This window comes from Legionella cincinnatiensis (assembly GCF_900452415.1).
In the GTDB taxonomy this organism is placed as follows: Bacteria; Pseudomonadota; Gammaproteobacteria; order Legionellales; family Legionellaceae; genus Legionella; species Legionella cincinnatiensis.
In genome coordinates, this window is record NZ_UGNX01000001.1 from 230,686 (window position 1) to 288,356 (window position 57,671).

Genomic DNA, 57,671 nt, shown 5'->3' on the forward strand with positions numbered 1-57,671 from the left:
TAACTTTTCGCCATTCTTTCATCAGCTTGCCTTGGGGGTCAATGATAAAAGTACTGCGTTCAATACCACGCACTTGTTTGCCATACATGGATTTCATTTTTATCACATCAAATAATTGGCATAATTGTTCGTCTTGGTCGCTAATGAGTTCAAAGGGAAAGCTTTGTTTGACTTTAAAATTTTCATGTGATTTTAAACTGTCGCGGGAAACTCCAAATATTTGTGTGTTTAAAGCTTGGAATTGGGGATATGCATCTCTGAAGTTTTGACCTTCAGTGGTGCATCCTGGAGTTGCATCCTTAGGATAAAAATAAAGAACTACATATTGTCCTTGATAGTCACTAAGTTGGCCTGAAAGTCCGTTTGTTGCCGTAAAGGTAAAATTAGGTACGGATTCACCTATATTCATCAGTCTCTCCCTATTTTTTTCATGATGCGTGAGCGATCTCTTTGCCATTCGCGATCTTTAATTGTATCTCGCTTGTCATGTTCTTTTTTACCTTTGGCCAGAGCAATTTTGATTTTTATTTTATTTTTTTTCCAATATAAAGACAGCGGTACTATGGTATAACCTTGGCGCTCGACACTTCCGATAAGTTGATTCAACTCTTTTCTATTTAATAAAAGCTTTCGAGTACGGATTGGATCTGGAATGGTATGTGTAGAAGCTGTAATTAGTGGTTGAATTTGTGCTCCTAATAAAAACGCTTCACTATTTTTTATAATAACATGTGAATCGGATAAATTAATTTTTCCTGCGCGCAAGCTTTTCACTTCCCAGCCTTCAAGTACAAGACCGGCTTCGTATTGCTCTTCAATAAAATAATCAAAACTTGCTTTTCGATTGAACACAATGGTTGAATCGGATTGTTTTTTGTTGGTCATAAAATTTATTCTTTAGCACGTTCTCGATCATGCTTGTAATCTAGTGGTAATTGAGGATAGACCCTATTTAACTCTTGATCAACTGCCACTCGGTTATCAAAAACAAAGCATTGACCTTGCCAGAGCGATTCTTCTTTGGGCATTTGTTCCATATAATTAAGGATACCATCATGTAAATGAAAAACATTCTCAAAACCAAGTTCTTTTAAATAAGCAGTTGATTTTTCACAACGTATACCGCCCGTACAAAACATGGCTATCTTTTTATCTTTTTTGTCAAGCAAACATTGTTGTACATATTCCGGAAAATCACGAAAATTTTCGGTATTAGGATTAATTGCGTTTTTGAATGTTCCTAATTCAAATTCATAATCATTACGAGTATCGATTAAGACAACATCAGGCTCCGAAATTAGTTCATTCCATTCCTGCGGGGTCAAATAAGTCCCTACAGTCTTCAATGGGTCTATATTTTTTATACCCATAGTCACGATTTCGTTGCGAAGTTTGACTTTAGATTTCTCAAAGGGATTATCGTTATCAAACGTTTCTTTGAATTTTAAATCGGCTAAGGGTTTCTCTTTATGGATGAATTGATAAAAAAGATCCATTTGCTCTCGTGTGCCTGCAAAACTGCCATTAATTCCTTCGGATGCTAATATAATTGTGCCTTTAATACCGATTTCTTGCATTTTGGCCAATAAAGGTTGGCGCAAAGCTTCATAATTTTCTAAGGGAACAAATTTATAAAATGCAGCAATGACTATTTCTTTCATGTACTACCTGACAATAGAAACAAAAATATTCAGCAAAAATTACCATTTACACAGAATTTAATCAATAGGCATGAATTAAATGCACTCAAGTTGGGCTTAATTAACGTGAGTTTGACATAAAAGGCATAGAAATGTTTTTTAGGTCGCTAAACGAACGTTATCCCATAAAATGCGTCGCATTGATACGGGATCCAGTTCCAAATAAAAACAGTTCGATATAAAAAATTACTTTATTTTTTATGTTGAACTCATGTTAAATATTAAGCAAAAATTAATTAAATGCGTTGACAAAAGCCAATCAGCGATCATACTGTTATATACCAACACAGGTATTCGTGTTTTTCATACCCGCCGGGCTTATAAGGAGATAATATGGCACATTACATTAGGAAGTTACGTTGGTTTTTAGCCCTTTGTATTTTTATCCCATTAGTCAGTTTTGCCGCTACCCCTGTAAAATCTATGGTTGTTTTTGGTGATAGTTTGTCTGACACAGGCAATACCACACATTTGCTTAAAAGTTTACGTCAGGAAGAGGATCCCGCATTTTTAGTTGCACCATTTAAAATATTTGTATTGAACAAAATGGTTGAATTCGCCGAAGAATATTATGTTCCTCAAATGGTATTAGATTCAGGTATCGCCATTGTTACTGAATTTTTTGATAATCAGCTCGCACCTTATATTGCGAATTTAGTCAGTAAAGTCAAGATGGTTCCAGTATTACCAGGAAAACCTTATTGGAATTCAAGATTCTCCAATGGGCAAGTGTGGAATGAATATTTAGCGAAAATGATTTCTATTGCTTCAGAAGATGAAGAAGTCTATTTGAACCGTGCGTTTGGCGGAAGTTGGTCAGCTACTTATGACTATCAATTAACGGTATGGAATTTAATTCGCCATCCACTAGGAACGATCAAAAACCTTATTGTGGGTAAGCTTGTTCCTCCAAGTCTAGGTTTAACTGTTCAGGCTTATTTATTAGAACATCCTTCTTTGAGTGATGAAACCGTATTTTTTGTTTTCTCAGGCAGCAATGATTACATCAATGTTTTGTTTTTTGAAGACAATTATAATACTGAAGTCATGAGTACTTATGTCGATAATGTTCTTTCAAGCACTGGTTCGGCAGTAATGAAATTAATGAAATCTGGAGCTCGTCGCTTTGTCATTATGGGATTACCTCATTTGGGAGATACTCCACGTGTAGTACAAACTACGGATAGAGAAGTTTTGAATAATGCAATCGATATGCACAATGAGCGGCTTCAAAACCGCATGCAAGAGTGGGCTAAAATCTATCCTAATGCAGATTTCCTCTATGTTGATATGCAAGAGTACATGGAAAGAGCTTTAAAAAATCCAGAAAACTATGGCTTTACTAATACTAAGGATGCATGTATTGATGTGAAGCTGCCTATGTATGATGCATTTCGTACCTCACCGTTTGCTCATAACTATGTATTACGTTATGCGCAAGTGCTCCAATATAGAGATGAAAGCTTCGCTGCTGGAGATAAAAACTATCATGTTTGTGATGCTCCGGAGAGTTATCTATTCTGGGATGAGATTCACCCAAGCACGCGAGCTCATGGATTAATAGCTTTTGAAGTATGTAATGCGATGAAAGATCATGGATATTCAGTGTCCTGTAAAAATCCTATTGAATAATTAAAGTGATCTGTATGTTGTAATTTATTAAGTTTTGCTGTCGTCGAAGCACACTGCCCATTTAACTTAATGGCAGTGTGCCTGAGGGGAGGATAACTAACTGGAGTTTAGGTTATTCTTGCTGTGTCTTGCTCACCTCTCAAACTACGAAACTATATCCCTCGCACCTTGTCCGCGGGGTCTGGCATTTTAGCGCGGTGCTTTTGGATTTAGGACAAGGCACAGAACGTCGAGTGTAGTGCTGGCTGGAGATGGGTGGAAGATTCAGCTTATTCTTGAGAGGATAAATGTGATTTAAATCCTTTCTGATTCTTTGAGCAAGCGTGTTAGTGATTTATTCATGTTTATGGCATAATTCCTGTTTTTTTATTGATTCATGTATCGTTCAACTACGGTTTAGTGAAACGAGGAGTAGGTTATGTGTGGAATAATCGGCGCTGTATCTGAAAGGGATATTAGTAAAATTTTACTCGAAGGTTTGCGACGTTTAGAATATAGAGGTTATGATTCTGCTGGTATTGCGGTAATTGATAATCATGGACATTTAAAGCGCGTACGAATTCAGGGTAAGGTACAAAATTTAGCCGATGCCATGCAAGAAACTGCCGTTATGGGAAATACCGGAATTGCCCATACACGATGGGCTACACATGGCAAGCCTTCAGAACAAAATGCGCATCCTCATTTATCTCATGACCAAATTGCTTTGGTACATAATGGGATTATTGAAAATCATGAAAAGCTGCGTCACGAATTAATCACCAGAGGATATCTGTTTACTTCTGAAACAGATACGGAAGTTGCTGCTCATTTAATTCATTATCACTATCTTCAAAGTGAACATTTACTTACTGCCGTACAGGCTGCTGCAGCAGAAATGCATGGTGCTTTTGCTTTAGGTGTCATCCATCAACAAAGACCTCTGGAATTAGTTGCTGTTCGTAAGGGAAGTCCTTTGGTTGTTGGGATGGGCATTGGTGAAAATTTCATTGCATCTGATAGCTTGGCATTAAAAGCTTTTGCACAATCAGTCTTTTATTTAGAGGAAGGTGATAGTGCGTTTATTACTGCCAAAGGCGTTGTCATTTATAATTCATCAAATGCAATTGTTGAGCGTCCTTCTCATCTTTTAACGAGTAATGCCGAAATTGTCACTAAAGGTCCCTATCGACACTTCATGCTCAAAGAGATCTTTGAACAATCTAAAGTTCTGGCTGATACTATAGAGGGTCGAGTGAGCACTGTCGATGTGCTTAGAGCCAGTTTTGGCGAACGGGCTTCGCGTGTGTTTCCGTTAATTAAACAAATTCACATTGTTGCTTGTGGTACTAGTTATCATGCGGGGATGGTTGCTAAATATTGGTTGGAGTCTCTAGCTGGGTTACCCACGCAAGTTGAAATCGCTAGTGAATATCGTTATCGTGAGGTGGTAGTTCCTAAAGATTCATTGTTTATCACTATTTCCCAATCAGGTGAAACAGCGGATACTCTTGCTGCCTTACAGAAGGCAAAGAATATGTCCTATTTAGCCAGTTTGGCTATTTGTAATGTGGCAACGAGCACTTTAGTAAGAGAAGCTGATTGTGTTTTTCTAACAAGGGCAGGTGTCGAGATTGGTGTAGCGTCTACCAAGGCTTTTACTACTCAATTAGCTGCGCTTTTGATGTTAGCTACGGCTCTTTGTCATGATAGTCGAGCTAACGAGGTCCTCAAACAATTACAAGAGCTGCCTGGGTGTTGTGAGCGGGTACTAAAGATGAATGGAGAAATTGAAGGCTTAGCCTCTCTATTTGTGAATAAAGCGCACGCCTTATTTCTAGGACGTGGCGTTGAATATCCAGTTGCTTTAGAAGGTGCATTAAAGCTTAAAGAAATTTCTTATATTCACGCTGAAGCTTATCCTTCCGGTGAGTTAAAACATGGGCCACTCGCTTTAGTTGATGAGAACATGCCAGTTGTGGCTATTGCTCCTAATGATGAGCTGCTCGATAAGTTAAAATCTAATTTGCATGAAGTAAGTGCGCGGGGTGGCCAATTATTTGTTTTTGTGGATGACAGCCAAAGCTGGCGGACAAATGGAGCTCACTTAATTAAGATTCCTTCTTGTGGTTCTTGGATTGCGCCTATAATTTACACGATTCCTTTACAGTTATTGGCCTATCATGTTGCTGTTGTTAAAGGTACAGATGTGGATCAGCCACGTAATCTTGCCAAATCAGTAACTGTTGAGTGATAATGTGGCGTTTTTTATAAGTCATCCTTAATTGGTTTTCCTTCTTTTTATTCTTAAAAAGAGAGAAATGTAGTTGTGTAATTTGGGTAAAGATAAGCTATGACGTATCTTTGCCAGTTGCATGAGATGAAGATTTAGGGTGAGATAGTTAATTGTTATCTATTTATGTGTTACGGGGATGTAAATGACTCAAGAGATGTTGGGATTAGCTGCAATTATTGCGCAAGAAATTAAAGTTAAGCCAGCGCAGGTAGAGGCGGCCATTCGTCTGCTGAACGAGGGGGCAACAGTTCCTTTTATTGCTCGTTATCGCAAGGAAGCTACTGAAGGACTTGATGATATACAATTACGTTTTATTGATGAGCGCGTGCTTTATTTGCGTGAATTAGATGAGCGTCGTGCGGTGGTTTTACAGTCAATCCGTGAACAAGAAAAATTAACTCCTGAACTTGAAAAGAGCATTTTAGCTGCAGACACCAAAACGCGACTTGAAGATTTATATTTGCCGTTCAGGCCTAAACGTCGTACTAAAGCACAGATTGCCGTAGAGGCGGGATTAGATCCATTAGCCCAAAAGCTTTGGCAAAATGCAGATCTGGATCCCGAAGAGCAAGCTGCAAATTTTGTTAACCCTGACGCGGGAGTTGAGGATGCCAAGGCCGCGTTAGAAGGGGCACGCCATATATTAATGGAGCATTTTGCTGAAGATGCAGATTTGATTAATGAATTACGTGAATATTTATGGCAACACGGTATTGTTAAATCAACAGGCAGTGCCAAGAAAAAAGAAACAATAAACAAATTTTCAGATTATTTTGATTATTCTGAGGCAATTAAAAAAATTCCATCCCACCGTGCTTTAGCATTATTTCGCGGACGTCGCGAAGGTGTTTTACAAGTGAGCTTGATTTTACCTGAGCATGATCTTTCTTACGGTGAAAATAAGGTTGCAACCTATTTTCATATCGCTGATCGCCAAAGAAAGGCGGACAGCTGGTTGCTCGAAACGGTACGTCTTACATGGAAAATCAAATTATTTACTAAGCTTGAACTCGAATTACTTACTCGTTTACGTGAAATGGCAGATGAAGAAGCGATTAAAGTTTTTTCTAGGAATTTACGTGACTTATTGCTTGCAGCCCCCGCTGGTCCTAAAATTACCATTGGACTGGATCCTGGAATTAGAACAGGAGTTAAAGCGGTTGTAGTTGATGATACAGGTAAGTTGCTGGATTACACGGTTGTTTTTCCATTTGCCCCCCAAAACGAATGGCATTCAGCAATTACTGACTTAGCGAAACTCGCTGCAAAATATCATGTTAATCTCATTAGTATTGGTAATGGAACAGGTTCCCGTGAAACGGAACGCTTAGTTTCTGAACTCATCAAAATGTATCCCGATTTGAAGCTTAATAAAGTGATCGTGAGTGAAGCAGGGGCATCTGTATATTCTGCTTCGGAAATTGCTTCGCAAGAGTTTCCTGATTTGGATGTAACATTAAGAGGAGCCGTTTCTATTGCGAGACGCTTACAGGATCCTCTTGCAGAATTGGTAAAAATCGAAGCCAAATCAATCGGTGTGGGCCAGTACCAGCATGATGTCAATCAAACTCGCTTGGCTCGATGCCTTGATGGTGTTGTTGAAGATTGTGTCAATGCGGTAGGAGTGGATGTAAATACGGCTTCAGCAGCTTTGTTATCCCACGTTTCTGGTCTTAATGAAACTTTAGCTAAAAATATAGTACTCTATCGTGATGAACATGGCGCATTTAAAAATAGGATGGAATTAAAGAATATCAGTCGTATGGGCGATAAAGCCTTTCAACAAGCAGCTGGGTTTTTACGCATTATGGATGGTGATAATCCTCTGGATGCATCTTGTGTCCACCCAGAAGCGTATTCATTAGTTGAAAAAATTATTGCTAATAGAAAAGTGGATATAAAAAATCTAATTGGTAATAAAGAAGAATTACGTAGCGTGAATGCAGAGCAATTTGTTGACGAACAATTTGGTTTACCAACCATTAAAGATGTGTTGAGTGAGTTGGAAAAGCCAGGTCGTGATCCCAGACCTGAATTTAAGACGGCACAATTTAAAGAAGGTATTGAAGATATTGAGCATTTGCAAGAAGGTATGATTCTTGAAGGTGTGGTCAGTAATGTGACTAACTTTGGCGCTTTTATTGATATTGGTGTACATCAGGATGGCTTAGTTCATATTTCGGCAATGACGCATAAATTTATTTCAGACCCACGTACTGTAGTGAAAGCTGGTGATATTGTAACAGTTAAGGTAATCGAAATAGATAAAGAAAGAAAACGTATTGGCTTGAGTATGAAATTAGAAGATGAACCGTTAAGTACCCCAGTGAGAAAAACAGTGAAAGCTTCTGAAACAAAGAAAGTGCCTCAGAGTAAAAAATCAGAACATAAGAAAAAACCGGAAATGGGTAAAAAAGAACCCGTGAAAAAAACTGTATTTAATACAGCAATGGCCGATGCATTAGCTAAATTAAAACGAAATCAATAAAGAGTCATGCAGCTAAAGCCCTATAGCCAAAAGCGAAGAGGTTACCCCACAGCTTGTTTGCGGTGTCCAAGTGATTCTTGGAGGCCGCGAATAAGCCTTGAGGGTTCCACCCGAAATTTGACTGTAACTTTTCGTATAAGAGGATGTGGTTTTACTTCGAATCGTTCGGGCAGAGGAAGCGCGTAGCGCTGTCTCGAAGCCTTAGCACGAATTTTCAAGTTCTGGATCATGGCTTCGAGATGGAATCTGGATCTAAATAGATTCTGCCATCATTCTACGTACTGGGCATAAAGCTCGGTACGTAGAGGTTTTAATTTAGTGAGATTTTCTCAGGAATAAGTCGCGGGGCAGTAGAGTAAAGATGAATTGAATGACAAGCAAATTCATTTTGATTTTATCGATATATAAATACGGTGGAAATAATGAGCAATACTCCAAAGGGAGACCTCGCAATCCAAACTTTGGCAATGCCAGCAAATACCAATGCTAATGGTGATATTTTTGGCGGATGGATAGTTTCGCAGATGGATTTAGCAGCAGGAATCTTAGCAAAAAGATTAGCCCTAGGGCGTGTGGCAACAATTGCTATCCATTCCATGAGTTTCTTAAAGCCGGTTCATGTTGGTGATCTTGTGAGTTGTTATGTGAATTTGATAAAACAAGGTAATACTTCCATGACGATTTGCGTTGAAGTATGGGCCCATCCTGCGACTCAAAGAGAAGCATATCAAGTTACTGAAGGTGTTTTTGTTTTTGTGGCTTTAGATGAAAAAGGTAGACCAAGACAGGTGCCTAAGCAAACATGACCAGTAATTCCCCAGAGCTGTATCGTTTATTAACCGAAATGGCGACGTTGATTGAGCAAAATTCTGAGCCTGATCCCCAATTGTATCTTCTATTTTTCCAGCAGCCAGAACTTGCTTTTAAGCTCATCGATATTATTAATAATCTAGAAGAAAAGTTAGATGAAGGACTTTCGGTTTATTCTGCTTGTGTTTTTGCTTTGGATATTTGTGTTGCTCAATTACAAGGTGCTGCGGAATCAAATAAAATCAGTGCTAAGACATTAACACAATTAATGGATCATTTAACTGAACTTATCAACTCTCAAAAACATACGTTAAGTTTTTGGTTACCTATATTAAATTCTTTTTATGAGTCTCATGTTGAGCTCACCGATGATTTAAGAAATGCTTATTATGATTTGGCCAGTGAAGAAGACGAATTAATTAATGAAGGTGAACCTGTATCTCATTTAGATGCCATTCGTGATTTAATTCATGAATTGTCTGATCTTTCTGTTTTTGATATCGCCGAAAATTTCTTTGCTCAAAGCTATGCTATGCCCGCTGATTTTTTTGCTGATCTTATCGTTGATCTATACAGCATCGAAGAAGGGGGCGATATTGCCTTACTCATATTATTGCATCCAAAGGCTGAAGTGCGTGAAATAGCTATTGCAACCATGGGCCAAGTTATAGATAGAGTTACTCTAACCTCTATTTCCCTCTCACGATTGCAGACCATTAAGTATTGGTATCCTGAAAATTACCACTCGCTTTTTGATTCTTGGATAAAAGTACAACGGAGAAAAGGAGTCGTATTTGCTCCTGAGCCTGAAATGACTCATGCGATCATCAGAGCAACGGAAGTAGATGGTAGCGGTTCTCAAGGTGTTTTTCTTCATCTACGTAAAACTAGAAAAAATAGACTTTGTGGATTATTGCTCAAATATGAGCTAGGTCTTAAAGATGCATGGATAACGCCTGCAATTTCATCAAAAGATGTGAAAGATTATTACAAACAAGCTTTTGATGAGAATGTGACCTTACGCGAGGTTGATTTATCTTATTTTACCATGATTGTAGAACATTTTCTGGCAGTAACCGTAGAACACGGTGAAATACCCAATATCTATTTTTTAGAAATTCAAGAGTTACTCGGAATTCGTTTACGGCCGCAAAAATTAGACTTAGAATACTTATTTGGCCAATTAGGCATTCAAATTACTCCTTTTACTCAAGAAGTAATTAAAGAGTCTTTACAGCGTTCAAAATCGTGGCTTAAGAGTAAATCCTTTACTGAATCTTGGTATTTGGAAAATCCTCTAATCGATAAAATAGTCAATCACAACAGCAGTTTTGTTGATGGGATTAGAGTTTGCCGTATGAAAGAAGCTATGGATGCAGTATTTAGTGAAGAGATGGAGTTACATCGCGCTAAATGGCAGTTTCACTTTTTATGGGTTGCTTTATGGATGAAGGCTAAAGAAAAAAGAAATGAAAAAATATGGCGAGATAGCTTTCTTATCGCTTATTCAATTCATGAGGGGGTACCGCTTAAAGAGATTCCGGTGATGCAAGAGATTTGTCGGCAAACGGTAATTAATAGCGTAGAAACCATGCAAGAGAGAAGAACTCATTTGAGCCAGGAGTGAGAGAAACCCATGTTTACTGGAATAATTGAAAGAAAAGGCGTTGTAATTAGTAATTGGAGTCAAGATGGTGCTAATCGATTGGTTATCTCATCCACTTTTGAACAATTACAAGTAGGAGAAAGTATTGCGGTTAATGGTGTCTGTTTAACCTTATTACCTTCTGATGGTTCTGATTTGTGCTTTGATGTTTCTCCTGAAACGTTGAGTCGAACTACTTTAGGTCGTTTAGGAGCAGATGATGAAGTGAATTTAGAACGCGCCATGCTCGCATCCACACGTTTTGGTGGTCATTATGTGAGTGGGCATGTAGATACAAGAGCCCAAGTTCATTCTATGAAGCAGATGAATGATTTTGTTGAAATAGAACTTAGCGGGTTTGATTCTAATGCAATGTTGTATTTAATTCCTAAAGGGAGTATTACTGTTGAAGGGGTGAGTTTAACGATTAATTCGGTTGCTGATCAACGCATTCACTTAATGCTTGTTCCACACACATTAGTGAACACTACCTTGAGCTTTTTAAAGCCAGGGCAAGAAGTAAATATTGAGTTTGACTACCTTGCTCGTATTGTTGCTTATCAATTGCAAGTTGCAGGAAAATTAAACGCTCAGATCTCGTTATGAATTAAAAGGAGTAGTTCATGACCCAATATAGAGCATCTCGATGGCCTCTTCTTTTTTTTGCCACAGTAGTTATTGGGGTTTTCTCAGGGTTTGGTGGAATGTTTTTGGCTATATTGCTGCATTTTTTGCAACATTTAGCCTATGAACATACTGTATTCCCTATTCTTGGAAATGAAAGCTTTCTGTTTGTTGCAAGTATGGCAACTCCACTGATGAGAGTCGGCATACTACTGATTTGTGGTTTTATTGCTGGGTTTGGTTGGTGGGCCATTTTTCGTTATGGAAGTCCTCTAGTGAGTATTGCAAATGCGATTAAGTCGCCTAGACCTTACATGCCTATAAAAACTACTGTCGCGCATGTGTTGCTTCAGATTATAACGGTTGCTTTAGGATCACCTTTAGGACGCGAAGTCGCTCCTCGAGAGTTCGCTGCAACATTTGCATGCTGGCTCACTAATAAAATGAAACTTCACCCCAAGGAAAGCCGAATACTTGTGGCCTGTGCTGCTGGAGCAGGACTTGCAGCGGTTTATAATGTTCCCTTTGGTGGAGCCATGTTTACTTTAGAGGTTTTACTCGGTTCTTTTCATCTATTTGCCGTGATTCCCGCAATTACTACGGCTGCTATAGCAGTAGTCATATCTTGGATTGGTCTGGGTAATCAGTCCCTCTACCATATACCTTTTTTGGTACTTGATACATCAGTGGTTTGTTGGGCAATTATATCAGGGCCTCTTTTTGGTTTTACCGCCTATTGGTTTAAAGAAATGACAAACAGAGCTCAAAGCAGGGCTCCACGTGATTGGAGAATCATAGTATTTTGTTTATTGAATTTTATTCTCATTGGTCTTATGTCGATCTATTTTCCAGAAATATTGGGAAATGGTCGATCTGCTGCCCAGTTAGGATTTGATGGAAATATGTTAGCACTAGGGGTTGCTATAGCATTATTGATACTTAGAGTTTTAATTGTTTGTACAAGCATACAGGCGGGTGCTGCGGGTGGATTACTGACTCCATCTCTTGCAAATGGTGCTTTAATGGCTGTTATTCTGGGTATTCTTTGGAGTTATATGTGGCCTGGAATATCTATCTCTGCTTTTGCGGTAATAGGTGGCGCAGCATTTCTTGCTGCGGCACAAAAGATGCCAATCACAGCAATTGTGCTTATTATTGAGTTTACCGGAATTAATTTTAGCTTTTTCATTCCTATACTTTTTGCTGTTGCGGGTTCAATTAGTATGTTTCATTATTGTGCGCATAGACGCTTGGTTATGGCGATGAATTGATCTTTTTTCCAGGGTTACTTGAATGGCGCGTACGTGGAGGAGTTCTGTTATTGCAATTTATTTTATGATAAATTGATGCTCCTTATCGTTTTAAATTTCGGATATTCTTAAATGCTCAAAGTAATGACTATAGTTGGAACAAGACCTGAATTGATTAAAATGTCTCGTGTCATTGCTGAATTTGATAAGCATACCCAACATGTTCTCGTTCATACTGGCCAGAATTTTGATTATGAACTCAATCAGATTTTTTTTGATGATTTAGAAATTCGTAAGCCGGATTATTTTCTTGATGCAGCAGGAGATACGGCTGCACGCGCCATTGCTCGGATTATTGAAAAAGCAGATGAAGTTTTGGAAAAGGAACAACCTGATGCACTTCTTCTTTATGGTGATACAAACTCTTGTTTGTCAGTGATTGCTGCTAAACGACGCAAAATACCTGTATTTCATATGGAAGCAGGTAATCGATGCTTTGATCAGCGAGTTCCTGAAGAGCTTAATCGTAAAGTACTCGATCATTTGAGTGATATTAATCTTGTATTATCAGAGCATGCTCGTCGCTATTTAATTCAAGAAGGGATCCCTGCGGAGCGAGTTATTAAAACTGGATCACACATGCAGGAAGTGCTGCATCATTTCATGCCTAAAATTTTATCATCAAATGTTTTATCGCAACTTGATTTAAACCCGCAACAGTATTTCTTGGTGAGTAATCATCGCGAAGAAAATGTGGATATTCCAGCTAATCTACATGACTTACTGGAAACCTTATGTTCATTAGCAAAAGAATATGACATGCCTATTGTGGTTTCAACGCATCCAAGAACGAGAAAGCGTTTGGAAGCACTTAATGTGACTGAATTAGATTCGCGGATTCGTTTTTTAAAACCTTTTGGTTTTCTAGATTATGTTAAATTACAAATGGAAGCCTATTGTATTTTATCGGATAGTGGCACGATTACAGAAGAAGCTTCTCTTTTAAATTTACCGGCAGTGACTATACGCAATACGCATGAACGACCTGAAGGAATGGATGAGGCTACCTTAATTATGTCTGGGCTTAAATCCTCTAGCGTTCTAAACGCAGTGCGTATTGTTACTTCCCAACACGATCAAAATTCACGTGTATTTGCTCTAGTTTCGGATTATGAAGGTGGGTGTGTCTCGAAAAAAATAGTTCGAATTGTGACCAGCTATGTGGATTATGTGAATCGAGAAGTATGGTCGAAAATGGAGTAGTCCTACTGTTCACGAAGAGGAAGCTCCGGAACAAATAATGGCCTCTACTTAAGTAAGACTGCTCCCAATTCTTTTGTAGCCCGGATTAGGCAAAGCCATAATCCGGGGGAATGTGGCAAAAATTCCCGGATTACGACTACGTCTAATCCAGGCTACACGTACTTCTTCCAATTCTTTTGTAGCCCGGATTAGGCAAAGCCGTAATCCGGGGAAATGCGGCAAGAAATTTCCGGAATACGCCTACGTCTAATCCTAGCTACGTACTAAAAGACAGTCCTTAAGTCAATGGCAGATATAATTCATATTCTTTGAAAATATTGATAGAGTTTCGTTTTTTCCCATCCTGATTGAAGTTTTAGTGTTAATAAAAGAGGGGTATTTTTGAGGTCTTGCAAGTAAGCAATATCCTGGATACAACTAGCATCAGCACTGGAGTATTCTAAAGAATCAACCCAATAAGAAGGAAGAAATGCTTCATCAAGAATATCGTGGCCTGATCCATTATGAAAATTATAAATTGGCAAAAAATAGGTGATTGCATGAGCAGTAGGGATAGTTAATGTTTCTTCGGTACTCCCAAAAGCGGATGGTTTTTCACGATAGTGGAGTTTTAAGGAGATTTGCTTTAATGGACATTTTTCTTTGCTTTTGATTTTAAGATAAACAGTATCCACATAAGATGATTTAGGATCGTTATTTTTTAAAGGCAACTTAATCATATACTGCTTATTTTTCTTACTTAAAATGGGGTTAATTAGTTCCGTCTTTGCATCTAAGTAATGGTTAAATAATTTGTTTAAATGATTTTCTTGATAAAAACGTAAGGAGATTATTAAAATACTCAAACTCGCAAAACTCATTATTGCCGTTACCGCAATTGTTTTCCATCGCGATGCCACTTTGGATTTAATCTCTTCGAAAAGCGCTCTGTTAGATTTGTTTCTGACGAGAAAAATGCATTGTTGACACAAAAAGCCAATGAACCACAAACCAACAAATTCTAAATAAAAATAATGTCTGGGATCAAACTGTAATACAGGGTAAGTCCCTAAATACAGTAATGTAAATAATAAAAATAATGCTTTTCTCAATTGAAAAAATGCTATGGTTGCTGTCACGATAAAAGGAAGAACGGCGATTATACTTCTTATAGGAATAGAGTTAAAAACGTGATACCAAAATCCATGGATAAAAATTAATGGAACTTGAAGCATACTGGCGTAAATGCGCACTAAAAAATCTGCGGGAAATGTTGATAGATAATGCACTAAAAATAAGGTACTGTAATAACTGTAATTTTTTGTAGCTGTTGGTATTAAATCTTCAACACCATACATTCTTTGAGAAAAACTATTAACAGCGGTAAATGGAATTAAATCTCGATAAGCAGGGATCACTGAATAAGTTTCCGGTTGTCCCAAACCTAAGCTTGGTGTGAATGAATCTGCTAATCCAAGAATAATAATATGAGCAAGATCGCCACCACCATGATGATGCAAGGCATATAAAACTGGAAAACCAGCAGTAAAAAAGCCGATTGAAAAAAGAATTATTGCTGCTAATTTATTTTGAAAGAAATTTTTACCACTTTTTACAAAAAAGAGTACGGTTATAAGAAAAAATGGCAGGACTACCAGTAGATCTATTCTAAATCCTAGTCCCAGCCCTAAACATACTCCAGAAAAAAGAGAGAGTAGGAGTAGTTGTTTTCTATTAGGAGAAGCGATTACCAATTTCCCTAGAATCCAGACGACACAAAGCAAAAAAGGAGCTACTGAATAATCTCTTAGTTGGGTCACATAGTACATTTGCAAAAAAGAAAATGCGACAAATAGAGAGAAAAAAAAGGAAAGAAATTGATTCATCCCTAGGCGAAAAATAGAATAGGTAGCAAGCAAACAAATACTATACAAAATCAAAAACAAGGGAATTAAATGATCCCAATTCACGCCTAATATTTTCCATAAAACTCCGGCAATTAAAATCATGTAACGTTCTAAGCTCTGGAAATAATTAAGTGGAGTCGCATGCTCCTGGGCAAGATTCTTACATTCAAAAGAGCTTGTTTTATTGTCTAAGAAAGATTGTAAAGAGCTGTTTGTCGATGCGGGATTGGCAAATTCGTAACCACACGCAAACATCACTGCTGGCGCGAACTCATTTTGGTAAAACAAGGATGGATAATTTTTATGAGTAATCGAATAATAAGTATAAAAATTACCCACTAATAACAGAAGAATGGGAAGTACTATTTTTTGCCAAGGGATGATGGATCTTAATTTTTTTATATTAAAGAATCTAGTGCTCAATGAAGTAGCTTTTGACATTGATTGTTTATCCCACTATTTCTGTAGTTAAACTGAGTGCTTGTTGATTGAGTTCACTGGGTTTTGATTGAGATAAAAGATCAGCATGATACTCATCAATTTGTCTCAGTGTTATTTTGCGCATATCTTCACCTTTTTCATAGGCGCGATACCAAGCAACGGTTTTTAGCAAAGCATTCTCTAAATTCCAAATGGGCTTCCAATTTAAGCTTCGTTTTGCTTTTGAACTGTCCAACTTTAAAAAAGAAGTCTCATGTAATTCTGGTGAGGAGGTATATTGAATACACAGTTTACTATCCCATAAGTGTTTGACTCTATGAATTATCCAATCAACCGATTTAATATCCTCTTCTTCCGGGCCAAAATTCCATGCTTGAGCGTAATTATTAGGTAACAAAAAAAGAAGTTGAGCCAGCTGTAAATAGCCGTAAAGTGGCTCTAAAACATGCTGCCAGGGTCGTAAGGCGTGTGGGTAACGCACAGTAAATGTTGATTCATGCAAAACACTTCGTACAATATCAGGAATAAGTCGATCCTTGGCCCAATCGCCGCCACCAATGACATTACCAGCACGTGCCGATGCCAAACCACAAGGATATTCTGTGTTTTGGTAGTAGGAATTACGAAATGCCGAGGTAATTAATTCAGCACAAGCTTTGCTATTGCTATAAGGATCATATCCCCCTAAAGAATCTTCTTCTCGGTATCCAATGAGGGATTCTTTATTTTCATAACATTTATCAGTGGTTACATTGACCACCGCTTTGGCCGTTTTTGTGATTCTTATGGCTTCAAATACATTGACCGTGCCCATAATATTGGTTGCATAGGTTTCCCTGGGATCCTCATAAGATTTACGTACCAAGGATTGGGCGGCCATATGAAAGACTATTTCAGGTTGATGCTCGATAAAAACAGTTTTAAGGGCATTAAAATCGCGTACATCCCCGGTAAGACTCGTCATATTTTGAGGAACATGAGCAAGAGTAAATAAATTTGGAGAAGTAGGGGGCTCAAGAGAAAAGCCTACTACCTTTGCCCCCAGTTGTTGTAACCATAAAGCCAACCAACTGCCTTTAAAGCCAGTATGTCCAGTAATTAAAACTTTTTTGTTATGCCAAAAAGATAAATCCATTACCAGATTTTCCATGGAGCTTGTTTGCTTGCCCATAATTCTTCCAAATAGTTTTTGTCTCGCAACGTATCCATTGCATACCAAAAATCTTCATGTTGGAATGCAGAAAGCTGATTATCTTCAGTTAACCGTTCCATGGGTTCGCGCTCCCAAATAGTTGTATCGTCGCTAATGTATTCTATCACTTGCGGCGATAATACAAAGAATCCACCATTTGCCCATCCATTACCGCCATAAGGTTTTTCTTGAAAATTAATAATTTTCTCTCCATCTATGTTTATGGCACCAAATCGCGCAGGAGGTTTAATCGCGGTAACTGTAGCAAGTCTTTTTTGTAACTTATGGAATTTAACTAATTGAGTAATATCTACGTTGGCAACTCCATCTCCATAAGTAAAACAAAAGTCTTCCTCTCCTAAGTGTTCTTTTATTCGTTTCAGACGTCCACCTGTCATCGAATTTTCACCCGTATCCACTAAGGTTACTCGCCATGGCTCAGAGTAACTCTGATGAATTTCAGTAGTATTTCTTTTCATATCGATGGTTACATCAGATGTATGATAAAAGTAATTAATAAAATATTCCTTGATTAGGTAGCCTTTGTAACCTAAACAGATAATAAAATCATTAATATTATGAGCGGAGTAAATCTTCATAATATGCCATAAAATTGGTTTTCCTCCAATTTCTATCATGGGTTTGGGTTTTAATAGTGTTTCTTCACTTATCCGGGTTCCCATACCCCCCGCTAAAATTACTGCTTTCATAGAATGTACCATCCTTTCTATTTTTTATGCTGCTTTGTAATAAATACTAAATTTTTATTCCCTAAGAAGCTTAAGCCAGAGGTTATTATTATGGTAATAATGCCACTTAATGAACTATTATTCAGAACGCTATTGCCTATTTTTAGTAGGCCAATGCTTATTAAGTAAATGATACAATATAAGGCTATAAATTTTATTAATAACGTTTTATCATTATTTTTGAAAACCCATTTACCTGTAGCTTTAAAACTAAAAAGCACGCCTACACACCAAGTTATTGATAGGGCATAGAGATAATAAAAGCCTAATTGACTAAGAAGTAAATAAAGGAAGCAACTAAAAAGAGTATTGATGCTACCTACTAAAATATAGCGACTCAGTTGATTATCAATTTTAAGGATGGCTCTATTAAGCCGACTTTTTTCTTTTCCCATCTTTATGATTTTTTGAACAAATACGTTCCTACGTAAGTGAATGCTCATGATGATTTTGACGAGAGTGTATAATATTGTGCGCCAAGTGGTAACCATCCTAACATACGATCAAATTTTTGAAATAAAGGGTTATCAAAAGGCGTAAACAAAATATAAGTATTCTTTAATAACGTTAATCCTGCTTGTTGCATCATTTTTCTCATTAACTTACTACGTATTAGTACCGCATCTTTATCAAGAGGGCAGTTTTTGACTACTTTGAGCGTGATAGGATTAAGAGGATTATGTTCGAATATAACCACCAAGCCATTGATTTTTACTACTCGTTTCATTTCTTGTAAAAAATCATTCCACTGCTTTGGGGGAACATGATGCATGACGCAAATTGCATAGGCAACATCAAAAGTGTTTTCGGCATAGGGTAAAGTGATGCCATCATATGTTTGATAAGCAACGTTGGGGTTCGTTGTAAGAGCAATATCGATCACTGAAGAGGCTACATCGACTCCAGATAATTTAAGTTTATTATTATTTGCTAAAAGATAAGGATGAATTAAGCCATGCCCACAACCCACGTCTAATACATTAATTTCACGATGGTTTTTTAAAAAGTTATTATTGTGAAATAAATGAGTTAAATAATCTGCTTTGATTCGAGTAAAAAAATCATGGGAAAGGCCAGAAAATGCCAAAGATTGATTTATTTGCTCCGAATATGACTCGCTGTATAAATCAAACTCCGCCGGCGCTTTAGGCGTAGTATTCTCTTTATTATGCATATTTAATTCTTATTAATAATGTTTGGAAGATTGATTGACCTTTCGATTATTGTTAAGGGATGATAGCGTAGCTGTTTATATATCCTACCTAAATACTCACCTATAATACCTAAAAAGATGGCATTCAATGCCGTAGAAAATAGGATTAATACCACCTGTGTTGTAAAACCTGAAGGCCAATTTCCATTCAGAAATAATTTTCCAAACATATAAAAAATTGCTAATAAAAAGGTTGTAGTGGCGACAACCAATCCAATAAGTGAAGCAAGGCGTAAAGGCACAATTGAATGGCTCACAATACCATCTATGGCTAGACCAAATAAACGAAAGAATGGAAATTTGCTTTTCCCATGTTGACGTGCTTGGCGCTCATAAGGGAATGCTATTTGTTTGGTTGCCAACGTGGATATCAATCCGCGAACATAGGGGGTTGCGTCATGGATCGTTTGTAATTTATCAAGAATTGAGCGATCCACTAAGCGAAAATCACCCCCATCTATGGTGAGATTATCCTCAGAAATACGTTTTAGCAATCTATAGAATATCTTGCGAGCGCTTTGTAAAAAATAATTTTCTTCGCGTTTGCTTCGTTTGCCTACGACGACATCATGTCCCATTTCCCAGTAAGATAAGAGCGTCTCGAATAGAGCAGGCGAGTCTTGTAAATCACAATCTAATTGAATAGCTGCATGGCCTTGTGCTAAGCGATAACCTGTTAACAACGATTTGTTGAACCCAAAATTTCGCGTAAATCTTGCGATTCGTACGCGAGAATCACGCATTGCAAGTGTTTGCAATTCTTGATAGGTATTATCCACGCTATGATTATCGGTAAAAATGATTTCAAAGTCATACTTATTCGATAATTGGTTTTCAAAAACGTATTTCACTGATTCATAAGCTCGATCTATATTGCCTTCTTCATTAAATACAGGGATAACTACGGAAATGAGAGGCTTATCTTTTTGATCAGGCTTGATCATGCTAGTATTAATTTTATCCATAATGCATAGAGTTTGGTAATCTTGTTTTTGAAAAAAATTTAAAGTATCGTATCACATCGCAATTTTACTATCAAATAGGCTTATGTACGCACGATCAGGAATAAAAAGCAGGCCAAATCATAACCTTTCACCAGGATTTTTACAGTACTGCCAAATTTGCGGTTCAGAAAATTTAGAGCCAGTGCTTGATTTACGTAATCAACCTCTTTGCGATAGTTTGCTCACTGTTGAACAGCTCAAAAAACCTGAGACTTTTTATCCCTTATGTCAGATGTGGTGCAAAGATTGTACTCTTTCACAATTGAATTATGTGGTGCAGGGGGAGGTGGTATATCATCAAGATTACCCCTATCGAACTGGTGTAACTCGAGAATTAGTAGCCTATCAACAACAAATGGCTACGGAGTTGGTGCATGATTTAAATCTTTGTCCCGATGATTTAGTGTGTGATATAGGTTCAAATGATGGGACATTGCTGTCCGCATTTAAAATAGAACAAATGCGTGTTTTGGGGATTGAGCCAACCAATATTGCTCATATAGCAAATCAGGAAGGAATTGAAACGATTCATTCTCCTTTTAATCAAGAAATTGCACAGCAAATCGTTAACACGATAGGACCGGCAAAATTAGTGACCGCTACAAATGTGTTCGCTCATATGGCGTCATTAGGTGATGTCATCGAAGGCCTTGAGATTCTGGTTGCTGATGATGGTTTTTTTGTTCTTGAAAACCATTATTTAATTCCAGTGATGGAGCGATTACAGTTTGATACTATCTATCATGAGCATTTACGTACTTATTCCTTGCGTTCCTTAATCACTTTGTTTGGCTACTATAATTTTACTGTGGTTGATGTCAAAGAAGTGTCGCGGTATGGTGGCAATATTCGTGTCTATGTTGCTAAGGGAAAAAACCATACTCCAAAGGCATCTGTAAATGAACTCCTGGCTAAAGAGGAGCGAATAGGTTTATCAAATCCTGATTATTATCGCCAATTTGGTCAGAAATCGATTAACCTAAAAAATCAATTACTTGAATTTATTGTTCAATGTAATCAGAAAAATTTAAGTATTGTGGGAAATTCTTGCCCAGGTCGGTGCAGTACTTTATTAAACTTTGCTGGAATAGGACCTGATTTGTTGCCTTACTTAGGCGAGCAGCCCACTTCATTGAAGTTAAATAAATATTTACCAGGAACTCATATCCCAATTGTTAACAATCAACGTTTGCTTGATGAACAACCAGCCTACGTTGTTCTTTTGGCTTGGCATTATGCTGAACCAATTATGGAGCAATTGCGAGCACGCGGTCTCCGTTCTAAATTTATTATGCCCATGCCAGAATTTAAAGTTATTGAGTAATTGCATTGATAACTTTGGTATGTCTTTTTGGCGGAGGGCGATGGGCACGCGTTTTGCTCTCCGTATTACTTGATAACTATCCTGATCTTAGGGTTATTTGGGTCACCAAAAATGGTTATGCAGATAATGTTCATTGGCTAAAAAGACAAAACATTAAGAATGTATTGATCACCTCTGAAGAAAATCAAGCCTGGGATTTATGTCCCCAAGCAGTAATTGTTGCAAGCTTATCAAGCACACATTCTAAATACATTAAACAAGCCATAAGCTTTGGAATTCCAGTTTTATCCGAAAAACCATTCAGTCTTAGTGTGAGTGAAGCACAAGAATTGATTACTCTAAGTAATCTCAATAAAGTTGCTGTTGGTGTTAATTTTGAGTTTATGTATGCAAGTTATTTACAGGATTTTGCACGTTATTTAAAAAATACTGAAATTTCTTCTCTAGATGTTATTTGGCAAGATCCCTTTTGTGAAACACGACATGGAGAAAAGAAAATAGGTGATATTTATACGCCATTAATGCATGATAGTTTTCAACATTGTTGGTCGTTATTGTATTTTTTATTTCCTGATGAAACCCTGGACATCACTTTCGTTGCTTATCATGAAGAAAATTCTGTGGCTGTAGTGGAGGCCGTCTTAGGGACAAAAACGATCAATATTTGTCTTTCTCGCAGAGCATCACAAAGGATTCGGAAAATTGTGGTCAATGAAGGAAGTATTGTTCTTGATTTTGCACGTGAACCAGGAACCCTATTAGTTGGGCAAAAAGAGATCCAAAATCAATGGAAAGATAATCGTCCTCTTTTTTCCGTCTTTAATAGTTTCTTTAAGGTAATTCAGGATCCGCAATTACTGCAAGGCTGGCCGCTTAATATCGGTAACTGTTTCGCCGTAATTGGCTTAAGTGTGCGCGCAACAGAATTATTAGAACAAGCCCAAAAAGGATGTATCGAAAAACGATATCCACTTTCGGCAGAAGATAGGATCACCAGAAATTTATTAGTGGATCTTTTTTTACCCAAACTCACTGCACTTGGTGAATATCATCACGCATCTAACTTGGAAGAACAGCTTGCCTTCTCCAATCACGTTATAAGGAGACTGTCGTTGATTTCATAACCAATGCTAAAGCATTAAGCGTGCGGATCATTGAAGAAATGGGCAACGAGCATTCTCGATCCTGTAGACGTCAAGTGTGCCTCATCCCAGGTCATGAGCTCCTTTTTTTTGCCAGCACTCGCTGTTGTTAAACATCCCTTTGGGTTACACAGAATTTTAATAGGAGAAATATAATTAATGTGTTGTGCTCTTGCCAAAAGTAATAATTTTTTATCAAGCTCTTGAGGGTGTAAATCTACTTCCAGGGCTAATCGTTCAGGGATGGTACTGAGTCTGTTTTTTCTAATATTATTTAATAATAGGGTGGGTAAGGTATCTATCCAGTTTGGAATTGGTCCTATAAGAGTAATCTTTTTTATTCCTATAAGATGTAACTGCTTGATCGTAAATTCTACTTTTTGCCAATCATAAGCGGTCCATCGGGCGGCTAAAATAACTTCATTTGGCTTTTCTTTTTGTATCCGTTGAAAAACAAAGTCGTTAATTTTTTTGCAGTGAGGGCGATCAGATTTGTTCATTCCTAAAATTGGGGGGCAAGCAGAAGCAGTTAATTGAGTCATGCTACTGGTCATTTTTAATTGTTCTTTTAAGCCTGGATAGAGATGAGCGGCATGGGAATCTCCCCACAAAAAAATAGAGTTATATTTTGAGTGACCAATGGTGCAACTCTTTGTTTTAAAGGCATTATAATTTTGATTTGGTTTTAAAAAACAACTACCTTCTCTATAAACAGTACGGTAATCGTAATCGGCATAGTTGTTAATCTCATTCATCAGCGCAGGAAAGCGAAAATGAAAGCCGTCGTATTTATAGGTGATAAATCCTAAAGTACCTGACAGGATAATGCATAAGACAAGAGAAATGGTTAGTGGTTTTTTATATAAATTATAACGAATAGGTTTTTCGATAAAAAAGTAAATGCACCAGGCGCCTAAAACGCTTATGAGGCAAATAAAAAGGCGTATCTCCCATTTTAAGCTGTTTCCAGTCATTATGCGCGCAAATGATAAAAGAGGCCAATGAATTAAATAAATGGGAAAACTAATCAAACCAATCCCTACTAAGATCTTATTTTTCAATATAGTTTGATTAATCCAGGCCTTGGGCCCTCCAGAAATAATTAAAAAGGTTCCCATAGTCGGTAACAGGGCCCAAAATCCAGGAAAAGATTTTTCTTGATTAAGTAATAAGGCACTGACAACGATAAGTGTTAGGCCTAACATAGATTGTAAGTTAGCTTGTTTGGTAAAATAATTCGGTTGATGGGGCTTAAAATAAGCGAGAATTCCACCCATAAGAAGCTCCCAAAATCGAGATAAGGGTGAATAAAAACCGGCAACTGAATTTGTTTGAATGTAAATAAGATTTGTTAAAAACGATAAAACAATAAAGGCAATTAAAATAAAAAGGTTATATTTTCGTTTCCACAGAAAAGTGATTAATAATGGCCAAAAAATATAAAATTGCTCTTCAATAGCAAGTGACCATAAATGCAATAATGGTTTGGTTGCAGCACTTTGATCAAAATAGCCCGCTTCGTTCCACAAAGTAAAATTAGAAATAAAAAATGCACCAGAAGCGATATGCTTTCCAAGTTGTTTGTATTCATTTGCGAATAAAAGAGACCAGCCGATGATATAGCATCCGATGAGCGTTACTATTAGGGCAGGAAAAATACGCTTAATTCGGCGCGCATAAAAATGTAAATAGCTAAATTGATTATTCTCTAAATTTTTAAAAATAATAGAGCTAATAAGAAAACCTGAAATAACAAAAAATACATCCACCCCAATGAATCCACCCGGCAAACGTTCTGGAAAAGCGTGAAAGATTAATACAAGCAAAATGGCAATAGCGCGTAAGCTATCTATATCCGGTCGATAGCCCAATGCACCATTTTCGAGAATCAGCTGCTTGGATGGAAGAGAGCGGATGATGGTTGAATCCTTGTTCAATTAAATAAGAGAAAATTTGGATGCAACTATAATGTAAAAGGAGCCAATTTTTCAATAGAACTCGTTACAAACGTGACGGTAGCGGTTAATTGCTTCGTCTTTCCTAATTCCTTCCCCTTCTCAGTGAGTAGCGAATATTATTGTGATTGATGTGGTGCAGGAGAGATGTATAAATCTCCAGTGGAACAAGAGGAGGAATTTACATGGGCAATTTTTTCTTTTAGTTTCAAAAATGGAAGCTCTAATTTGTAATAAGAAAGCGCTGAAATTGTAAAAGTAGTGACAATAATTGCGAGATCTCTCAAAAAAGGGCTAGAGAAATTTTGCCCTGTAAGGATTTCAACAACAGGATAATGCCAAAGGTATAATCCATAAGAAATTTTCCCTATCCAACATAATAATCTAAGTTCAAGTAAATATTTAAGTGGCGCCAGTGGACAATATACTGCTGAGGCGATTAATAGTGCTGAAAATAATGCAGCAAGACTGAACAATCCTTGATAGACTTCACCGTGAGTCAGAAAATCCGGGATACCTAACCCAATCAATCCAACGAAAGCAATCATTCCCGCCCATGATAAAAGAACCCGATTTTTGCCTTTGGGGACAATGTCCCAATTTACAAGCCACGCAACAAACACTCCATAGAAGAGATTATCGAGGCGCATGTCAGTACGAAAGTAAATCCAAAGTGAGGAGCCTTCATGCCAACAGATAAAACGTGCTAGGGCTGGTGCTACTATTCCGATCAATAAAAAAAATAAAACTACTTTGCGCGGTAGTTTCAATAGAATTAGTAATAAACAAGGCCAAACAATGTAGAATTGTTCTTCAACAGATAAGGACCATAAATGATTATACATATGTTGATGGTGTTCAACGATGTAGCTCCAATCTTTAGTTACTGACCAATCTGCCGATAAAGTCCAATTCCAAATATAAAGCAGGATACGCCAAGCATCCGATAATGCTGATAAAAACTTCGAAAACGGAAACATAATACCTGTATAAAGTAAAACACCAAGTAACACACCAAAAAGAGCTGGGAGTAAGCGTAACGCACGTCGTAGATAAAATTTATAGAGGTTGATTGATGCATAACGTTTTTGTTCTTGTAACAAAAGAGAGGTAATGAGAAATCCGCTTAAAACAAAAAAGAGATCCACACCAAAAAAGCCTGAGCTCAAAATACCTATATGAGCTCCAAACACCATAAGAAATGCAATACCACGAATCCCATCCAAAGCGAGAATACGCTTCGTATCCATGAAACTCGGATTGGACATTCTTCTCTCCCCAAAAGCATTTATAGAGGCTTTAGTTTTGTTACTTCCTTCTAAATCCTAAAGATGATGCACTAAATTACATGACCGTAATTCTTAATGGCGGTAAAACTAGCATATTTTCCAAGTCATGAAAACTAAAAATTGGAGGCAGGGCGGAGTCAAATTAAGTGAAATTTTTTAGAATATCATATAAGTTGGGGAGGCATTGCTGGATGCTTATTTTTCATTAAGTTAAAAATATTGTGGTAAGAACTACATTTGCTTCTTATAATTCTCTAAAATGAGCAATCTACCTTAATTAAATAAAAAAATAATCTGAGTGTGAAGTTAACTTTAATCCAGCAGATTGTTTTTAAATTCAATGGTTGAAAAGTTGTAATTTTAATGAAAATTTACAGTAAGTTATTACAAACCTCTTTTTTTTCCGGGATATCAACACTTGTTAAAATTCTAGCAGGTATGTTAAGCCTAAAAATAATTGCATTGTATGCTGGGCCTGAAGGTATAGCCATACTCGGACAATTTATGTCATTAGCCAATATTTTTGCCACCATTGCTGGAGGAGGCATTGCTCTAGGGGTGATAAAATATGTTGCCGAATATGCTCAGACAGGAGAACTCCAGAGTTTTTTACCCACCGCGACTCTTTATACTTTATTATTTTCTCTTGTTACGACGTTGCTAGGCTTTATTTATAGTCAACAATTAGCGGAATGGATTTTAGGTTCAACTCAATATGCATACTTAATGCGTTGGATGGCATTTGTTCAATTATTTATTGCCCTGCATTTATTATTGTGCGCCATTTTAAATGGGTTTAAACAGATTCGCCTGCTGGTCTGTATCACGATTATCTCCAGTTTGCTTAGTCTTATAATCATGAGTAGTGTCGCCGTTTTTTATCCGTTAAAAAGTATTTTGTGCTCCTTTGTGATTGCACAATCATTGGCTCTTGTTGTTTCATTATTATTTGTTTTTCGTAAAGATTGGTTTCGCCTCCTATTTTCGTTGAAAATCAAAAAAGAATATTTAATTAATTTATTACGTTATTCATTTATGAGTAGTGTCAGTACATTAACCGTCCCTCTTGCGCAAATCGTTGTTCGTAATGATCTAAGTACATTGTTTGGATGGGAGAGTGTTGGTTACTGGCAGGCTGTTGTACGTTTATCGGATGCTTATTTATTGTTTGTCACTGCAGCATTAACCACTTATTATTTACCGCGTTTATCAGAGTTACAAACACCCCAAACCCTAAAACAAGAGATAAGGGACACTCATCGAATTTTTATGCCGCTTATTGGATTTATTTTAATCGTTATTTATCTTTTTCGGGGCCTTATCATTAATCTTCTTTATAGCAAAACATTCGCCCCAGCAACGGAATTATTTTCTTATCAACTTTTGGGCGATTTTTTTCGCATAGCAAGTTGGCTATTTACTTATTTGCTCTTAGCTAAAGCTTGGACGAAAACATATGTTTTTACCGAGGTTATTTTGAGTCTCATTTTTGTAAGTCTTAGCCATGTGCTTGCGAGAACATATGGATTACCAGGGGTAACCTATGCTTTTGCATTAACGTATTTTGTTTATTGGTTACTCATGGGCATTATTGTGTTTTTTTACTTTAAGCAAGAAAATAAAAATTATAAATTAGCAGTCACTCCGTAGCTGTACTGGCATTGACTTAAGGAATGGAGAGTCGCCCACTTAAGGAAAAATTGACTATCGCTTTTGCGGCAATGACAAATTTCTTAAGTTAAGGGCTGTGCTCTTTGCGGTCTTGCATTCCCTTTCCTTAATGAGAGGGAGAGGACTGACTACAGAGCGATGAAGGTATTCATGAGTGGACAATTTGAAGGGACAGATGTTATTCTACGTGCCACTAGAAATTGCAGATGGATTTTAATTTGTTTATTGGTTTTCAATATTCTTATCTTTTTTTATCTTATATAATTTAGACCCTAAATATGGACAATTATCGATACTGTAGATTAAACGAATCAAATTTTGCGGATTTGATGCACTTAGTGAAAGTGATCTATGGCGTTGATGTCAACATGGAGCAATTTAAAAAAAAATACGCAACTGAGTGTTTTGGTGCTTCTTACGTAGGTTATATTGCTTATCATAATAAAACCAATGAAGCTGCCGCCTACTATGGAATTTTACCACTTCGAGTCAAACTCAATGAAACTGTTATTATGGCCGCTCAATCCGGTGATACCATGACTCATCCTGATCATCGAAATAAAGGATTATTCGTAGCACTTGCCCAACTTACTTATGAGCTTGGAAAAAGTTTGGGTATTCAGTTTGTATATGGTTTTCCTAATAAAAATTCTTATCCTGGTTTAGTGAGAAAATTAGGGTGGACGCATGCGTATGATATGCTTTCTGTGAATTTGTTTGTACCTACTTTACCCTATGCACGTTTGTTGAAAAAAAAGAAACAAGCAGCTTGGCATGGTAATACTTTATTAAGTTTATTAAAAAAATGGTTTACAGCGCATGAAGTTTTACCTGAAAAGCTGCTTTCTTTTCAAAAAAATGCAGAAGGGGTGATCCACGATCAGGATTTTTTTAATTATAAGCTTGGCCATAATTGTATTCTTCTGCAATATCAAGAGGTTTTTTTAGTTTTAAAAGTTGAAAGTGATAGCATTGGCATTGGGGCTCTATATAATTATGGAAAATCTTCTGATGCAAGAAAGGCATTGCGTAGATTGAAATTTATTTGCGCGTTGATGGGAATTATGAGGATCAAAACGTATTGCTCACCCAATAAATTAGCGAATATTAATATGGGAAAGCTTGGATTCTCTAAAAAGAGTTTGGCTTATTGTTATATTAATTTCAGCGCTGATGCTGATTTAGGAACACTTAATTTTACCTATTTAGATTATGATACCTTTTAGACCGTTTCTGCGACACAGCTACCTTTCTATTTTGGGAAATTTCAAAAAAATTTCTCCTTGTGTACACATTTTAAATGGCCATATTATTGGTGATCAAAGAAAGAGAGGTGAATATAAATTTCGCCAATTATTACACTGTTTATCGCCTCATGTTGATTTTTTAAATATAGAAAAAGCATGTGAATTAATCTTAGCAAAAAAACAACTCACTCGTCCTGCTGTAGCATTTACTTTTGATGATGGATTTGATGATTGTTATCATGAGATTGCTCCTATTTTGGAAGAGTTTAATGTCAATGCTGCTTTTTTTATTAATCCTAATTTTACCTATGGTAATGACGAATATATTCGTAAATTTCTTAAGGAAAAAGCACCACATCTGGCGTTTAGAAAACCAATGAATGTGGACATGGTGCAGGAATTGCACCAGCGGGGCTTTATTATTGGAGCTCATGGCTTAGATCATGAACGCTTGTTAAGCAGTGATTCAATGTTTTTGGAACAGCAAATTACGGAGTGTAAGAGAAAAATAGAAGATATGCTGCAGAATGAGTGTGCGTATTTTGCTTGGCCTTATGGCAAGTATTCTGACATTTCTGAAAAAGCGATGAATATGGTTCAAAAATTATATCGATATAATTTTAGCTCTGATAAATATATTTATTATACTTCAGCTAAAGTATTTAATCGCAGACATTTCGAATGTAATTGGCCGGCAAACCATTTGTATTATTTTCTTTCAAACCAGCGACAGCATGAACTCGGTTAAATATTTGTTCTGTTCATGTTATGCAAATAGTGTTTATAATCTGGATAACTTAAAGAATGCTGGTTTTCAATCCAGTAATTCATATTTAGCATTAAAGATTATATAAAAGGACGATGATGTTGGAGAACCCACAACCTTTAGTTTCTATTGTTATTCCTGCTTACAATGCTATGCCTTATTTGGAGGAAGCAATAGAGAGTGTTTTGTCGCAGGATTATCCGAATATTGAATTGATTGTTTTAAATGATGGTTCAACAGATAACACTGCTGAATTTTTGCAAAAATATAAAGGTCAATTTTATTATGATTCGCATGCGAATATGGGACAAGCAGCGACGCTGAATCAAGGATGGCATTTGAGCCGAGGAGAGATTATTGGGTATTTAAGTGCAGATGATCTCTTAACCAAAGATGCGGTAAGTACTGCAGTAAGCACTTTTCTGGAAAACCCGGATATTATCTTAACTTATCCCGATAATTTTGTGATTAATAGTCAATCGGAGGTCATTCGTAAATATACAGCGCCTGAATATGATTATTATGATTTTGTTTTTCACGCAAAATGTAGAATTGGGGTAGGTTCATTTTTTTTAAAAACAGCATTCAATCAAATCGGCGGCTGGGATAGTAAATATCGTTTGATGCCTGATTATGCCTATCAATTACGCTTAGCAAAAATAGGTAAGTTTAAGTACATCCCTAAAGTACTGGGTTATTCTCGAGTACACTCTCAAGCTTTATCTGCAAGTAAAGTGAGCGCTGACACAGCTGATGAATTCATAACTGTGATGAAAAATGAATTAACAATGACCGCTGATCAAAAGCTAATTGATGCAAAAGACAAAATATTAAGTCGGTCTTATTTATTTGCAGCGAGAACTCATCTGGAGTCAGGTCGCTATAAAACAGCGATACGTTACCTGGGGATTACGCTAAAGCTTGATCCAAGCCAATTTCTCAAGCAAGACATATACCGAATTATTTTAAATTATTTTACAAAAAAGCTTTATCTAAAGAAATTACCGAAGGTAAATAAATGACTGTGAAGATACTTAACCCTAAATATGGGTTTGTTTTAGTTTTATTTTTATTTCTTTTATCCATGTTGGGAGTAAATTCTTATCAAGGGGCTTCTCTTTATTATTTTGCTTTTGACATTATTTGGTTAACAGTATTTTTTTCTGCATTTTGTTGTTCACAAACGTATGTCATTTGTTACATCCAGATCATGTTATTCCTAGGGTTTTGGGTAAAATTAATGGCCCATCTTATTTTAGGAGTATTTTTTGTTGAGCCGACTGGCTATTGGACATCTAAGTTTGCAAATCCAGAGGTCTGGGATCAGGTTTTGCTGATCTCGAGTTTGGCGGCATCTGGGGTTTTATTGGCTAATTTATTGTCTTTCTTCTGGACGAAAAAGAACCTCCAGAGAAAAGAAGAATGCAATATTCCTCAATGGTATCTCAAGCATAGTAACTTTCTCTGGTATTTTCTCGTTTTCTTTGGTGTAACAGTGAATGTCATCAATTTCTTTTACCATATTTCAGTGACTGGATTACGACCTCAAATTGTATTGCCCTTTCATTTAAATGCGTTAATGATTTGGGGTATGGTGATTGTTGTTCCTTTATGTATGGCTACATTTTTAGGATGGGAGCGCGATCTAGAACAAAAGAAGAAGCGATTTTATTGGGTTTGCTTCATGGCGTTTATCACTACTTTATCTGTCTTAAGTAGAGCAATTTATATTTTCTGGACTTTGCCTTATCTATTAATTTTGTTTTCGAGTTCCGGCTTTTCTTTGAGACGATTATCTTTATGGGAAAATCGAAGGGTCATTTTTACTTATTTAACTTTTGCAGTGCTGTCTTTAATTTTAGTGAGTATTATTCGGGCACAATACTATACAGCAGATACAGAAAATTCTAAGGACCTCGCTGAGGTAACTGCTTCTCAACTAGAGGAGAGGGCTACAGAAAAGAGATTTTCTAATCAATTGAAAAAACTCTTTGTAGGTCGATGGGTGGGGTTAGAAGCGGTTATGGCGACCACTGCTTATCCACAATCAAGTTGGGCTTTTTTTAAAAGAGGCATTTTAGAAAAGCCTTCTGTAGGCGATGTGGGATGTTATACACGCTATGTATTGAAACTTAATAAGTATGTTAATGCTACTCCAAAAACTATGTTTTCATCATTGCCAGGTTTAGTGGGGATATTAAATTACGCTCATTCTCGCCTTTTAGTTTTTTTAGGTATGTTTGGTGTTTGTTTTTTATTGTGCTCTATAGAATGGATAAGTTTTTCTATGTTGAAAAATAAATTTGTACTTTCACAACTAGGATTAATATTGGGTTATTGGTGTGTTTCAGGATTAAATATCCCCTATTTAGGTTTCATTAATTTATTAGAATGTTTTTTTGTTTTATTATTATTAAAATTCATGAACCTATGTTACAACTGGGTTATGAAGTATTGGTCCAAGAGGCCCTCTCCTGCTGTAGCATGATTTTTTCATTATGAAACTGAGGAAAAATAATATAGTGCTTAAAAAGGTTACTGTTGTTAATGCTACAGCACTTAATTCAGGTGGCGCGTTATCCATTCTACGTCAGTTTTTATCTCATGTTCGTAATGATGAAATTTATTATTTTTTTATTCATCCTTCCCTAAATCTTACCGTGGAAAATGAGAATGTTTATTTGATTAAAAAAGAAACAAACACGATCGCGAAAAGGCTTTTCTGGGACAGTTGGGGGCTCAAGCGATGGTTAAGAACGCAAGGGATAGACGTTAAAAGTATAGTGTCACTGCAAAATACTTCTTTGGCGTATCAAAAGGATATCCCTAAAATCATTTATTTACATCAGGGCCTACCTTTGCATACCCAAAAATGGTCTTTTCTTAAACGTCGTGAGAGACGACTCGCTCTTTATAAGTATATCTATCCTTTATTTATTTTTTTACACGTAGATAAAAAAACAAAGTTCGTGGTGCAAACTCAATGGATGAAACACGCTTTATGTGCTCGCTTCAAACAAAAAGAAGAAAATGTGTATGTGATTAAGCCTGATATTTTGAGAAAAGACATCAACAAGATTACTCCATTGGCGTTACCTTACCAGTATACCTTGTTTTATCCCGCAACCAGTGCACCTTTTAAAAACCACGAAGAAATCATTTATGCTTTAAATGAGTTTAAGAAAAAAAATGCAGCAATCTCAATTGGGCTTTATTTAACAATTACTGCAGAGGAAGATAAAAAGCTAACCGAATTAATTCATGGTTTAAATTTGCAAGAAAATGTTCATTTTTTAGGTCCATTAAGTTATGAGCAAGTCCTTATTTATTATAAATCATGCACTACGGTAGTTTTTCCAAGTTACATTGAAAGTTTTGGTCTGCCCTTGGTGGAAGCTGCCATGTTTGGAAAGCCATTAGTTGCCATTGATGAAGATTATGCGAAAGAAGTTATTTCCTGTTATCCAGGGGCATTATTTGCTCCACGAAATGCGCCTGAAAAATGGATGAATGCTCTAGAGAAGTCTTTTTCCTATACTAATATTGTTCCCTATTCTCCAAGCTATGAGACTAGTTGGGAGGATTTTTTCACCTTAGTGCATGAAAAATAATTTCTTTTTCAGCTAAGAAGAGGGATCTGTGACTGATGTTCCTGGATGTAAGGCATCTTTTTTATATCTAAGTAAAAATCGTTCTCCCCAGGTTATTCCGGGTTTTTCAATAAATTTCCAGGACAAATGCGCCAGACTAACAATAACAGTTAAGATAGCAAATACTAATAAATTATTTCCCAACAACGAATGAGTAGTGATGTAGCGAATAAATTCACCAGTCTGGGGTTCTTTTAACATGGGGGCAAAATTATGGTGACTTAATGCTGAAACAACTATAGATGCGCTTATCAAAAGAAAAATCACTGCAAAATGAATCATATAAATAGAATAAGATAATTTTCCTAATCTCATAAAAAAGGAGTGTTTTAATAAGGAAGAAAAAAGACCACCCTCTAGAGAATAGACAACGATAACCGTACAAAACCAAATGCTTGCAATGATCTCTTGATGATTAATATTCCAATTTAAAATAACGAAAATCATGAACAAACCTAATCCTTCAAGTAGGGTGAGTATTTGTTTTGATAAAGGATAACTTAAGATTCTTTGGTACACATAATATGTGAGGGAGCCGGCAAAAAAACAAGAACAGACCCGTAAAATATTATGATTAAGAATATCTAAATTGATTGCTAAAGAAAAAAATGAAAATCCAGAAATAAGGGCAAAAATAGAAATGCTAAATTTACGGCTTAATATGAGAATTACAGCAAAAAACATATAAACATACAGCTCTGCACTAATACTCCATGAAGGACCATTAAATGATAAGGGTTCAGCTTGATTAAGCCAGGATTGCAATAATAAAAGATTGGGGAGAATTTCTTTTAATGAATTTCTTCCTGAAAACGCATGACCGTTGAAATTAAATCCTTTCATTTCAGCGTACCATTTACCACATTCAAAAATAATGAATAAAGCAAGCATAAAAAAATGTAGAGGGTAAAGGCGAAATATGCGTTTGATGATAAATGGATTAAAATCATGATAATTGTTTAGGACGTTCTTATAGGTATGAAATAAGACAAACCCACTTAAAACAAAAAAAAATTCTACAAATAAATGAGCGTTTCTAAAAAAATTAAGTTCTGTGATGGTGCTGGGGACATGCAAATGAAAGAGGACTACAGAGAGCGCGCACAGTCCTCTGAAGCTATCAAGCACGATAAAACGTTTTGTTTGTCCCATTAAGATCTATTCATCCAATTTTTGGTGCCATTAGTGTATAACAATTGGATATACTTGAAAATCTTAAATAACGTGAGTTCGACCTAAGGGTATTTTCTATGCCTTTAGGTCGCTAAACGAACGTTATCCCGTAAAATGCGTCGCATTTATACGGGATCCAGTTCTAAATAAAAATAGTTCGATATAAAAAATAACTTTATTTTTTATATCGAACTCCGGTAGATTCGAAGAGATTAGAGAAAAGTTTCTTGAGTTACATCCTAATGCTTGGGGACTATTCTGCCTTCTTATAAATAGGCCTAGGTCTTTTCTTAGATTGTACCTATATGGGGTATTTTTTCTCTAAAAATCCTACTTATTTCATCAAATAAAAGTTAACTCATTGATGGTGCATATAATGAAAATACCTTGTATGCAAAAGTAGGTGTCCAAATGAAATTATTATTAACTTTGTCGGAAGATTATCCCCTCGATCTTTATGTGAAACAATTAAGAAAGGTTTTGAATAATAATGAGGGAATAGACCTTATTATAAAAAGAGGGGAGAAAATCCAAAGTTGTGAGAAGTGCGAGTCTGAAGAGTGGCGAGACTTTATTAAACTTAAGACCTTAGAGGAAGATGCCAAAAAATTACCTTTTTCAAAGAATGAAACCAATCTGGATTTATTTATAAAATCTCCCTTTAAGCATTCGGTTGTCCTTGATCAAAATAATCAAGTGATCATCTTCCCTCAAGTGAGAAGAATAGAGAATAAAGAAAGTTATGGTCGTAATGATAGCCCTATTGTTATACCAGAAATAACTCAATCTATTTGGTGAGCTATTTTGATTTTTTAAACGTTTGCGATGGGCATAACAAACCAAATTGATTTCCCATTCCCCTTTGCGAAAGCAAGGGGCTCACCTCCACTCAAAACTTTAATTGCCAATCAATGTTTAATTTTTAGTTGTGCTCCATAGAAAAATCTCTTAACATCGGCTTAAAGAGTTTTTTCATTTTCTAACTATGAGCTCTTAAAATGAAGAAATTCACCCAATCAAGATAAAGAAACAAGTGAAAATTTTAGTCGTCTCACAGTATTTTTGGCCTGAAACATTTATCATAAATGAATTAGTGCAGTGTCTTGCAGCACAAGGACATCAAATAGAAGTCGTTACGGGAAAGCCCAATTATCCTGAAGGGGTTATTTTTGAGGGCTACCGTGCATCAGGCCATTCTACAGAAATTTTTCATGAAATTCCTATTCATCGGGCGCCCCTTTTTCCTCGAGGTAAAGGAAGCAAGCGATTAGTATTAAATTATTTATCGTTCATCGTTAATGGTCTTTATCATTTCCCTCGATTTATAAGAGGAAAGCAGTTTGATGTTGTTTTTGTATTTGTACCTTCTCCAATTACCTCGGTAGTCCCTGCCATTTATTTAAAATGGCGTTTAAAAGCTCATCTTGCTGTATGGGTTCAGGACTTGTGGCCTGAAAGTGTCCAAGCTACGGGGTTTATTCAAAATAATTTTTTATTAAAGATCATTGGTTATGTTGTGAAAGGTATCTATGCCGCTTCTGATACTTTATTAGTCCAATCAAAGGCATTTCCTACGTTGATGGAAAAGTATACGTCCTTGAAAAAAGTGGTTTATTATCCTAACTCATTCTTAGAGCCAGAGCCATCTACCACTCAGCAAGATCCTCCTGGTCCTCTATTATCAGCGCTGGAGTCTTATACTTGTTTTGTTTTTGCGGGCAACTTGGGTACAGCGCAAGCATTGGAGACAATTATTAATGCCGCGGAGAGAATATCACATTTAACCCAATGCAAAATTCTTTTAATCGGTAGTGGTAGTATGAGCGACTGGTTGTTTCTTCAAATAACGCAAAGAAAGATAAAAAATGTATTGATTCCTGGTCGATTTTCAGCTGTTGTAATGCCTATTATTTTTTCTAAAGCCGCGGCTCTTTTAGTCACTTTAAAAAAAGATGAGCTCTTTTCCTATACGATACCCAGTAAAATTCAAGCTTATTTAGCTGCAGGACGGCCTATTCTAGCAGCATTAGATGGAGAAGGAGCCCGTATTGTCCAAGAGTCGCGAGCCGGATTAGTGTCACCTGCCGAGGATGCTGATGCGCTAGCCAAAAATATGGAAAAATTATATTATATGCCTGTTTCAGAGCGAGAAAAGCTGGGGAGAGCAGCGAGAGATTTCTTCTTAGAACATTTTGACATGAGGACACAGAGTCGTCGACTCATTGAAATTTTTAATAATAAAATTAAAAAAGAGGTAAATTGATTTTGAAAATTCTGGTTTTAGGTATAACTGGTATGCTGGGAAGTGCAGTGTTTCATACGTTTAACCAGCAGCAGAATGACTTTGAAGTTTGGGGTACTTTAAGAAGTAAAGAAGGTTTAAAATATTTTCCCAATGCTTTTCCCTCTTACCTCATTTCGGATATAGATGTACTTAATTTAGATACTTTATGTAGCGTTCTTGAGCAAGTTCGTCCTGATGTTGTCATTAATTGTATTGGCTTAATTAAACAATTATCAAGTGCGAAGGATCCCTTATCTGCGTTGCCTATTAATGCGATGTTACCGCATCAATTAACACGAGTGTGTCAATTAGCAGGAGCGCGATTGATTCATATTAGCACGGATTGTGTTTTTTCTGGAAAAAAAGGCTTTTATACAGAGAATGATCATTCAGATGCTGAAGATTTATACGGTAAATCAAAATTTATTGGTGAAATTACAGAAAATTCAAATGCAATTACCCTGCGTACTTCAATAATAGGGCATGAATTCAACAGTAAAACGGCATTAGTTGAATGGTTTCTTTCACAGCAGATATCAGCGAAAGGGTACGTAAATGCTATTTTTTCAGGATTACCCACCTTTGAATTAGCACGAGTTATGCGGGATTATGTTATCCCCAAACCTGAGCTTTGGGGACTTTATCAGGTTGCAGCGGCTCCTATTAATAAATATGAGTTGCTTTCCTTGATTGCGGAAGTTTACAAGAAGAAGATAAGTATCTTAGCTGATGAAGAAATTAGGATTGATCGCTCACTCAATGGCGAACGATTTAAAAATGCAACCGGTTATGTGGCTCCTGATTGGTCACAATTGATCGCTTTAATGTATGAATCAAAAAATTTATATGAGGATAAATGAACATGTTCAAAGATAAAGTTTTGATGATTACAGGAGGAACTGGCTCCTTTGGGCATGCTGTTTTGCAACGGTTTTTAAAATCGGACATTCGTGAAATACGAATTTTTAGCCGTGATGAAAAAAAACAAGAAGACATGCGTAACGAGTTGAATAATGACAAAGTAAAATTTTACATTGGTGATGTTCGTGATTATTCATCAGTAGCAGATGCGATGATTGGTGTAGATTATGTGTTCCATGCAGCTGCCTTGAAGCAGGTCCCTTCCTGTGAATTTTATCCTATGGAGGCAGTGCGAACTAATATTCTTGGCACCGATAATGTTTTGGCTGCGGGAATAGCGCGATCAGTAAAAAAAATAGTAGTGTTAAGTACCGATAAAGCAGTGTATCCCATTAATGCTATGGGTATTTCCAAAGCGATGGCAGAAAAGATCGTTGTTGCTAAATCCAGAGTTGTTCCTGAAAATGGCCCCATTATCTGCGCTACACGTTATGGAAATGTTATGGCATCAAGAGGATCCGTGATTCCTCTTTTTGTGGCGCAAATCCAAGCAAAACAAGCATTAACAATCACTGATCCTCAAATGACTCGATTTTTAATGTCGCTAGAAGATTCTGTTGATTTGGTATTACATGCTTTTTCTTATGCCAATCAAGGTGATATTTTTATTCAAAAAGCACCTGCGTCCACTATCGCTGATTTAACCCAAGCACTAATTGAAATTTTTAGAAGCATGAGTGAAGTGAAAATTATAGGTACTCGTCATGGTGAAAAATTGTATGAGTCTTTAATTTCCCGGGAAGAAATGGCTAAAGCAGAAGATATGGGGCGATATTATCGTATTCAAGCGGATAATAGGGATCTGAATTACAAGAAGTATTTTGTTGAAGGTGAGGAAATTATCTCTAATTATGAAGATTATACCTCTCATAACACGCAGCAACTTACCGTACATGAAATTAAAGACTTACTTCTCAAGTTAGACTTTATTCAAAATGCATTGGATAATAACGATACAAAGTTATATTAGCTTCGATAAGTCACTTATAAGGAGATTTATCCATTTAATAACAAAGTATCAGCGGGGGGTATTTAGCTCTCGAAGCGGTTCATCTGAAAACAGTATTATTGAAGGTTTTCAGTATAATCCAGTAAATAACCAATACTTATGGCCCCAAAATGACATATTAAATCTATGCAAATCATAAGTAGATACAATTTATGTTTCTTCCAATGGACGATAGATAATGTTCCTTTAAAACGAGCTCAATTCAATATAGAGGGCTAGAGAATACTCAAATTCAGGCTTATTTTGCTGCTATGGCTCTGGATATAAAAAGATTGGTATTTTTTGTCTTTTATGAAGCAGCTCTAATTTTGATCCCCCTTTGCTCATATTTTTCGTCAGGTAGCATAATTTTATCTACTTACATGACAAGGTACATGAACGTTTACTACAATACTTAATGTTGTATTCATTGAATGAAACATTTGAGAAATGAATAATATGGCATATTGTCGGAATAAGTCGATTTTAGCGAAGGACAATTCACTAAAAACAGAGGGTTTTGATGCGGATGTTTTAATCGTGGGTGCTGGTCCTGCTGGGGCAATATGTGCTTATTATTTGGCACAATCAGGCAAAAAAGTCATACTCATAGATTCTCATTCCTTCCCAAGAGATAAAATTTGTGGGGATTTTGTTTCTCCAGTGGCTTTAAAAGAACTAATGACGCTTGGTATTACCGATCTTCCTGAGTTCAAAGAAACCAACATAATTACAGAAGCTACAGTTTATGTCGATGGCGAGAAACTGATAACGGATAATATCCCCCAAATCAAAGATTTTGTTAATTATGGAAGAGTCATTCCGCGTGTTTTGCTTGATAGTTGGATAGTCAACGCAGCAAAGCAGCAAGGAGTTAACGTTATTACTGACTGTAAGCTTTTAAATTATTTCGTCAATGAACAGGATGTTATGGTTGAATGTGAGCAAATGGGGAAAAGTAGACGCTTTTCAATCAAAATGTTGGTTGGTGCAGATGGAAGCAATAGTACGGTAGCGAGAATTCTTCAAGGTAAAAAACCAAATCCAAAACATAAAATCGTGGCGGTGCGCGCCTACTGTGAAAATATTAATTGTATATCCCACCAAGCCACGCTTTTTTTTACAAGTAAAACTTTCCCAGGATACTTTTGGTTTTTTCCCACATCATCCACAACCGCTAATGTTGGAATTGGTATGGTATTAAAAACATTTCCCAAAAATGAAACTAATTTAAAAGCTATTTTGCTAGAAATGATAGAAAATGATCCATTTTTTAAATCAAAAATCAGCCAAGGAATGCAAATAACTAAAATAGCTGGTTGGCCTTTATCTTGTTATGACCCCACTACCATCAATGTAAAAGACAGAGTTTTACTCACTGGTGATGCAGCAGGGTTTATCAATCCGTTTACTGGTGAAGGGATACAATATGCTTTGCAAAGTGGAAGATTAGCAGCCGAAAGCATCATCGAAAGTTTCGAAACAGAGAATTTTAGTGCTGGCTCACTGAAACGTTTTGATATCAAAGTGAGTGAAGAAATAACCCATGATTTGAGTTTTGTAAATATTGTTATGCAATTAATACGCAATCGTAATCTAAATATATTGTGGTTAAACATACTAAAAATCATTTTATATCAGGCAAAAAAAAACCCCCAACATGCTTCTTTAAGCGGTGGTTTTTTTGTGGGAATAATTCCTATGTATAGACTATTATCGATTTCATATACTAGCAAAACGATATTGAACAGTATCTCTTGTTTCTTCAAGACGAAGAATATTTTTAAGCAAACGATCATTTTTATAAGCCAACAAATATTACAAGTATTTAAACAAAAAATGAGTCACTTAAGCTGGATAGCATACCTTAGTAAATCAGTACTTTTATTCATACGACTTAGTATAAAAGTAGGATTTATAAAAATGCGTATATTTTTAAAACGATTGTGTAGTAGAGCCTGAGGAGTATGGAACTGTTAACGGCTCCCTTGCAAAAACGAACCGTACCTTTTGAAAAATATTTCCTTAGCTAACGCAGCACTGTTGATATTGTTATTGAGCAATTAAAATCAATTTTCCAAATGGAATACACGAGACATCCGAGGCCTGATAATTTTGTTATTAACCTCTTATCGGGCTTAGCTGCTTATATGCTCAAGCTGAAAAAAGCTTCCCTGAAAATACATTCACTTAATGAAAATTTGGGAATGCTTATGTCGAACTCAGGTCAACCTAATTTTCTTTTTAAGTCTGATAGTGTTCTGCTTCCAGTACAAAACATAGCTACTTTTAGTTCATACTCTATGGTCTGTATGCATAAACTAACCTGTTCTGATGATTTCAGTGCTGCTTCAAGCATTGGTTTCGCATAACCAACTGTTGTTGCTCCAAGAGCAAAAAGTTTAGCGGCATTTAAACCGTTATTTACTCCGCCAGAGCCCCAAATTTCGTAAGAGGGGTTTAGTTCCATGGCGAGTTTTACTGATGTTGCAGTATCAATCCCCCAGTTTCGAAAAGTGATGGCTGCCTGTTGTCTCATTGGATCATGAGTAGCTCTATGCCCTTCAATTCGTCCCCAGTGGGTTCCACCTAATCCCCCTACATCAATTGCGGTAATCCCAATATCATTTAAGCGTATCATTGTTTCACGTGAAAAACCGCAACCCGTTTCTTTGACTATAATTGGCAATTCAAGGTTTTTTACTAGATGTGTTAATGCACTCCAACACCCCTTGTATGTTGTTGTTCCTTCAGGTTGTATGCATTCTTGCAGGGGATTACAATGAATAATTAAAGCATTCGCTTGTAAAGCATCCGTTAAGCGCTGTATGTCTGCAATGGAGGTTTCAATTAATTGGGCTATCCCTAAGTTGCTGTACAAACTCACTTGTGGAAAATCTTGGCGTAAATGTTGCCATTCAAAGGCTGCTTTAGGATCCGTCAGCTCGCGTCTTTGTGAGCCTACCCCCATTGCCCAACCATTTTGTGCACAGGCTTCAATAAGGTTTCGATTGATGTGTTTTGCGCGTCTATGTCCAGCAGTCATGGAGCTAATAAGAAAAGGTTTTTCAACTACCTGACCAAATCGATTTCCCTTGATAGAAACATCATCAAAATTCAAATCAGGAAGAGCTTCATGTATTAAATTAATAGTGTCCAACGTACTTAAATCAGCGGTTTGATTTTCAGGCATTAAGGCTAACTTAATATGATCTTGTTTACGTTGTTCAAATTGTTCGAGGTGATTTGTCATGGGTTTTATGCCTGTTATTTTATAATTGACTTAGGATCGGGGATGTGGCTGTATTGGCTATTCTATATTCTTAGAGTCATATTTTCCACCCAATCTGCGTTTGGGAGTATACCAAAGCGAAGAGCTCGTTATTATTAATTACCATGAGGTAAAATACTCAATCATCTGATATTGATGGGGATGAGATGAAAAATTTTCTGTCATTGACTTAGGGAAGTTGTTGTCGTCTTACCCAATAATGCCTCTCTCGCAGCGCCTAGGTGTCTCCTTAAGGAAAAATTGGCTTGCTGAGGGTGTAAGCGTGTCACTCTTTGCAACAGTGGCGTTGTTGCATGGAGCAACACATGTCTTGATATAAATCTCGTCATCGGGTTTATGCTGAATCCCCGCGGCGAAGACCGCAGGGATTCGCTTGAAGTTTTTCCTAAAGTCGAGTTAAATAAATTCTAATTTCCAGAAGGGGTATTAAATTTCTAAAAAATAGTACTCTCTGCAACAACGTCGCTTTTGCGGAAGGTTGGGTCTGGGAAAGCATCTCCCTCTGCAACAGCAGGAGTTTATTTTTGCGTATTTAGATCAACCCAAGCAGCATAAGTTTCTATGAATTTTTTAATGAATTTTAACGTTTCTTCTTTTTGGATTTTTCCTTGGGCATCAAATAAATCTCCAGCTCCGCCAATATAGGTTTCAGGTTGTTGTAATATGGGAATATCTAAAAATACAAAAGATTGTCTTAAATGATGATTGGCGCCAAACCCACCAATAGCTCCCGGAGAAACGCTGATTACCGCCCCAGGTTTTTTGCCCCATACACTTTGGCCATAAGGGCGAGAGCCTACATCAATAGCATTTTTCAGTACCCCAGGAACGGATCGGTTGTATTCAGGTGTTACAAACAGCACTCCTTGACATGCTTTTATTTGCTCACGAAACTGTGTCCAAGCAACTGGTGGTCTATTTTCATCATCAAGATCTTGGTTGTATAAAGGTAAATCACCAATTTCAATGATTTGTAATTCTAGAGAGGAGGGGGATAACGAAATGAGCTCATGCGCCATCTTTCGGTTGAAGGATTCTTTGCGTAAACTGCCAACTACAACTCCAATTTTTTTAACCATAATACGGTTCCTTGTATTTTAGTTGTTAATATACTTGTTTTTTATATAAAGCGTGATAAACAAGTTTGAATTTTTAGCAGCAATATTATCCAATACTCGTTATTTATTTGAGGAAATATAATGATTTTCTATTTGAAAAACCCTATCTCTAAAAATAACGATGTATTAAAGCAATAGGGTTTTAAATAAATGTATTAAGCTACTACTTCAACTTCTTCAGCTTGCGGACCTTTTTGACCATTACTTGGTTTGAACACTACGGTTGAACCTTCTGCAAGAGTTTTAAACCCGGTGCCTAGAATTGCACTGAAGTGAACAAAATAATCTTTACCGCCACTTTCTAAAAAACCGAAACCTTTGGACTCATTAAACCACTTTACTGTACCACGAATTTTTTCTGACATTTTAATTTCCTAAATTGTAACTACCACATTGTAGCATTATTTTATTAATTGTGCTGTTTTTTTCGCAAAAAAATTTTATTTTTTTTGCAAAACAGCAATAATGCATTTCTATCATAGATCATTTTGTTTAAAATTTCTAATACATTACACGTGATTGTTCATCTTTTACTAAAAATTATAACAAATCGCGCTCAATACATACCGATCAACGTTGCAGCTCATTTAAGAAGAGGTAAGTTTTTATAAAGATTTACTTGCAGGAGTTTCAATAAGCTCCAAACCATCTTCTTTTTTTAGGAATGTAAAAATAATTCCTGAAAAAAAAGTAAGAACTCCTAGAGTTATAAACGTATCATGGAATATTTGAACTGAAAAAGCCTGGTGCACCGAGTATTTATAGGTGAAAAAATCAACCAATATTGCCGAAACAGCGAGACCAAAACTTTGGGATAATTGTTGGATGGTGCTCATAATGCTGGTGGCTGCACTGAGATCATTTTCATTAATGTTAGCATATGCAAGTGAGTTCATGCCGGTATACTGTAACGAAACCAGAAACCCATAGGCAAAAGTTAAAATGGCAATATCATAAATGGAGGAGTTTGAGTTAATTGAAAAAAAAGACAAGAGCGACAGGCTCACAAGAAAGGTATTAATCATTAATAAATGTTTATAGCCAAGCCAACGTAATATATACACGGAAAAAGGTTTTACTAAAAATACACCCAATGCTATAGGGGTGAGCAATAAGCCGGATAAGCTTGGTGAATAGCCTAACCCAATTTGTAACAATAAAGGTAATAAGAAAGGAACACCACCAAAACTCAAGCGTGTTAATAGATTTCCCAGTACTGAAATATAAAAGGTGCGGGTGTGCAAAAGTTCTACCTGAACAATAGGATGCTTTCTTTTATAAGAATGTTTGGTATATCCACCCAATAACAATAAGGCAGTAATTAACATCATGGATGTTTGCGTCATCGTTACATTGGATTCACTGAACATGGATAAACCAAAAGTTAGCGTAGCTAATCCGCTGCCAAATAGAACAAATCCTAATTTATCTAAAGGAGGGACTTGGCGAGGGGGGAAGTTAGGTAATAACTTACTTGCTAAACCTATGGTGAGTATTCCTACAGGTATATTGACCCAAAAAATCCAACGCCAAGAAAAACGATAAGTAATAATCCCTCCTAATAAGGGTCCCAGCATCATGCCTACGGAGGCAACCATAATCACCATGGTCATTTTTGTAATTAATTCATGGCGCTCACTGGTTCGAAAAATAATTAGGCGTCCGATAGGGACAGTAAATGAGCCACCAATTCCCTGCGCAATGCGGGCACAAATCAATTCAAATAAGTTATGAGTAAATCCGCACCAAATGGAACTTAAAGTAAATACAGTGAGAGCAGTTATAAAAACTGCTTTTATACCAAATTTGTCTGCCACCCAACCACTAATAGGAATAAAGATTGCTAAGCTCAAAAGATAGCTGATAAGTGCTAATTTTAAATCTATAGGATCGACATCCAGACTTCGGGCCATTACAGGAATTGCGGTGTTAATAATAGTGGTATCTACTGCTTCCATAAACATGGCTAATGCAACAGTAAATAGGATGATGTTTTTTCTCATGGTATCAATAGAGCAATCAGGATAGATCATATCTATCATTGTAGCTTGTGCTGCATTGTAGCTACAATAATATTTATCACTACTGTTCAAGAAGTAGGCTTTTTAATCCAGCTAAATGAGTTTTTGCTAAATGTTTTGATTGTTCTTCAGAGCGCTCTACATTTTTTCCAAACCATTCAAGATGTTCAGCAGGAAGTTCGTCTAAAAATCTGCTTGGCAAACAGTCTTGTATTTCACCGGCACGACGTCTTTGTTTGGCTAAGGTAAAGCATAAACCTTTCTGGGCGCGAGTAATACCTACATAGGCTAATCGTCTTTCTTCTTCGATTTGGTCTTCATCAATACTGACTCGGTGGGGTAATAATTCTTCTTCCATACCTACTAAGTAAACATAAGGAAACTCTAAGCCTTTTGATGCATGTAAGGTCATGAGTTGTAGGGTATTATTATCTTGTTCATCGGCTTGATCAAGAATATCAATTAAAATGAGTTTGTTAATTACCTCCCCTAAGGTTTGTTCCGAATTTTTGGTTAATAAACGCTCAATCCATTCTAATAATTCCCAAACATTATCCATCTTTTTTTGTGCTTTAGCAGGGGTGTCGCAGAGTTCATAAATATGAGCTTCATAACTACTGTCTTCTACCATTTGTTTGAGTTGTTCTACTATAGAACCTGTGGTGATTCGTAGTTTTATTTTCTCCATCCATGATTTAAAAGTAAGCAAAGCGGCGCGTGGTTTTTCTGCGATATATTCACTCAGAGCGAGATGATCCGCTGCCGCATAAAGACTTATACCTTTATTTTGGGCATAATGACCTAGAGCATCAAGGCTTGTCTCGCCGATTCCTCGTTTGGGGGTATTGATGACTCGCAAAAATGCAGCGTCATCTGCCGCATTGCATAATAATTTCAAGTAGGCAAAAATATCTTTTACTTCTGCTTTAGCAAACCAAGATTGTCCACCACTAATATGATAAGGGATCCCATAATGGCGCAGTACCTTTTCAAAAATACGGGATTGATGATTGCCGCGGTATAATATTGCATAATCCCCATATTGGGTTCTAGCACGTATTTTATGGCTAATTAAATCAGCAATGACCTGTTCTGCTTCATCATTTTCATCTTTACAACGAATAACTCTTAATAATTCACCATGGCCAAATTCACTCCATAGCTTTTTTTCAAATAAATGTTGGTTATTTGCAATAAGATGATTTGCTGAGTGTAAAATGATATTAGTCGACCGATAATTTTGTTCCAGTTTTATTATTTTTAATTGAGGATAATCCTCTTGTAATTGCTTTAAATTTTCAGGTTTTGCTCCCCTCCAGGCATAAATTGACTGATCGTCGTCACCTACAACGGTAAAGTGAGCTCTTATGCCTGTTAATTGTTTTACCAACAGGTATTGGCTTGTATTTGAATCTTGGTATTCATCCACTAATAAATGACGAATCTTATTTTGCCAATAGGTTGAAACGGAAGAATGTTCGCTTAAAAGACTTACAGGAAGACGAATCAAATCATCAAAATCTACCGCATTATATGCTTTAAGTGCCTGTTGATAGCGTGGATAAAGCAAAGCAGCCTCTTCATAATAGGGTGCATCATAAGGATTTTTAATGACTTGTTCTGGAGTGAGGAGATCATTTTTCCAGCGTGAAATTCGTTGTTGAATTTGTAAGATAAATTCCCTTTCTGTGGCTTTATTCGCAGGTAAAAATCCCCGCAAGATTTGTACACAATCCTCACTGTCAAAAATAGAAAAGCCCTTTTTTAAATCACATAAGTCAAAGTGACGTTTGATAATACTTAAGCCCAAAGTATGGAAGGTTGCTACTTTTAAACCTCTTCGAGTCGCTGGTGGCAAAACGGCTGCAACCCGAGCACGCATTTCATTAGCTGCTTTGTTGGTAAAAGTTACTGCGCATACAGTATTGGCGGCATAGCCGCATGTATTAATTAAATAAGCTATTTTTTGCGTGATTACTCGTGTTTTACCGCTTCCAGCTCCAGCAAGAACTAATAAAGGTCCGTCTATATGACGTACTGCTGCCATTTGTTGGCTGTTCAACATATTAAAGGCTTCTCACTCAAAAAAGAGCGATTATTGCCCGCATAGGTATTAGGAAGCAACTATTAATTAATAGAGCGTTCTACATCAAACTCTTCTTCATTGTCTATTTCAATAAAATCAGGTTTGGTTTCTGGTTCTGGCGTGTCTTCAATACCAAAAACGACTTTGTCTATAGTTTTAAATAAGGGAGCAAGTATATTTTTGTCAATCATGATTTCATCCTTAAAATTTTAGTGTGGATTTTTAAAGCATAGTTCAAAATCATTTTTTCTCCAGGAAAATTACAAAAAAGTTATGTTATACTCCTGGATTGCAACTGTCTTAGTGGTTGCCGTAATTTTTAAGAGCTCGTTTATGAAACAATCAGATACCCTGCAACGCTTTATTTTTGAACATGCAAATATTCGTGGTGAAATCGTTCACATTGAAGACACTTATCAAACCATTATGAGTCAACGAAATTATCCTCCCATGGTTAAAAATTTATTGGGAGAGGCGCTTGTTTCTTGTTTGCTTTTAGCATCCAGTATCAAATTTCAGGGGAGCTTAAATTTACAGTTTCAAGGAGATAAACGACTTCCTTTATTATTAGTCCAATGTGATCATGAACTTAACGTAAGGGCTTTTGCTCAATTTATTGAAAATCTGGAAACTAAAGAGTATGCGAATGCGTTTCTCGAAGGACAAATGGTTTTAACCATTAATCAAAATAATCAAACCAACGCCTACCAGAGCATGGTTCCTATTCAATCTACTTCGATGAGTGAAAATTTAATGAACTATTTTGCTCAATCTGAGCAAGTTTCCACTCGAGTTTGGTTAGCGGTGAATGAAAGTGCTGCTGCAGGAATGTTGCTGCAGTTAATGCCGGGCCAAGATACGCAACATAGAGAACAATTCTGGGAATATGCAGTGCAACTCGGTCAAACAGTGAGTGAGCACGAGTTACTGACTTTAGATAATGAAATATTACTGTACCGACTTTATCATGAAACAGAAATAAGAATATTTGAGCGACGTGAAACTCGTTTTAAGTGCCGTTGTAGTCTTGATAAAATGAAGCAAGTACTTACTGTTTTAGGTGAAGAGGATGCAAACGAATTATTAAAAGAACAGGGAGAAGTAGCTATTCGTTGTGATTTTTGCAATCAGAAATATACTTTTGATCCTATAGATATCACCATGTTGTTTCATAAAGGATAATCTAAGAGATTCCTCTCAAGGGGATGCCATTAATTCAGATGCACTTGATGCTAAGATTCTTAATTCAAATTTCGTGCTAAGGCTTAGAGACGATGGTAAAGTCTCTCTTTAGCCTCCACTGCCATTGACTTAAGGGTTTCGTCATTTCCGCGAAAGCGGAAATCCATTTCTATAGAGGCATTGTGCCTCCATCAACATGGGGCCCCGCGCTTTTGCGAGGACGACTACCAGAAGTTCCTTAAGTCAATGGCAGTGCTCCTTAGCCCTAACGACCGAGACTGGATCTAATAAAACTCTTATCCCTAACAGACGTTAACCCACCAATGGTTTGATTTTTTTCAAAAAACGAAATTTATCACTTAACGCATAGTCATCACTCTATGAGCCACGGAAGTTGGTTCAGCGAGAGCATAAAAAAGGGTGCCGCTAAAGAAGTCTTCCAAATTTTGTTGGGTAAGGGAGCCACCACATAAATTCATTACGTTAGTGAAAGCCACAATCTGGAGTGGTCTTAAAAGTTCTACGAATAATTTACCTAAGCCTGTTTTGGGGTGTCGTTTTCCTATTTCGTCTACCAAAGTAATAAGATCTTCCTTCTCAAGCTTATCACGCCCCTTCATCATTCTTTGTATCATATTCTTTATCAATTTTTCATGGGCATTGTTGTTAAATTTAGAGGGATTCTGATTAAAAAGAGCTGTATGAGAGACAGGATGTGTTAAGTTATGAACCTTTTCAATAGGAGGCTCTAATTTTTGGGTGCCTAGGATACCTCCACCTATAACCAGAGCAGTATTTAAATAAGCAGAGAGTGTACCAAATCCTAAATCTTTAAATCCTTGTACGACATTCATGAAGTTTAATGTGGATGTATTCTCAGAGTCAAAAAAACTGACATGACGCATCAGACCTGTTCTTTGGTCGAGTTTCTCTTTGAAATAAGTTTGAATGGCTTCGCGATATTCTTGCGGATGGATTTGAGCTTGCTTGTGCAAATATTTTGCCAAATTCTCTTCTGATTTCATATTTTTCAACGCAATGCGAAAAATATCGGGTAAAAAATCTGATTTTTTTTCCGAAGAAAATGTTTCTGCTTCTAAATTTGGCTTAACTGGAACGCCGAAAAAACTTAAAATGCCTGCCATAACTTTATACTCCTCTGTATTACCTTTGGTTTTTGTTGGTTCGATATTTATTTAAATTCATCAAAATGTCTATTCATGTAACATAACATAATGAATATGTATTTGTATATTTTTAACCCATAAAAAATACTTGAGATCTTAAATCTTGACGGTAAAAGGCAACAAATTAAGCTTTTTTACTGAGCATATAAATTATAAAGGTAAGTGATAAGAAGTTTAGAAAAACATACCTGGGATTGCTAAGCTCACCCAGGCTTTAGCGGTTTATTGTAACTTTACTTTTATGGACGATAAAATTTTAGGATCTGCTTGAATGATTTCGACGCATTCACCTCGCATGGCTTGTAATATCTGTTTTAAAATTAGAAATTGCTCGCTTAATTGAAAATATATATTTTCAGAATGTTTTCCCTCTAATTCTCCAACGGTCAAATAGGCTGCTTGTCCCATCTCAGAAAAATACTCAAGACTCACATGCCTTCTTTTGGCAATTCCTGGAAAAAGGCCGCAAAATAATAAACTTTTATCACCCACATCGCGTAGTAATTCCATTTGCAATGTTCGCGGTCTATGCATAGACTCTAGAAAGTCGAGTGCAACTATGGATTCAATTAATTTAGGTCCTTGAGAAAAACGCATTAGTAAAAATACCAGATAACTTTCAGTGTTTTCGCTCAAAATAAGCTGGGTCGCAGCTTGGGCCTCATTAACTAATGCATGCCATTGGCTAATGTCAGTGGGATGTAAAATTAGCTTTCTCATAATTACTCCCTATTTTTAACCCCTCATTCTTATTTTAGCAGCTAAAAAATAATTAGGAGGTTATAGCAGAGAGAGTTAGGAATTATTTGAGTAAAATCATGCATTAGCTTTTGGGAATTTAGCCTTGTAGGCGCGTTATTTATTGATTCAAGCATGAAGCGTAGTTTGCTGTACTAAAATACAAGAATCAGATAGGTTTTAGAGTCCTATTGAGGTATAATGTCAAATCTATGTACAAGTACTTGCTTTTTCCATCAAAGGTTATTTTATGATTGATCAAATTCGCAACATTGCCATTATCGCACATGTTGACCACGGTAAAACTACACTAGTTGATAAGCTGCTGCAACAAACTGGAACATTAAATGAGAGAGCCCCTAAAGTTGAACGGGTAATGGATTCTAATGCCTTGGAAAAGGAACGAGGGATTACTATTCTTGCAAAAAATACCTGTGTTTATTGGAAAAACCATCAAATTAATATTGTTGATACCCCAGGACATGCTGATTTCGGCGGTGAAGTTGAGCGTATTTTATCCATGGTTGATAGTGTATTATTGCTAGTTGATGCAGTAGATGGTCCTATGCCACAGACACGTTTTGTGACGCAAAAAGCGTTCGCACGTGGATTGAATCCTATTGTGGTCATTAATAAAATTGACCGTCCAGGAGCAAGACCTCATTGGGTTATGGATCAAGTTTTTGATTTGTTTGACAATCTGGGCGCGACAGATGCGCAATTGGATTTTCCTGTTGTTTATACTTCTGCCTTAAATGGCTATGCGAAGCTGCATTTGGAAGATGAAGCTTCGGATATGAGTGCTTTATTGCAAACAATTATTGAAAAAGTTGAACCACCTAAAGTAGATGCTAATGGTCCTTTCCAAATGCAAATCAGTTCTTTAGATTATTCATCCTATGTAGGTACTATTGGTATAGGTCGAATCACCCGTGGACAAATTAAAGCAAAATCTGCGGTAAAAATTATTGATAAGGATGGCAATATTCGTTCGGGTCGGTTGCTGCAATTGCTAGGGTTTAAAGGCCTTGAGCGTATCGAAGTTGAGGAAGCAAATGCAGGAAATATCATTGCAATTACAGGAATTGAGGGACTTAAGATTTCTGATACGATTTGTGATCTGAATGTTGTTGAGGCATTGCCGGTGCTTTCGGTTGATGAACCAACAATCAGTATGACTTTCCAGGTAAATGACTCACCTTTTGCAGGTCAAGAAGGAAAGTTTGTGACTTCACGAAAAATTCGTGAGCGTCTGGAAACAGAGTTGTTGCATAATGTTGCCTTACGTGTTGAAGATTGTGATGATCCTGATAAATTCAGAGTTTCTGGTCGCGGTGAATTACATTTATCCATTCTTATTGAGACCATGCGGCGCGAAGGTTATGAGTTAGCTATATGTAAACCTGAAGTGATTATTCGAGAAGTTGACGGAGAGCAACAAGAGCCTTACGAGCATCTCACTGTAGACGTAGAAGAAAATCACCAAGGTTCTATTATGGAAAAATTAGGTGAACGCCGTGGTGAGTTACAAAACATGGTACCGGATGGAAAAGGACGTGTACGCCTCGATTATATGATTCCTACTCGGGGTCTTATTGGATTTCATAATGAATTTTTATCGTCTACCTCAGGTACGGGTTTAATGTATCATGTTTATGATCATTACGGGCCAGCGATTAAAGGACGCATTGGCAAACGAACCAATGGTGTCTTAATTGCCAATTGCCAAGGTATGGCACGCGCTTTTGCTCTGTTTAATTTACAAGAACGCGGACGATTATTTGTTGAACCTCAAACAGTATGTTATGAAGGAATGATTGTAGGAATTCATTCCCGCGACAATGATTTAGTGGTAAATGTAACCAAAGAAAAACAATTAACGAATATCCGTGCTTCGGGCTCTGACGAAAATATTATCTTGACGCCTGCAGTGAAATTAACTTTAGAGCAAGCATTGGAATTTATAGATGATGATGAGTTGGTAGAAGTGACTCCTGATTCCATTCGCATAAGAAAAAAATCATTGAAAGAACATGAACGAAAAAAAGCATCAAGAACAGCAAATAGTGAAGAATAATATCTCATTTAAACGGATTATTTTGTTTGCGCGTCAGCACCGTGCGAATCAAGGTGTCAGTGAGAGCTTATATCGTTTAATTGACTTTCTGAAAAAGCAGAATGTGGAAATCTATCAAGATATTGATACGGCTACAGGCTTTGGTGTGGAATTACCCATATTAGCCCGAGAGAATATGGGAGAAGAACAGGATTTAATTATTGTTATTGGTGGTGATGGAAGCTTGCTTTCAGCCGCCCGTATGGCCATTAAGGTCGATACGCCAGTCATTGGTATCAACAGAGGGCGTCTGGGCTTTCTTACTGATATTTTACCCAATGAGCTTGAAACCCAATTAAGTGCTGTTTTAGCAGGACATTATAAGGAAGAAAAACGTTTTCTATTACATACACGTATTTACGATGAAGATCATGTTTATTTTGAAGGGGATGCGCTTAATGATGTTGTTTTAGGGCGTGGTAAGGAAACCCACCTCATTGAATTTTCAGTATATGTGAATCAACAATTAGTGAGCCATTATCGTTCTGATGGCATGATTTTATCAACTCCTACAGGATCTACTGCCTATGCCTTATCTGCAGGAGGTCCAATTATGCATCCGCAACTCAATGCTATTGTTCTTGTTCCTATGTTTTCTCATAGCTTGAGTTCTCGTCCTATAGTCATTGATGGCGAGGCGCAAATTGAGCTGCATATCAGTCAATTTAACGAAACTGATTTACGCGTCAGTTGTGATGGCCATGAGTCTCGAATGGTAAAACCTGAACAAAAAGTGGCTATTCAAAAAAACAGCCACCATTTACGTTTGCTCCACCCTCTTGATTACCATTATTATGATACATTACGATCGAAACTTGGTTGGGAATCCAAACATCAAGGATAGAATATGCTAACAACTTTGTGCATCAAACAATTTGCAATTGTGCATCATTTGGAGTTAGATTTTACGCAGGGAATGACTGCATTTACAGGTGAGACTGGTGCGGGGAAATCCATTATGATCGATGCTTTGATGCTCGCTTTAGGAGAGAGGGCAGATGCTTCAGTGATTCGTCCTGGCCAAGAAAAATGTGATATCACAGCCGGTTTTTTTGTGAGCTACGATTCTGAACCAGCGCAGTGGCTTGCGGAGCATGATATCCCTTGTGATGATGGTGACATTTATTTGCGTCGCGTTATTTATGCTGAGGGACGTTCTAAATCATATATTAATGGGCAACCTTTTCCTTTGCAAAAAGTTAAAGAGTTAAGTGAAAAATTAGTACATATTCACGGACAACATCAGCATCAAGCTTTGATGCAGCATGCTACACATCGCCAGCAGCTGGATCAATATGGCAAGAATCAGGCTTTGCTTGAAGAAGTAGCCCAACTTTACAAACAATGTCAAAAGCTTCAACACGAAATAGAAATTTTGCAAAGCCGTGAGCTGCAAATAGATAAAATCGAACTCCTGCAATTCCAAATCGAAGAGTTATCGGCATTAAACCTTCATGAAAGCGAAATTGAAACCTTATACCAAGAGCATCAGATGTTACATCATGCCAAAGAATATTTACAAAATTGTCAGCAAATTCATGGACTATTAAATGCCGATGATGAACCCAATATTTGTACGAGCCTAAACCAGGTTTTACATTTGCTTAGCCAATTACCTCAAGAACAAACCCAAATCAAAAATGCCCAAGAGTTGATTAACGGTGCTTTAATTCAATGTGAAGAAGCAATTGATGAAATGCAGCAATTTTCTGAACGCATTTATTTAGATCCTGAACGTTTGCATGAAATAGAAACGCGAATGAGCAGCATACATCAACTTGCCCGTAAATATCATGTGGATAGTAGTCAGTTACATACTCATGTTCAACATTTGCAAAGTGAGCTTGAAAATTTACATAATAACGAGCGTCAATTGGCTCAATTACACTCACAGCTGCACCGATTGCTTCATGCCTATGAAATCTCTGCTTTAAAATTGAGAGAGGTAAGACAAAAACAAGCTCAAAAGCTGGCACAAGAAATTACTTTAAGTATCCAACAACTGGGCATGCCTAAGGGGCAAGTAGAAATTGCAATAACTCCGCTGGAAAAAATGCAGGCACATGGGATGGATAAGGTTGAATATAAAGTTTGTACCAACCCTGGTATGGAGCTTGATTCACTCAGTAAAATTGCTTCTGGTGGAGAACTTTCTCGAATTGGCTTGTCCATTCAAATGATTACGGCCCAACAAGGCACAACGCCCACTTTATTATTTGATGAGGTGGATGTCGGGATTGGTGGTGCAACAGCTGCTTTGGTAGGACAAATGCTTCGTAAATTGGGTGAGCGATTGCAAGTTATTTGTGTTACGCATCAACCCCAAGTTGCTGCTGCTGCGCATAATCATTTTATGGTGGAAAAACAAAGTGACCATAAAGAAACATTCACCCATATTAGCTTACTGCAAGAGGCTGAAAAAATTGATGAAATTGCACGTATGCTTGGTGGACTAAAAATTACAGAACAAACACGTTCCCATGCTCAAGAGTTATTAATGCAAAGTAATTAACTTACTGTAATCGTTGACGGATACCGTCTACTTGTTTCCCTATGGCATCAACGGTTATTTTTTCGGTTTATGTCTGATATTGCTATTATAAAAAACAAAAATAGATCACTTTGGTGTACAATCGCCCCGTCAATATTTAAAGTGCTCAATAAGGCCTATAAAGTAGCACCATGAAAATATAATAACCTAATCAGACTATCATAGCGAGAAAACTATCCCATGCAAGCACGATTTACTATTCCAAAAGACTCTGTGATACAACTTCAGGAACTGATGTTGCACTGTTTACGCCAGAATAAGATGCACGACTCATTGTGTGAATTACAAGATTCACAGAACCTTGCATTCGGTTATTCACCTTCAAACAATGATTTATTGAATCAACCCAAGCTGTCGTTTTCAATTCTGTTAACAAAATGGGATGAGCTTTTACTGAATAAGAAGCTCAATGAGCAAATTCATGATGAACCAAAGATGGCGTCTCATGTACGTACAGTGAATCACAAGGCCATTTCTTTATTAGCAGGTACCATGACTAGAATGGTAAATGCAGCCTATTCAGAGTTTGCTAAAACTGTCAATGCACGCTTAAATCAAGGTGAATCCATTCAAGCGATTACCAAAGAGTTAGTACAGTTATCCAGTTATCAAAGTGAGTATATTCGTAATGAGCTCTTAAAACGACTGGATACGGCTTCTTGTCGATTATTATTTGAACGCTTCGTGTTACTCGCAAAACAGCTGACTGAAATGGGGAATTATTTTAGTGCACAAGCAGTGTACCAAGCGTTTGTTTATTCAGACATCCAAAAAATATTTGATAAGAAAGACTGGAGTGGACTTTCTCCACAGATAAAAATCATATTGCACTACCTGGAGTCATTATATGGCCCTGGTGAAGCAAGCCGAAACAATCTTGCTTGGTTGTTAGAACAACCCAATCCCTTTAAATTACCAGTGATTAATCGTATTACTACTAAGTTTGAACTGACAATTGCAGGTAGAGATGAAAATTTAAAATTAAAAAAAATTCGTCTTGAAGAGCAGTTGCATAATGTTCAGGGAATCAAAACAATTACTGAGAAGAATGAGGCTGAAACATCTAATGCAGATATTCAAACTCAAATTTCATCACTACAGAATGAACAGCAAGACTCGGTTTATGGAAAAATTGAAGACGGCATCACCCAAGGCCTGTATGCTGGTATTGCAAAAGAAATTGATGAAATTAATCTCCAACGTACCCAACTTAATTTGTCTCGAGTTCAATTTATAAATGAAGAGCTCAGATGCCATTTATCACTTTTTAATAATCAACATTTAGAGTTTTCTAAAACTTTAAAGCATGAAATCGTTAATGAAAACGTCAAATTTTATTTATTCAATCAAAAATTATTGGGTGATTTAAATCAAATCTTAAAAAACTGTGAGAATAAGCTACAGTTTATTTTGACCGACAAAAAAGGAAATGTTGAAGAGCAATGCAAAAAACTATTATGGGACAGTTATCAGCAATTAAAACTCATTGTTGAAGAGGGGGCTCTTTCAGCGCCCCAATACGTAGAAGTAGTTCGTAGGTTTTGTAAGGAATTTAAGCGAGCTTTGGCTCAGCAAGAGAATGCCTACTCATATCAAGATGGCTGCCAATCTCTGCTTGAAGAATTAAGTAGTTTAACGAATCAGATTAGTAACGGACAAAAACAATATGAACGCAATTTAATGCGTCGCTCCAAGAATCAGCGGTCTCACACGGACTTTTTTAATCGAATGGTTTTGGTAGATCATGTGCAGAATCAGCTGTATCTCTTGCCTGATAAATACTTAGAAAGTCTATTGGAATTGCAAGCCAATTGTCTCCATGAACTGAAACAATTGGATGATAAAAAACGTGATGCACAAAAAAGTACTACTTTTTTTGGTCAAAAACTTTTAAATGACATAGAGCGTCAGAGTAAAATATTTAAAAATTTATTAGCTTGCCTTGATCAAGTTATCCACATCCTCGTAAAGGCAATGGAACATGATGATATTAATAGATATTGCCATGCTGAAGTGAACCGTTTGATGGTGCAATTTTGCATTTGCGAGCAATCTTTAAGGTTACCAAAGAAAGAGTTATTTCAATTATTTTCTTTATTGCAGGGGGTGAGAGCATATCTTGATCAACAGACCCCAAATGAAGAATATAGGTATGCCAAAATGCATGTTGGTCTGGTTTTTGATGAAATGTTATCCCATGCTCATGATTTACAGAGCAAAGACTCTAAAAGATTAAAATTTAGTCAAATGCGTGCCGTTTTGTTGACTTTGACTTCACCTGCTTGTGAAACGGTGCACACCAAAATTGAATATCTTGAGAACTTGTTATCTGCTCCTGTATCTGTTCCTGATCGAATTGAGAAAACGGTAAATAATACCTTATATCAGCTCTTTAATAAGTATTCTCTCCAGACGAAAACAAAAAAATCTAAATTTTTATCGCTACTTTTAAAGTATTATGACGCCTTGAAAAATTTACAGGAATTTGAACTGGATCAACATCAATCGCCAGAAATTTCTTCATCCACTACGGTTGTCTTCCGAGAGAAATAAAGAGATAGCGGGGCTTTAGGGCATCTAGGAGGTGTGGAGAGTAGTTTGCTCATCTCTACTTGTTGCAAATAGAGATGAGGGTGAAGCACATTATTAAAGAATTTATACCATGGCGTTAACGCGCTCAGGTAATTGTTCAACAAACTCTTGGGTTGCTGTTTTTTCGTCTTTAGAGAGGGAAAATAGTCGGTGTTGATTATAAACAGGATTATTTTGGGCATCAGTCAGGATGTTTTTGAGTGAAT

At 36.8% G+C, this 57,671-nt stretch carries 47 protein-coding genes and 1 pseudogene (2 of these 48 only partly in view); 27 read left to right on the forward strand and 21 right to left on the reverse strand.

Translation table 11 applies throughout. The features are described 5' to 3' along the window. The 3 genes in view from DYH34_RS01005 to trhO are tightly spaced (at most 5 nt apart) and all read right to left on the reverse strand, a layout consistent with a single transcriptional unit that may run on beyond the window. Positions 1-409: the 5' portion of a peroxiredoxin gene (locus DYH34_RS01005; protein WP_058464058.1), read on the reverse strand. 44 nt of this gene lie to the left of the window's left edge; only the first 409 of its 453 coding nucleotides appear in the window; its start codon is at positions 407-409; its stop codon lies off the left edge, out of view. Then, positions 409-885 carry an SsrA-binding protein SmpB gene (gene smpB, locus DYH34_RS01010; RefSeq protein WP_058464057.1) on the reverse strand — a complete coding sequence of 159 codons (477 nt, stop codon included), beginning with the start codon at positions 883-885 and terminating at the stop codon, positions 409-411. Before smpB ends, DYH34_RS01005 begins: the two co-directional genes overlap by 1 nt. 5 nt (positions 886-890) lie before the next feature. Then, positions 891-1,661 (reverse strand): oxygen-dependent tRNA uridine(34) hydroxylase TrhO, encoded by a 771-nt coding sequence (gene trhO / locus DYH34_RS01015; RefSeq protein WP_058464056.1) that lies wholly within the window; start codon positions 1,659-1,661, stop codon positions 891-893. A gap of 372 nt (positions 1,662-2,033) precedes the next feature. Here trhO and plaC point away from each other — a divergent pair, with 372 nt between their 5' ends. The 8 genes from plaC to wecB all read left to right on the forward strand — a co-directional run bounded on the left by plaC (position 2,034) and on the right by wecB (position 13,687). Next, positions 2,034-3,332, forward strand: coding sequence for a lysophospholipase/glycerophospholipid:cholesterol acyltransferase PlaC (plaC, locus tag DYH34_RS01020; protein WP_058464055.1), 1,299 nt, complete (start codon positions 2,034-2,036; stop codon positions 3,330-3,332). Positions 3,333-3,750: 418 nt separating this feature from the next. Further along, the gene (gene glmS, locus DYH34_RS01025) at positions 3,751-5,565 is read left to right on the forward strand and encodes a glutamine--fructose-6-phosphate transaminase (isomerizing) (protein ID WP_058464054.1); all 1,815 of its coding nucleotides are present in this window, start codon (positions 3,751-3,753) and stop codon (positions 5,563-5,565) included. A 184-nt stretch (positions 5,566-5,749) separates the two neighbouring features. Further along, positions 5,750-8,095, forward strand: coding sequence for a Tex family protein (locus tag DYH34_RS01030; protein WP_058464053.1), 2,346 nt, complete (start codon positions 5,750-5,752; stop codon positions 8,093-8,095). A gap of 422 nt (positions 8,096-8,517) precedes the next feature. Continuing rightward, the gene (locus tag DYH34_RS01035) at positions 8,518-8,901 is read left to right on the forward strand and encodes an acyl-CoA thioesterase (RefSeq protein ID WP_058464052.1); all 384 of its coding nucleotides are present in this window, start codon (positions 8,518-8,520) and stop codon (positions 8,899-8,901) included. Further along, positions 8,898-10,532, forward strand: coding sequence for a hypothetical protein (locus DYH34_RS01040; protein ID WP_058464051.1), 1,635 nt, complete (start codon positions 8,898-8,900; stop codon positions 10,530-10,532). The genes DYH34_RS01035 and DYH34_RS01040 overlap by 4 nt, the downstream gene beginning before the upstream one ends. A gap of 9 nt (positions 10,533-10,541) precedes the next feature. Further along, complete coding sequence (locus DYH34_RS01045) at positions 10,542-11,156, forward strand: riboflavin synthase (protein WP_058464050.1); 615 nt, start codon at positions 10,542-10,544, stop codon at positions 11,154-11,156. A 17-nt stretch (positions 11,157-11,173) separates the two neighbouring features. Beyond that, positions 11,174-12,445: a chloride channel protein gene (locus DYH34_RS01050; protein WP_058464049.1), complete on the forward strand. Its 1,272-nt coding sequence runs from the start codon at positions 11,174-11,176 to the stop codon at positions 12,443-12,445. Between the two features lie 111 nt (positions 12,446-12,556). After that, complete coding sequence (wecB, locus tag DYH34_RS01055) at positions 12,557-13,687, forward strand: non-hydrolyzing UDP-N-acetylglucosamine 2-epimerase (RefSeq protein ID WP_058464048.1); 1,131 nt, start codon at positions 12,557-12,559, stop codon at positions 13,685-13,687. Between the two features lie 299 nt (positions 13,688-13,986). Here the strand turns inward: wecB and DYH34_RS01060 are convergent, their stop codons facing one another. The 6 genes from DYH34_RS01060 to DYH34_RS01085 are packed head-to-tail and all read right to left on the reverse strand — an operon-like array spanning position 13,987 to position 20,112. After that, the gene (locus DYH34_RS01060; RefSeq protein ID WP_058464047.1) at positions 13,987-16,014 is read right to left on the reverse strand and encodes a hypothetical protein; all 2,028 of its coding nucleotides are present in this window, start codon (positions 16,012-16,014) and stop codon (positions 13,987-13,989) included. A gap of 7 nt (positions 16,015-16,021) precedes the next feature. After that, the gene (gene rfbG, locus DYH34_RS01065; protein WP_238589441.1) at positions 16,022-17,185 is read right to left on the reverse strand and encodes a CDP-glucose 4,6-dehydratase; all 1,164 of its coding nucleotides are present in this window, start codon (positions 17,183-17,185) and stop codon (positions 16,022-16,024) included. Next, positions 17,149-17,916, reverse strand: a complete 768-nt coding sequence (gene rfbF, locus DYH34_RS01070) for a glucose-1-phosphate cytidylyltransferase (RefSeq protein WP_058464046.1) — start codon at positions 17,914-17,916, stop codon at positions 17,149-17,151. The genes rfbG and rfbF overlap by 37 nt, the downstream gene beginning before the upstream one ends. 17 nt (positions 17,917-17,933) lie before the next feature. Beyond that, positions 17,934-18,350 (reverse strand): GtrA family protein, encoded by a 417-nt coding sequence (locus tag DYH34_RS01075; RefSeq protein WP_238589440.1) that lies wholly within the window; start codon positions 18,348-18,350, stop codon positions 17,934-17,936. Positions 18,351-18,394: 44 nt separating this feature from the next. Further along, on the reverse strand, positions 18,395-19,129 hold the full coding sequence (locus DYH34_RS01080) for a class I SAM-dependent methyltransferase (protein WP_058464044.1): 735 nt from the start codon (positions 19,127-19,129) through the stop codon (positions 18,395-18,397). Between the two features lie 2 nt (positions 19,130-19,131). Then, the gene (locus DYH34_RS01085; protein WP_238589439.1) at positions 19,132-20,112 is read right to left on the reverse strand and encodes a glycosyltransferase family 2 protein; all 981 of its coding nucleotides are present in this window, start codon (positions 20,110-20,112) and stop codon (positions 19,132-19,134) included. A gap of 103 nt (positions 20,113-20,215) precedes the next feature. Between DYH34_RS01085 and DYH34_RS01090 the strand changes: the two genes are divergently transcribed. Together DYH34_RS01090 and DYH34_RS01095 are read left to right on the forward strand one after the other, a co-directional pair. Then, on the forward strand, positions 20,216-21,496 hold the full coding sequence (locus DYH34_RS01090) for a class I SAM-dependent methyltransferase (RefSeq protein ID WP_058464042.1): 1,281 nt from the start codon (positions 20,216-20,218) through the stop codon (positions 21,494-21,496). 5 nt (positions 21,497-21,501) lie between these two features. After that, positions 21,502-22,620, forward strand: coding sequence for a Gfo/Idh/MocA family oxidoreductase (locus tag DYH34_RS01095; protein ID WP_058464041.1), 1,119 nt, complete (start codon positions 21,502-21,504; stop codon positions 22,618-22,620). 14 nt (positions 22,621-22,634) lie between these two features. On the opposite strand, the gene DYH34_RS01100 is transcribed toward DYH34_RS01095, so the two are convergent. Then, complete coding sequence (locus DYH34_RS01100; RefSeq protein WP_058464330.1) at positions 22,635-24,509, reverse strand: acyltransferase family protein; 1,875 nt, start codon at positions 24,507-24,509, stop codon at positions 22,635-22,637. Between the two features lie 203 nt (positions 24,510-24,712). Next, complete coding sequence (locus DYH34_RS01105) at positions 24,713-25,861, reverse strand: acyltransferase family protein (RefSeq protein WP_058464040.1); 1,149 nt, start codon at positions 25,859-25,861, stop codon at positions 24,713-24,715. 384 nt (positions 25,862-26,245) lie between these two features. On the opposite strand from DYH34_RS01105, the gene DYH34_RS01110 reads away from it, so the two are divergent. The 6 genes from DYH34_RS01110 to DYH34_RS01135 all read left to right on the forward strand — a co-directional run bounded on the left by DYH34_RS01110 (position 26,246) and on the right by DYH34_RS01135 (position 33,177). Continuing rightward, entirely contained in the window at positions 26,246-27,532 is a 1,287-nt protein-coding gene (locus tag DYH34_RS01110) for an O-antigen translocase (RefSeq protein WP_058464039.1), read from the forward strand. Positions 27,533-27,831: 299 nt separating this feature from the next. Continuing rightward, entirely contained in the window at positions 27,832-28,779 is a 948-nt protein-coding gene (locus tag DYH34_RS01115; RefSeq protein WP_058464038.1) for a GNAT family N-acetyltransferase, read from the forward strand. Further along, complete coding sequence (locus tag DYH34_RS01120) at positions 28,766-29,548, forward strand: polysaccharide deacetylase family protein (RefSeq protein WP_058464037.1); 783 nt, start codon at positions 28,766-28,768, stop codon at positions 29,546-29,548. The genes DYH34_RS01115 and DYH34_RS01120 overlap by 14 nt, the downstream gene beginning before the upstream one ends. Before the next feature lie 113 nt (positions 29,549-29,661). Beyond that, complete coding sequence (locus tag DYH34_RS01125) at positions 29,662-30,588, forward strand: glycosyltransferase (RefSeq protein ID WP_238589436.1); 927 nt, start codon at positions 29,662-29,664, stop codon at positions 30,586-30,588. After that, positions 30,585-32,054 carry a hypothetical protein gene (locus tag DYH34_RS01130; RefSeq protein WP_058464035.1) on the forward strand — a complete coding sequence of 490 codons (1,470 nt, stop codon included), beginning with the start codon at positions 30,585-30,587 and terminating at the stop codon, positions 32,052-32,054. Before DYH34_RS01125 ends, DYH34_RS01130 begins: the two co-directional genes overlap by 4 nt. A 34-nt stretch (positions 32,055-32,088) precedes the next feature. Beyond that, a complete protein-coding gene (locus DYH34_RS01135) occupies positions 32,089-33,177 on the forward strand; it encodes a glycosyltransferase (RefSeq protein WP_058464329.1) in 1,089 nt (362 codons plus the stop codon). Between the two features lie 12 nt (positions 33,178-33,189). Here the strand turns inward: DYH34_RS01135 and DYH34_RS01140 are convergent, their stop codons facing one another. Next, positions 33,190-34,368: an acyltransferase family protein gene (locus DYH34_RS01140; protein ID WP_058464034.1), complete on the reverse strand. Its 1,179-nt coding sequence runs from the start codon at positions 34,366-34,368 to the stop codon at positions 33,190-33,192. A gap of 432 nt (positions 34,369-34,800) precedes the next feature. On the opposite strand from DYH34_RS01140, the gene DYH34_RS01145 reads away from it, so the two are divergent. The 6 genes and pseudogenes from DYH34_RS01145 to DYH34_RS18655 form a co-directional block, all read left to right on the forward strand. Continuing rightward, positions 34,801-35,187: a hypothetical protein gene (locus DYH34_RS01145; RefSeq protein ID WP_058464033.1), complete on the forward strand. Its 387-nt coding sequence runs from the start codon at positions 34,801-34,803 to the stop codon at positions 35,185-35,187. A gap of 235 nt (positions 35,188-35,422) precedes the next feature. Further along, complete coding sequence (locus tag DYH34_RS01150; protein WP_058464032.1) at positions 35,423-36,652, forward strand: glycosyltransferase family 4 protein; 1,230 nt, start codon at positions 35,423-35,425, stop codon at positions 36,650-36,652. Beyond that, a complete protein-coding gene (locus tag DYH34_RS01155; RefSeq protein WP_238589435.1) occupies positions 36,649-37,533 on the forward strand; it encodes a dTDP-4-dehydrorhamnose reductase family protein in 885 nt (294 codons plus the stop codon). Before DYH34_RS01150 ends, DYH34_RS01155 begins: the two co-directional genes overlap by 4 nt. After that, on the forward strand, positions 37,530-38,564 hold the full coding sequence (locus tag DYH34_RS01160) for a polysaccharide biosynthesis protein (protein WP_274519437.1): 1,035 nt from the start codon (positions 37,530-37,532) through the stop codon (positions 38,562-38,564). Before DYH34_RS01155 ends, DYH34_RS01160 begins: the two co-directional genes overlap by 4 nt. A gap of 468 nt (positions 38,565-39,032) precedes the next feature. After that, positions 39,033-40,544 (forward strand): NAD(P)/FAD-dependent oxidoreductase, encoded by a 1,512-nt coding sequence (locus tag DYH34_RS01165; RefSeq protein ID WP_058464030.1) that lies wholly within the window; start codon positions 39,033-39,035, stop codon positions 40,542-40,544. Between the two features lie 47 nt (positions 40,545-40,591). Continuing rightward, a pseudogene (locus DYH34_RS18655) lies at positions 40,592-40,798 on the forward strand (IS982 family transposase); the annotation flags it as partial. 11 nt (positions 40,799-40,809) lie between these two features. Here DYH34_RS18655 and fni read toward each other — a convergent pair. The 6 genes from fni to DYH34_RS17925 form a co-directional block, all read right to left on the reverse strand. Then, complete coding sequence (gene fni, locus DYH34_RS01170; protein WP_058464029.1) at positions 40,810-41,835, reverse strand: type 2 isopentenyl-diphosphate Delta-isomerase; 1,026 nt, start codon at positions 41,833-41,835, stop codon at positions 40,810-40,812. Positions 41,836-42,392: 557 nt separating this feature from the next. Further along, positions 42,393-42,953 (reverse strand): NADPH-dependent FMN reductase, encoded by a 561-nt coding sequence (locus DYH34_RS01175; RefSeq protein WP_058464028.1) that lies wholly within the window; start codon positions 42,951-42,953, stop codon positions 42,393-42,395. A gap of 194 nt (positions 42,954-43,147) precedes the next feature. Further along, a complete protein-coding gene (locus DYH34_RS01180; RefSeq protein WP_058464027.1) occupies positions 43,148-43,357 on the reverse strand; it encodes a cold-shock protein in 210 nt (69 codons plus the stop codon). Positions 43,358-43,597: 240 nt separating this feature from the next. After that, positions 43,598-44,995 carry an MFS transporter gene (locus DYH34_RS01185; RefSeq protein WP_058464327.1) on the reverse strand — a complete coding sequence of 466 codons (1,398 nt, stop codon included), beginning with the start codon at positions 44,993-44,995 and terminating at the stop codon, positions 43,598-43,600. Positions 44,996-45,074: 79 nt separating this feature from the next. After that, positions 45,075-47,078: a UvrD-helicase domain-containing protein gene (locus DYH34_RS01190; RefSeq protein WP_058464026.1), complete on the reverse strand. Its 2,004-nt coding sequence runs from the start codon at positions 47,076-47,078 to the stop codon at positions 45,075-45,077. A gap of 62 nt (positions 47,079-47,140) precedes the next feature. After that, entirely contained in the window at positions 47,141-47,290 is a 150-nt protein-coding gene (locus tag DYH34_RS17925) for a hypothetical protein (protein WP_165481793.1), read from the reverse strand. A gap of 142 nt (positions 47,291-47,432) precedes the next feature. Between DYH34_RS17925 and hslO the strand changes: the two genes are divergently transcribed. Continuing rightward, on the forward strand, positions 47,433-48,281 hold the full coding sequence (hslO, locus tag DYH34_RS01195; protein ID WP_058464025.1) for an Hsp33 family molecular chaperone HslO: 849 nt from the start codon (positions 47,433-47,435) through the stop codon (positions 48,279-48,281). Between the two features lie 359 nt (positions 48,282-48,640). Here hslO and DYH34_RS01200 read toward each other — a convergent pair whose 3' ends face one another. Both DYH34_RS01200 and DYH34_RS01205 read right to left on the reverse strand, forming a co-directional pair. Next, positions 48,641-49,426 carry a caleosin family protein gene (locus DYH34_RS01200; protein ID WP_058464024.1) on the reverse strand — a complete coding sequence of 262 codons (786 nt, stop codon included), beginning with the start codon at positions 49,424-49,426 and terminating at the stop codon, positions 48,641-48,643. Positions 49,427-49,690: 264 nt separating this feature from the next. Then, the gene (locus tag DYH34_RS01205; RefSeq protein ID WP_058464023.1) at positions 49,691-50,188 is read right to left on the reverse strand and encodes a hypothetical protein; all 498 of its coding nucleotides are present in this window, start codon (positions 50,186-50,188) and stop codon (positions 49,691-49,693) included. A 268-nt stretch (positions 50,189-50,456) separates the two neighbouring features. Here DYH34_RS01205 and typA point away from each other — a divergent pair, with 268 nt between their 5' ends. The 4 genes from typA (at position 50,457) to DYH34_RS18275 (ending at position 57,426) form a co-directional block, all read left to right on the forward strand. After that, the gene (typA, locus tag DYH34_RS01210; RefSeq protein ID WP_058464022.1) at positions 50,457-52,283 is read left to right on the forward strand and encodes a translational GTPase TypA; all 1,827 of its coding nucleotides are present in this window, start codon (positions 50,457-50,459) and stop codon (positions 52,281-52,283) included. Further along, on the forward strand, positions 52,240-53,166 hold the full coding sequence (locus DYH34_RS01215) for an NAD(+) kinase (RefSeq protein WP_058464021.1): 927 nt from the start codon (positions 52,240-52,242) through the stop codon (positions 53,164-53,166). The genes typA and DYH34_RS01215 overlap by 44 nt, the downstream gene beginning before the upstream one ends. A 3-nt stretch (positions 53,167-53,169) precedes the next feature. Beyond that, positions 53,170-54,834, forward strand: a complete 1,665-nt coding sequence (recN, locus tag DYH34_RS01220) for a DNA repair protein RecN (protein ID WP_058464020.1) — start codon at positions 53,170-53,172, stop codon at positions 54,832-54,834. Between the two features lie 219 nt (positions 54,835-55,053). Next, positions 55,054-57,426, forward strand: a complete 2,373-nt coding sequence (locus DYH34_RS18275) for a RasGEF domain-containing protein (RefSeq protein ID WP_238589434.1) — start codon at positions 55,054-55,056, stop codon at positions 57,424-57,426. 102 nt (positions 57,427-57,528) lie between these two features. Here the strand turns inward: DYH34_RS18275 and iroT are convergent, their stop codons facing one another. Next, a protein-coding gene (gene iroT / locus DYH34_RS01235) for a T4SS effector ferrous iron transporter IroT/MavN (protein ID WP_058464325.1) crosses the window boundary here: on the reverse strand, positions 57,529-57,671 show its 3' portion. The gene runs 1,795 nt beyond the window's last position; 143 of the gene's 1,938 nt are visible here — the last part of the coding sequence; its start codon lies off the right edge, out of view — the gene reads right to left on this strand; the stop codon is at positions 57,529-57,531.

Bases quoted from the DNA above. Each gene is read 5' to 3' on its own strand.
- DYH34_RS01045 (WP_058464050.1), top strand. From the start codon at position 10,542: ATGTTTACTGGAATAATTGAAAGAAAAGGCGTTGTAATTAGTAATTGG.
- DYH34_RS01040 (WP_058464051.1), top strand. From the start codon at position 8,898: ATGACCAGTAATTCCCCAGAGCTGTATCGTTTATTAACCGAAATGGCG.
- DYH34_RS01050 (WP_058464049.1), top strand. From the start codon at position 11,174: ATGACCCAATATAGAGCATCTCGATGGCCTCTTCTTTTTTTTGCCACA.
- DYH34_RS01030 (WP_058464053.1), top strand. From the start codon at position 5,750: ATGACTCAAGAGATGTTGGGATTAGCTGCAATTATTGCGCAAGAAATT.
- DYH34_RS01105 (WP_058464040.1), bottom strand. From the start codon at position 25,861: ATGTCCAATCCGAGTTTCATGGATACGAAGCGTATTCTCGCTTTGGAT.
- typA (WP_058464022.1), top strand. From the start codon at position 50,457: ATGATTGATCAAATTCGCAACATTGCCATTATCGCACATGTTGACCAC.
- DYH34_RS01185 (WP_058464327.1), bottom strand. From the start codon at position 44,995: ATGAGAAAAAACATCATCCTATTTACTGTTGCATTAGCCATGTTTATG.
- DYH34_RS01145 (WP_058464033.1), top strand. From the start codon at position 34,801: ATGAAATTATTATTAACTTTGTCGGAAGATTATCCCCTCGATCTTTAT.
- DYH34_RS01165 (WP_058464030.1), top strand. From the start codon at position 39,033: ATGAATAATATGGCATATTGTCGGAATAAGTCGATTTTAGCGAAGGAC.
- DYH34_RS01110 (WP_058464039.1), top strand. From the start codon at position 26,246: ATGAAAATTTACAGTAAGTTATTACAAACCTCTTTTTTTTCCGGGATA.
- rfbF (WP_058464046.1), bottom strand. From the start codon at position 17,916: ATGAAAGCAGTAATTTTAGCGGGGGGTATGGGAACCCGGATAAGTGAA.
- DYH34_RS01080 (WP_058464044.1), bottom strand. From the start codon at position 19,129: ATGCATAATAAAGAGAATACTACGCCTAAAGCGCCGGCGGAGTTTGAT.
- DYH34_RS01200 (WP_058464024.1), bottom strand. From the start codon at position 49,426: ATGGCAGGCATTTTAAGTTTTTTCGGCGTTCCAGTTAAGCCAAATTTA.
- DYH34_RS17925 (WP_165481793.1), bottom strand. From the start codon at position 47,290: ATGATTGACAAAAATATACTTGCTCCCTTATTTAAAACTATAGACAAA.
- fni (WP_058464029.1), bottom strand. From the start codon at position 41,835: ATGACAAATCACCTCGAACAATTTGAACAACGTAAACAAGATCATATT.
- DYH34_RS01130 (WP_058464035.1), top strand. From the start codon at position 30,585: ATGACTGTGAAGATACTTAACCCTAAATATGGGTTTGTTTTAGTTTTA.
- trhO (WP_058464056.1), bottom strand. From the start codon at position 1,661: ATGAAAGAAATAGTCATTGCTGCATTTTATAAATTTGTTCCCTTAGAA.
- rfbG (WP_238589441.1), bottom strand. From the start codon at position 17,185: ATGGGCAAGCAAACAAGCTCCATGGAAAATCTGGTAATGGATTTATCT.
- DYH34_RS01115 (WP_058464038.1), top strand. From the start codon at position 27,832: ATGGACAATTATCGATACTGTAGATTAAACGAATCAAATTTTGCGGAT.
- recN (WP_058464020.1), top strand. From the start codon at position 53,170: ATGCTAACAACTTTGTGCATCAAACAATTTGCAATTGTGCATCATTTG.
- DYH34_RS18275 (WP_238589434.1), top strand. From the start codon at position 55,054: ATGCAAGCACGATTTACTATTCCAAAAGACTCTGTGATACAACTTCAG.
- DYH34_RS01125 (WP_238589436.1), top strand. From the start codon at position 29,662: ATGATGTTGGAGAACCCACAACCTTTAGTTTCTATTGTTATTCCTGCT.
- DYH34_RS01075 (WP_238589440.1), bottom strand. From the start codon at position 18,350: ATGGGAAAAGAAAAAAGTCGGCTTAATAGAGCCATCCTTAAAATTGAT.
- DYH34_RS01035 (WP_058464052.1), top strand. From the start codon at position 8,518: ATGAGCAATACTCCAAAGGGAGACCTCGCAATCCAAACTTTGGCAATG.
- smpB (WP_058464057.1), bottom strand. From the start codon at position 885: ATGACCAACAAAAAACAATCCGATTCAACCATTGTGTTCAATCGAAAA.
- DYH34_RS01190 (WP_058464026.1), bottom strand. From the start codon at position 47,078: ATGTTGAACAGCCAACAAATGGCAGCAGTACGTCATATAGACGGACCT.
- DYH34_RS01160 (WP_274519437.1), top strand. From the start codon at position 37,530: ATGAACATGTTCAAAGATAAAGTTTTGATGATTACAGGAGGAACTGGC.
- DYH34_RS01205 (WP_058464023.1), bottom strand. From the start codon at position 50,188: ATGAGAAAGCTAATTTTACATCCCACTGACATTAGCCAATGGCATGCA.
- plaC (WP_058464055.1), top strand. From the start codon at position 2,034: ATGGCACATTACATTAGGAAGTTACGTTGGTTTTTAGCCCTTTGTATT.
- DYH34_RS01120 (WP_058464037.1), top strand. From the start codon at position 28,766: ATGATACCTTTTAGACCGTTTCTGCGACACAGCTACCTTTCTATTTTG.
- DYH34_RS01175 (WP_058464028.1), bottom strand. From the start codon at position 42,953: ATGGTTAAAAAAATTGGAGTTGTAGTTGGCAGTTTACGCAAAGAATCC.
- glmS (WP_058464054.1), top strand. From the start codon at position 3,751: ATGTGTGGAATAATCGGCGCTGTATCTGAAAGGGATATTAGTAAAATT.
- wecB (WP_058464048.1), top strand. From the start codon at position 12,557: ATGCTCAAAGTAATGACTATAGTTGGAACAAGACCTGAATTGATTAAA.
- DYH34_RS01085 (WP_238589439.1), bottom strand. From the start codon at position 20,112: ATGATCAAGCCTGATCAAAAAGATAAGCCTCTCATTTCCGTAGTTATC.
- hslO (WP_058464025.1), top strand. From the start codon at position 47,433: ATGAAACAATCAGATACCCTGCAACGCTTTATTTTTGAACATGCAAAT.
- DYH34_RS01180 (WP_058464027.1), bottom strand. From the start codon at position 43,357: ATGTCAGAAAAAATTCGTGGTACAGTAAAGTGGTTTAATGAGTCCAAA.
- DYH34_RS01140 (WP_058464034.1), bottom strand. From the start codon at position 34,368: ATGGGACAAACAAAACGTTTTATCGTGCTTGATAGCTTCAGAGGACTG.
- DYH34_RS01090 (WP_058464042.1), top strand. From the start codon at position 20,216: ATGTACGCACGATCAGGAATAAAAAGCAGGCCAAATCATAACCTTTCA.
- DYH34_RS01060 (WP_058464047.1), bottom strand. From the start codon at position 16,014: ATGTCAAAAGCTACTTCATTGAGCACTAGATTCTTTAATATAAAAAAA.
- DYH34_RS01215 (WP_058464021.1), top strand. From the start codon at position 52,240: ATGAACGAAAAAAAGCATCAAGAACAGCAAATAGTGAAGAATAATATC.